The sequence below is a fragment of the Enterovibrio gelatinilyticus genome, from assembly GCF_028683095.1.
Classification (GTDB): domain Bacteria; phylum Pseudomonadota; class Gammaproteobacteria; order Enterobacterales; family Vibrionaceae; genus Enterovibrio; species Enterovibrio gelatinilyticus.
The window spans coordinates 1-57152 of sequence record NZ_JAJUBC010000036.1; the positions used below are offsets into that span (position 1 = coordinate 1).

Consider the following 57152-nt stretch of genomic DNA (forward strand, 5'->3'; position numbering starts at 1 on the left):
GACGGTCAGGGCTTTTTTGCGTTTAGCAAAAATATACCAATAATGTACATCCACCATGTCGGTTAACTTCAGATGGAGGCCTATGAGGACTTTGCGAAGGAGTAATTAGGCTTTTTAGAAGCTGGTGCTAACAGTTCGCTTACGCATCGAGAAATTTGCCTACATCCAGCGCCAAAACAGACATTGCTGCTTTCGCTTACAAAGCATTTTCCTCCCGTTTTTTAACCTTTGATACCGACAAGCCCAAGACTAACTTCTACACTGTCAGCACTTGTTAGCTGACAGGAATATATCCATGCCATCACAACGTTCTAAACGATTGAGAAAGAAGCTGTACCTAGATGAGTTTGCGGTGTTTGGCTTTGTGATCAGTCTGAAGCTGAATACCGAAAACGACGAAGAACTGGATACTTTTATTGAATCCTTGGCTGATTTTGCAGAATCTCGTCATCTACTTGTTGCTGGCGGTGGTATGAAAGATATTGAGCTTGTTGTGGGTTCAGCGCTTCGATATGGCTCCGCGACAGCGCAGGACAGGGAGTCAATCAAAGTATGGATTGAAGAACGAGGTGAAGTCGATCTCTTGGAGCTAGGTGTGCTTGTTGATTTGCATCAATTGGAACAGACAGACTAACCCAAAAAATATTCGTATAACTGGCTCTTTTTAGGCTTAGATATTGAAGTGAGTCATTCAAAGAATGTTATTCATCTCCGATATCTATTGAAGTGGACTATATCCATTATGGATAAGAAAGCAGCTTAGTTGTTGTTTGATAAACTCAACGGTAAATTCGGGAGGAAGAGCGCGAAAAACTCGTTTTCACGCTGATAGTTAGAAGCCGTTGATCAACCTTTGGGCGTGTTCGAACGCGCCATGTAAAGTGCATCGACGTATTCCCCATTTCGAAAAGCGTAATCCACGGCCCTGCCTTCCTGCTGGAATCCAAATTTCTTATACAAGGCAATAGCGGCCTCATTGTCGCTATAAACGGTTAATTCGATTCGACGTAGGTTCAACCAATTGTCGGCCAAATCTATCATGGTACTAAGCAGCTTACTGGCAACGCCTTTTCCGGTGTGGTCATCATGCACAGCCATGCCGAATTCACCCACATGACGTCTGCGTGCGCGACGGTTGGCTTCAAATCCCAACTGACCTACTATCTTATCTTCTTCTTCCGCGACCAGGCAGTAGACGTTATCCGGTAGGTTACTGAGTCGTTTTTCCCACATCGCAAGCGAAGGTAATGGCATTTGTAGCGTACCAGCTTGTGCTTTTGGGCAGGCATAGAGTTGTTGGATTGCTGGAATATCGCGAGGCTCTACAGGACGAACAGTTACAGGCATAGTCACTCCGAGGTAATACAAGAGGGACTTTTCATCATTACTTGCAACTGACTGCTTATCAAGCAGTTTTTTAGGTTGGTATTGACTTACTTGTTTTATTCGAGATGAAGGTCGAGAGGTGTCTTGCTATCACGACCGCCGATTTCACGTGTTAGGCGTGGAACCAAGTAGCCGGAAACTTCTTTGATAAGCCCAGACATCAGCATTTTCGCTTCTTCATCAGCGACTAAGAAATGCGCTGCTCCTTTCACTTTGTCCAGAACATGCAGGTAGTACGGTAAGATACCTGCATCAAACAAACTATTGCTCAGGTTTTTCAGCGCTTCGACAGAATCATTCACGCCACGCAGCAGCACACTTTGGTTTAAAAGGGTGACTCCGGCTATTTTGAGCTTCGCCATTGACGCACGTAACTCATCATCAATCTCATTGGCATGGTTGATGTGGGTGACCAATACCACTCCAAGCCTTGATGATTGAAGCATGTGAGTAAGTGCTAATGTCACCCTTGATGGAATCACGACAGGCAGTCTCGAGTGAATACGAAGGCGCTTGATGTGAGGCACGGATTCTATCGCTTCAATTAGCCATTGCAGTTCATGGTCTTTCGCCATTAGTGGATCCCCACCAGACAGAATAACTTCATCGACTTCCGGGTGATCTTGCAAGTAAGCGATCGTTTTGCGCCAGGTTTCTTTGCCGCCTTTGTTGTCTTCATAAGGGAAATGTCGACGGAAGCAGTATCGACAATTGATCGCACAGCCGCCTTTTACAATCATAAGCACACGATTTTTGTACTTATGAAGGAGTCCGGGAACATCATTATCTTGTTCGTCTAGTGGGTCTATGGTGAAGCCTATCGCTTCCTCAAACTCTTCGATAACAGGCAATACTTGACGCAAAAGCGGGTCATTCGGGTTACCTTTCTCCATTCTATCGATGAAACTTTGTGGCACACGTTGTGAGAACAAGGTGCGTGCAGAGAAGCCGGTCATCCATGGTGTAGGCTCGATCTCGAGCTGTTGCAGAAGAATTTGAGGATCTGAGACAGCATTTGCGATCTCTTTGAGCCACTTTTTCTCAACAGGCGATGCGTTTCGGGTTATTATGTCCGGCATTTATGACAACTTCGAAGATGTTAAGAGGATAGACATGGCGTCTTTTAGCACCAATGAATTCCGCGGTGGAATGAAAATTATGCTTGATAATGAACCTTGTGTCATTATCGAAAACGAATTCGTTAAGCCTGGTAAAGGCCAAGCGTTCAACCGCGTAAAAATCCGCAAGCTGCTTTCTGGCAAAGTGCTGGAGAAGACATTCAAGTCAGGCGACTCAGTGGAAGCTGCCGACGTAATGGATCATGAACTAGACTACCTCTACACAGACGGTGAGTTCTGGCATTTTATGAACGCAGAATCTTTCGAGCAAATCGCTGCTGATGAAAAAGCAGTCAGTGATAACATTAAATGGTTGAAAGAGAATGACCGTTGCACATTGACACTTTGGAACGGTAACCCAATTGCTGTTACTCCGCCAAACTTTGTTGAGCTTGAAGTGACTGAAACAGATCCTGGTCTGAAGGGTGATACCGCTGGTACTGGCGGCAAGCCAGCGACATTGATCACGGGCGCTGTTGTTCGTGTGCCTTTGTTCATTCAAATCGGTGAAGTGATCAAAGTGGATACACGCTCTGGCGAATACGTGAGCCGCGTCAAGTAATCACGGGTCATCTGCTTTGCAGTAAAAAGGTCGCTTAGGTGGCCTTTTTTGTGTCTGTAATTCCGTGAGTTATTTCCCTGTTTGCGATTCAACAGGCGAGTGCCAAAGCTGGCCTGTTTGAAGCCATGGCTATCCTAGCAAAAGGTGAAGCAGAATCGGAGGTGCCTAAAGCGACCTATGACGCGTACGGTTCTAATTGTGACGTCTATTTGGTGGAATTGCATCGCGATAACTCGACTGCATTGTACGACAATTTGAAAGACCACAAGATTGAAGAACCAAAGCATTACTTTGGCGTGGTAACAGCGGAAAGATGACCTCTAACCTTGATGTGATTGTCGGTCTAAGGGCATTGGGGATGATGGAAAAAATGGAAGCGTTGCACCAGATGCCAAAGAAATAATGGTGCACAGACAGTAGGAATAAAAAAGGGAGCGAAAGCTCCCTTTTTCGTGCCTGTGAGATTAAATCATAAAGATGAAAATCACAGACAGTGCAGTTACCAAGAATGCAGCGGCATAGCACGCCACTTTTCCAGCAGTTCCTGTATGGAACTTCAGATCGTGCATGCCATGGTGCAAGCGGTGCATCGCATGCCACATAGGCAAAGACAAAGTACCCATAACAAACAATGCGCCAATGAAGCTGGTGACAAAACCAGTTACACGCTCATAGCTCAGGGCTTCTGCGTCTAGAATGCCCATTGGTGCCATGATCCCAAGAACCAAAATGGTTACAGGGGTAATCATTGCAAACCAAGAACCGCCTGCGCCAAATAGTCCCCACCATACTGGTTCGTCAGAACGTTTTGGATTCAAATCGACCACGCTTTATCTCCTCACTTGTATGGTGTTAAACCACAAACAGAACAACGGCAGAGATCACTGCAACGGCTGCCCATTGAGCCAGCACTATGATCTTCTTATCCAACTTTTTGCCACCGATACGAATTGGCATCACCTGTGGCATCATGCTGAAAAACGTCTGTGCATGGAACAAGCTTCCGATCAGTGCCACGATGTTGATCGCGATAACGACAGGATTTGCCATGAAGCTTAGCCAGTTCTGCCAAGCACTTTCGCCAATCACCAAGCTACCTAGGCCAAATGTTAGGAACAAGGTAAAGAAAATCAGTGGTAATACCGTTGCTTCACGCAGCATATACATGCGGTAGAAAGGGTGATCCTTCCACCATGTACGCTTCATTTCACGAACGTAAGGTTTACGGTTAGACATCCTTAATCCTCCACTTTCTTTGGTGAACCATCAGGTTTGAGCATGGCAATGACAAAGTCCTGAGACGATACGATTTTGCCTTGGTTAACGGCTGCTGCTGGATCAACGCTTTTCGGGCAAACCTCAGAGCAATAGCCGACGAAGGTGCAACCCCACGCGCCGTTTTCACCATTGATCAGGGCCATACGCTCTTGCGCACCGTTGTCACGGCTATCAAGGTTGTAGCGGTGAGCCAACGTTAGCGCAGCAGGGCCGATGAATTCAGGGTTTAGACCAAATTGAGGGCAGGCAGCGTAACAAAGGCCGCAGTTAATACAGCCAGCGAACTGCTTGTAGCGAGCCATTTGCTCTGGCGTTTGGTTATTTGCACCATCTTCAGGTGTGCGGTCGTTGCCAATGATGTAAGGTTTGATCGCTTCAAGACGCTCAATAAATGGCGTCATGTCGACAATCAAATCTTTTTCAATTGGGAAGTTAGCGAGCGGTTCGATAGTCACGCCATCAGGGTAATCGCGTAGGAAAGCTTTACATGCAAGCTTTGGTACGTTGTTCACCATGATGCCGCAAGAGCCGCAGATTGCCATTCGGCAAGACCAGCGATACGCGAGGTGCTTGTCGAGATGGTCTTTGATGTAACCTAGTGCATCCAATACCGACATGGTGTCGTCGAATGGCACGTTAAAGGTTTGCAGGCGAGGCTCATCATCTTTCGACGGGTCATAGCGAAGAATGCTGACTTTTTGAATGCGATTGTCTGACATTATGCCTGCTCCTTCTGTTGTTTTTCAGCCTTCTTAGCCGCAGCTTCAGCTTCTTCCGCAGCAGCACCATATAGGCGTGCTTTCGGCTGAGATTTCGTAATTTTCACGTCACCATATGTAATGGTTGGCGCTGCATCTGGGTTATAGAAAGCCAGAGAGTGTTTCAGGAAGTTCGCGTCATCGCGTTCTGTGCAACCCTCGTCAAGACGCTGGTGCGCACCACGAGACTCGCGGCGCATGATTGCAGAGTGTGCCATGGCCTCTGCCACTTCAAGGCCGTAGCCCACTTCAATGGCATACAACAGATCAGTGTTAAACACTTTGCCTTTGTCTTGAATACTAATGCGCTTGTAACGCTCTTTAAGCTCAGTGAGCTTGTCGATGGTTTGTTGCATGAGATCTTCGCGACGGTAGATACCGCAGCCCGCTTCCATGGTGTGTCCCATTTCAGTACGGATTTCGGCCCAATTCTCATCGCCTTCTTGATTCAAGAGTGCATCGATACGCGCTTCAACCGCTGCGATTTGACGGGTAATCTCTTCGTCATTCCAGCCAGTGAATTCAGCAGCACGCTCAACAGCACCTTCACCTGCAACGCGACCAAATACCACCAACTCAGCCAGCGAGTTAGAACCCAGACGGTTAGCACCGTGAAGGCCTACAGATGAACACTCACCTACAGCGAACAAACCTTTGATCGTGGTTTCGTTCTTGCCGTTCGTCTCGATACCACCCATGGTGTAGTGCGCAGTAGGGCGAATAGGGATTGGCTCTTTGGCTGGGTCAACGTTGACATACGCTTTTGCCAATTCACAGATAAATGGCAGACGTTCGTTAAGGTATTCTTCACCTAGGTGGCGAAGATCTAGCAACACCACATCGCCCAGTGCGTGTTTGATTGTGTTGCCCTTTTGCTGCTCGTGCCAGAATGCTTGCGAGACTTTATCGCGTGGGCCGAGTTCCATGTATTTGTTCTTTGGCTGGCCAATCGGTGTTTCTGGGCCCATGCCATAATCTTGAAGGTAACGGTAGCCGTTTTTGTTGACGATAATACCGCCTTCACCACGACAACCTTCCGTCATCAGAATGCCGGTGCCTGGCAGGCCCGTTGGGTGATATTGAACAAACTCCATATCACGCAGTGCAGCACCATGGCGATAGGCCATTGCCATGCCGTCGCCTGTTACGATACCGCCGTTGGTGTTGCAGTTATAAACGCGGCCTGCGCCTCCTGTTGCCAGAATGACGGATTTTGCCTTAATGCAGACCAACTCGCCCTCAGACATATGAATGGCGATCAGGCCTTGTGCTTCACCGTCTACAACGAGTAAGTCCACCACGAAGTACTCGTCAAGACGTTTAATTTGCTTGTACTTGATAGACGTTTGGAAAAGCGTGTGAAGCATGTGGAAGCCAGTTTTATCAGCCGCGAACCACGTGCGCTCAACTTTCATGCCACCGAAACGACGAACGTTTACGTCACCGTTTTCTTTGCGGCTCCATGGGCAACCCCATTGTTCCAATTGGATCATTTCGCGAGTCGCATTCTCAACGAAATATTCCACAACATCCTGTTCACAAAGCCAATCACCACCGCCAACGGTATCGTTGAAGTGGTTATCGAGGCTATCCTCATCCTTGATGACGGCGGCAGAACCACCCTCAGCGGCCACCGTGTGGGAGCGCATCGGGTATACCTTAGAAATCAGAGAGATTTCTAGTTCTGGGTTTGCTTCAGCTGCAGCAATAGCGGCACGAAGGCCAGCGCCGCCAGCGCCAATAACAGCGATATCTGTGGTAATTGTTTTCACAGCTATCCTCCGGAGGATTGTTAAAAAATAAGAGATGCAATCTGTGCATCGAACTCAAAAGCTATCCCCATCTTAGGGAACTTGGCCTCATCACTATTTGACCTGAAAGGGTATTTGTTCCGACTTTTCGGCTTTCTTGGGCGTTAAGCCACAGAAGTGTGATCTGGGTCGTCAGAGAAAGAAAATACACATGTTAATAGCGGGTTACCTAGCCATTTCGTATGTTTCTGACACGTAAAAAATGCATTGCACTTGGGTGATTTAACTCTTTATTTTTAAAGGTTTTTATTTGATGTATGCTTGAGGCGAATAAACAGCGGCTTTCAGTTTGATGGCGCTAATATCTTTGACTTGTTCAAGCACTCGAAAACATAAATTCGACTTGATGGTAGAGGGCTTTCTATAAGAAGGCAGCAAGAGATACAATGTGGCCAATCCCAATGAAAGAGAATGATTCAATATGACTCCGCAGTGGCGTCCTACGTCTGATATCGAGACATTAAAAGCACGCGCAACCTTGATGCGTAATATCCGTCAGTTTTTTGCAGAGCGCGACGTCATGGAAGTAGACACACCCGCAATGAGTCAAGCGACGGTCACAGATATTCATTTACATACTTTCCGAACCGATTTTGTCGGCCCTGGTTATGCGAAAGGTATACCGCTTTATTTGATGACGAGCCCTGAGTTTCACATGAAACGGTTGTTGGCTGCTGGCAGTGGTGCCATCTATCAAATCAATAAAGCCTTTCGTAACGAAGAGGCGGGTCGTCACCACAACCCTGAATTTACTATGTTGGAGTGGTATCGCCCGGGATTTGACCATCACGCACTCATGGATGAGATGGATGTGCTGCTGCAACTTGTGATGCGCTTAGGTCAAGCTGAGCGTATGACCTATCAAGATGCGTTCATCTCTGTGCTTGGAGTCTGTCCACTCGAGGGCACAATGGCGCAGCTAAAATCGGCAGCAAGAACGCTGGGGCTGTCAGATATCGCTGAGCCTGAAGAAGACCGTGATACCTTGCTGCAATTGCTGTTTAGCGTGGGTGTCGAGCCTGATATTGGGCAAACAGTGCCTGCTTTTGTGTATAACTTTCCTGCATCACAGGCCGCACTTGCGAAAGTATGTAGTGATGATAAACGAGTTGCCGCGCGTTTTGAGGTTTACTTCAAAGGCATTGAACTAGCTAACGGTTTCTATGAACTGGACAATGCTGATGAGCAGCTTGCTCGTTTTGAAGAAGACAACCGAAAGCGCGAAAGCATGGGACTGAACGCGCAGCCTATCGACGACCACTTGATTGAAGCAATCCGACATGGTTTGCCTGATTGTGCAGGCGTTGCCTTGGGGATTGATCGTTTGATCATGTTGGCGCTAGGTAAATCACACATCGATGACGTTATCGCTTTCCCTGTTGGACGCGCTTAACTGAAAACGCCGCAATCAAAATGCGGCGTTTTTATGTTCGAGCGTTGAAGGCGACTGAACAGCCCTAGCTTGAAACAATGAGTCCTGCTCCTGTTACCGCAAGCGCGGCGCCAATCCACGCACTCGGTGATGGACGCACTTTGGTGAACAGCCAAATGAGTGGCAGGACCATGACAGGTGTGGTTGATGACAGCAGTGCCACCATACCCACTTCGCCCCACTTCAACGCGTACATAATCAGCGTCATGCCGACGGCCATAGCAAGGAAGCCGTTGACCACCACCATACCGAAAATACGCCAGTTAATTGGATTCACTGGTTGTGCAACACGCACTTGCAACAGAACGAGTATGCCGTGTGCGGCAAATGCCGCAATCATACGAATGGCTGATGCAGCGATGGGATCAACGTTACCCGTCAGGACGGGTTTAGCAATCACGCCACCTAACGACTGACAAAGCGCCGCTGTTAAACCAAGGGCGATGGCGACGCCCAAGCTACCTTTCGTTTCTTCCCATTGGTGGGCATTTCCGCTTTGGCGGAAAAAGACGGCAATCATGACGCCGGAAAACACCAAGATAGCGCCGACAAGTCGAATGCCTTGTAGGGTTTCACCAAATAGCCAGATACCTAGCAGAGCAGAAAAGCCTGCGTGGCAGGAATACAAAAGGCCTGAGCGTCGCGGACCGATTCGATTCATGCAGCCAAACAGAGCGGTATCACCAATAAATATACCAATCAGGCCAGACACCGCCATGGGCCACCAAATGTCCGACGTGACGGTTGCCCATCCTCCGGTAAATAGCGCTAAGAGTGACAGCATGATTGACACACTGGCCATACGCCAACGGCTATAGGCAAAACTGCCTAAGTGGCGAGCGGGCGTCACCGATATTAGGCTGGAAATACCCCAAAGAAAGGCGGCGGCAAGCGCTAGCCATTCATATCCCAAGAGAGCGTCCTCATAAGATGCGAGCCAAAGTTCGCGTTGTTAAATTTGAAAAGGAGCGAGAGTGTATATGGACTTGGGACTTGGGGAAAGGCCCTGCGGCCTTTCCGATCAGACGTTCGAAAGTGCTAAGTAAGAAAAGGCGCTAGGTGATAATAAGCATGGCACCATACACCATGATTAAGCCAGTGATACCCAAAATAAGGCCGACTTTGGCCATGTCTTTGCTTTCAATTAACCCCGTCGAATATGCCAAGCTGTTAGGGGGCGTCGACACAGGTAGTATCATGCCAAGTGAAGCAGAAAATGCGACCACAACCAATAGTCCTTGAATTCCCCCTATGGCGGATAGGCTTTGCATGGACGTTGCTACAGCAGCCGCAATCGGCATAAGAAGGTTCGCTGTGGCGGTATTCGACATGAAGTTTGCCATCAACCAGCAAATGAGGGATAGCGTAAGTACGACCGCTACAGGGGACAAGGTATCGTAATCAACGGCGTGTGCAAGTGCAGAGGCCAACCCCGTTTTATCAAGCGCTAAGCCGATGGCGATACCACCGGCGACAAGCCACAACACATCCCAATTGATGAGCTTCAATTCTTCTTTGCCCATAATGCCAGTGAGGGTGAAGATGGCCAGAGGAACAATCGACACGACATATGTGTTCATGCCATGAAGGCTGGTAGTCATCCAAAGCAGTATCGTGACGGCGAAGGTCGTGTAAACCGTATAAGCGCGCCAGCTTTTTTGGAATCTCCCGTTTAGCTTAAGCCTCATTTCACTTTGACTGGCGGGGTAGAGTGCTTGCAGTAACCACCATGCGAATGCCAGTTGCACCACCACAAAGGGCAAGCCCATTGCCATCCAATCTAAAAAGCTAATGGCATTTTCCCCAGTGAGATATTGCAAAGCAATTGCGTTGGGCGGCGTTCCGATTGGTGTCGCAATACCGCCAGTGTTGGCAGCGATAGGAATGCAGAGGACCAGCGCTTTGATCCCCGTGTCTCCTTTAGGGACGGAAGCAACAATCGGAGCCAGTAGCGCGAGCATCATCACAGTGGTGGCAGTGTTAGACATAAACATCGAAAACACCGCGGTGATCAACATAAGACCAAGCATGATAAAGCGTGGTTTATTGCCGAAAGGTTTGAGAAGTACGCGAGCGAGGTTGTTGTCTAAATCGTATTTTGACGCCGCAATCGCAAGGGAAAAGCCGCCCATGAAAAGGATAATGATCGGCGATGAGAAGGCGCTGAAAATATCGGTGTACGCGATGAGATCGCCTAATTCATGATCAGACGTTGTGTCTCGAAACATATTGAGTCCCTTATCGGAAATCATGATCAGTTCGAGTGCGATGATGAGAATTGATGTGGCGAAAACGGGAACGGGTTCGAGTACCCAAAGTAATGCTGCGAGTAGGAAGATAGCGAGCAGACGATGCTGGATGATCGTTAAATTGTCGAGAGGGATCCAATCGGTAGGCATGAGTAAAATGCCGAGCGGGATGCCAAAGGCAATGACAAATTTAAGTATTACCGCACGAGAGAGTGTCGACATAAGGCTGATCCCATCCTCTTTGAATGAAGTGATGGCATCATATTCATGTTTTAATTCATTGAGTTGGATGCCATTTTACTTTCAACAGCATACGGGGGAGAAAAGAAAATACTCTGTGCTCTGATAAAGTTTGTGCACAAAAAAAGGGCAATAATGCCCTTTTCGTCGCAGATCGTAATTTTGCCGTTAAACGGTTTCTATTTCGCTCTGTTCTTGATTGTGTATCGCGACTTTTTGATGAGCGTAGCTCTCTCCCATGCGGGTTGCTTTGCCAGCGACAATGCTCTCGTCAAAGGTAATCGCCCCTTTCGGGAATAGGTTGATCACGGTCGATCCCAATTTGAAGCGACCCATTTCTGCGCCTTTCTGAATGGTGACTGACTGATCGCCTTCGGCAGGGTAATCCCAACGACGAATGCTTTGACCAGTAGGTGGCGTGATGGTGCCTGCCCACGTGGTTTCGATGCTACCTACAATAGTTGCACCGACAAGCACTTGTGCAAGTGGGCCAAATGCGGTGTCAAAAATACACACTACACGCTCATTGCGTGCAAATAGGTTTGGCACATTTTCAGCAGTGAGTGGGTTAACCGAAAACAGGTCACCCGGCACATAGATCATTTGGCGAAGCGTGCCATCGCATGGCATATGAACACGGTGATAGTCACGCGGCGACAGATATAAGGTCGCAAAATCACCGTCAGCAAATTCTTCAGCCAATGTTGCGTCACCACCGAGTAATTCGCACGCATCAAAGGTGTGACCTTTGGCTTGGATCAGTCGGCCTTGCTCGATAGGACCAGCTTGACTGACACAAGCATCAGCGGGGTGGCTAATGACGCTTGCTTCATCATTGATTGGACGAGCACCGTCCTTCAATTCACGAACAAAGAAATCGTTGAACGTTGGGTAGCTTGCTGGATCTGGATTTTTAGCTTCACCCATTTCCACCTTGTACTGACGTACGAACCATTTGATCACAGCGGTCGTCAAAAAGCCGGCTTTAGCAGCAGCAAGTTTACCTACAAGGCGGGTTAGTAGATGTTTTGGCATGCAGTACTGCAGACCAATTTTCAAATCGTTAGACACAGTTGTTATTCCTAACTCGTCGAATGGCTTAGAGAAATCCCAAAGGCCGAAATGTAAAAAGCGGCCTAGTTTACAAAATTAACAGGCCGCTAACCAGATGGAGGGGGAAAATCGATGGACGATCAGTTTTCTTTATTGCGTGAAAACTGTCGATTTGCCTTCATTTCAGACATGCTATCGATGATCTTGTGGTAGCTATTAAAGCGCTCGGTACTGATCTTACCACCTTCAACTGCATCTCGGATCAAGCAACCTGGGTCGTCTTTGTGTTTGCAATCGCGGAATTTACAGCCGCCAATGTAATCACGAAACTCTTTGAAACCTAGTGTGACTTGCTCTGGCTCCAAGTGCCAAAGTCCGAACTCACGTACCCCTGGACTATCAATAAGATCGCCTCCATCGGGGAAGTGATAAAGGCGAGCAGTGGTGGTAGTGTGCTGACCCAGTCCTGAGTTTTCAGATACTTCGCACGTCTCGGCATTCACTTCTGGAAGCAGAACATTCACCAAGCTGGATTTACCGACTCCCGATTGGCCGACAAAAATACTGGTTACGTCAGCAAGCTTTGCTTTTAACGCAGCCATACCTTCACCTGTTTTCTGGCTAACCATCATGACGTCGTAACCGATTTGATGATAAATCGCGAGCATGTTCTTTACGATGTCGAGACCGTTTTCATCAAGCAAGTCTATTTTGTTGATCACGATTAGAGGCTTGAAATCAACCTGTTCGGTAGCAATCAAGTAACGGTCTATAATGTCGGTAGACAGTTCGGGTAGAATTGCAGAAACGATCACAACTTGATCAATGTTGGCTGCGACTGGTTTTACACCGTCATAGTAATCTGGGCGAGTAAGCACTGAGTGACGTTCGTGGACAGCTTCCACAACGCCAGCAATGCCTTGCAATGTTTTAACGCCAGGACGCCAGACGACAGTATCCCCAGTCACCAAGCTTTCGATTGAGCGGCGAAGGTTACATCGTTGAACAGCACCGGTTTGAAGATCTTCAATATCTGCGTGTTGTCCAAAACGAGTGATCACGACCCCTTCACGGGCTGATTCCAGTAAGGATTCATCCCACTGGACATCCTTTTGCTGACGATCAATTCGTTTATTTTGGTTTGTCCGTACTCGGCGCAATTGGCCTTTTGTGAGATTTTTCTTTTTTGCCACGAGAATGTCGCTAGTTTAGTTGGCTTTCAAGTCAGGCTAAGTATGATACATGGTTTATTTGTAAAATAGGCAATTTGGATGTCTTTCAGCGATAAGAATTTAATCTGGATTGATCTTGAGATGACAGGACTTGATCCACAGGTTCATAAAGTCATTGAGATCGCTACCGTTGTTACAGATGCTGAACTTAATGTTTTAGCCGAAGGCCCAGTCATAGCCATTAATCAATCTGACGATGAATTGGCAATAATGGATGAGTGGTGCACGAACACACACACTCGCAGTGGGCTGGTGGATCGTGTGAAAGCGAGCAAAGTGAATGAAGAGCAAGCTATCAAAGAAACGATCGCGTTTCTTAAAGATTGGGTGCCTGCAGGTGTTTCTCCGATCTGTGGCAATAGCGTAGGGCAAGATCGTCGATTCCTTTATCAGCATATGCCTGAACTAGAACGCTTCTTTCATTACCGCACCGTCGACGTCAGTACCATCAAAGAGTTGGTCAGACGCTGGCAGCCAGATCTTCTGACTGGCTTCCAAAAGCAAGGGACTCATTTGGCAATGGATGACATCCGAGAGTCAATTGAAGAACTGCGCTACTACAGAAGTAAGATCTTTACGATCTGATGCCAAAATAAGCGATACGAAGAAATTTCAAAATTTATGAGTTTAGAGGCTTGCATCCCTGATTTTTCTTCGTATAATTCGCAGCCCTGACAGAGACAATTGTCTTTGATTAAGCGACACTAGCTCAGCTGGTAGAGCGCAACCTTGCCAAGGTTGAGGTCACGAGTTCGAACCTCGTGTGTCGCTCCACTTCTCTTGTGGAACAGGACGTTATCGATTTGTCGATAGCAGATCATGCAAAGTTTGCGGGTCATTAGAAATAAAGATCACTTGATGATCATGAAAGATCTTTGCGACACTAGCTCAGCTGGTAGAGCGCAACCTTGCCAAGGTTGAGGTCACGAGTTCGAACCTCGTGTGTCGCTCCAATTTCTTTCAAAAAGAGAATTCACTTTTGATTCGTTGAAAGTGAAAGAAAAGCCCGATGCAAATCGGCACTGTGATGCGACACTAGCTCAGCTGGTAGAGCGCAACCTTGCCAAGGTTGAGGTCACGAGTTCGAACCTCGTGTGTCGCTCCAAACTCTTTCAAAAAGAGAAAGCACTTTTGATTCGTCGAGAGTGAAAAATAAGCCCGGTGTAAATCGGCACTATGATGCGACACTAGCTCAGCGAGCAGAGTGCAACCTTACCAAGGTTTAGGTCACACCTAATCCTTGAAGATCGGGAACCTCGTGTGTTGCTTCAAACTCTTTCGATTCGTCGAAAGTGCGAAACGCAAGTTACCTTGTCATTCGCTTCAGAAATTGCCGAAATCATTCGGACGCTCTTTAATGCGACACTAGCTCAGCTGGTAGAGCGCAACCTTGCCAAGGTTGAGGTCACGAGTTCGAACCTCGTGTGTCGCTCCAAATTTTAATTTCTGAGTAATCAGAAGTGCGAAACACAAGAACCCTTGCCAAGGTTGAGGTCACGCTTAAGCCTTGAAGATCGGGAACCTCGTGTGTCGCTCCAAATTTCTTGCAGTTAATCATCTGCAAGCACCAACACTTCGCATAACACGTACCAGTTATCTGTAGGGTACCGCGAATCGTTGTCTTTAATGCTGTGAAGCATTATCTCAGGGCAAGGTCTAGCCCATAAAATCTGAATGCTTTGTAAATCTCGTATGCCACTGATGCATACTGGTCATATTTCAATGTTTCTCACAGAGTTATCCACAGCAGCCAAGTTGTGGGTAAAGCCGTTGATGAATAAATGAAGGTGTGACCTTTCTCAGAATTTACTGTTCGTTAGGTGATCGGTGGATAACTGAGGGTTGTGTGTGTTCTCTTTTTTAACTTCATGTTTATAAAGAGTTTTTATTGTTGGTGTGCGCTGTTTTCAAAAGCTTATCCCCAATATTGTCACCTAGCGTGATGTGACACGGGAATTATTCACAGAGTGTGTTTAACTTTGTCGATATGCACTGTTTTATAGCGTACTGAAAATGTTTTCCACATTACGCAGCAGAAGTGAACCTATGTCTTATTTCTGCATCTTTCTTCGCTGATGAAGAGGACATCTATTAAGATTTGCACTATTTATGCATCTCTGGATAAGCCTTTCTGAACAATTCTGACTAACCGTTTTGTGGAAGCGGGTAATACGTTAACCTCGCCTTCTTTCCTGCGTTCAATCTGTTGAGTAATTGCCCAATTTAGGTGCTCATCAAGCATAGCAGAGAAATTTTTGGCTGCCTGCAAAAGCGCAACGATCTCTGGGTCATATGGTGCGTTCCCCATCGCTACAGACAGGTTTCTACGCCATTTCTCGTGGCCTATACGGCGAATCGCTGAACCTTCCGTTTCTTTCAAAAATGTTGATTCATCCCAACTGAATAACGTCTTCAATGATTGCTGAACCAAACTTGAACGTCCATGAAAGTCGGTTTCTTGTGTAACTTCTGCTTCGCGGTTGTATGGGCAGACCAATTGGCAGTCATCACAGCCGTAAATACGGTTACCCATAGGGCGGCGAAACTCTTCAGGGATGGGGCCATCGAGCTCGATAGTGAGATAGGAAATACAACGGCGTGCATCAACGACTGTGTCTCCAACAATCGCGTCGGTAGGGCATGACGTGATACAGGCTACGCATTTGCCGCACTGATTCTCTACAGGCTCGTCAACGGGAAGTGGCAGATCAATGAGTAGCTCTCCGAGGAAAAACCACGACCCTGCTTCTTGGCTGAGCAATAAAGAGTGTTTTCCTGTCCAACCTAGCCCCGCTTTTTCAGCCAATGGCCTTTCAAGTACAGGTGCGGAGTCAACAAAAGGTCTATAGCCAAACTCACCGACTTCTTGCGATATGCGATCGCCCAACTTCTTGAGTCGATTTCTGATCAGCTTATGATAATCACGACCGAGAGCGTAGCGACTGATGTAAGCGAGGGATGGGTCGTCCAGTGTTTTGGCGAATCCTGCATTGGGGGGCAAGTAATCCATACGCGCACTGATCACGCGGATAGTGCCTTCAACCAACTCTTGTGGACGCGCCCGCATCATGCCGTGGCGTGCCATCCAGTCCATCTCACCGTGGTAACCCGCATCTAACCATCGCTGAAGTTGCTCTTCATGCTGACGGAGATCGATATCAGTGATACCGATATGCTGAAAACCTAGTTCGCGACCCCATTGCCTGATATTTTCAGCAAGCAGGTCAAAATTAATCGATGATGAAGATCGAGAGTTAGGCATAAAGATCAGGATGGATGACTGAAGATGGCGGCGAGTTTACCACAATCCCTTTACCGATCGGATCAGGTTAAGCGCGGAGAGCGTAAAATCGCATCGGATCTTGGTGTGGAAATGTACGATCTTATGGAGCGAGCAGGCTTAGCGGCGTTTTGTTTGCTTCGACAGCGTTGGCCTGAAGCGAAAAAGATCCTGATCACATGTGGCAGCGGCAACAATGGTGGCGATGGTTATGTTGTTGGTCGCTTGGCGCTAGAGGCGGGGCTACAAGTTGTGCTGTGGTCTGCGAGTGATCCTGAGACATTAACGGGAGAAGCGCGAACCGCGAAACAAGCATTCTTGGCACAAAGCGGCGTTATATTGTCTGCTGATCTGCCATCAGAGCCGTTTGATCTGATCGTCGATGCGCTGTTTGGAACAGGGCTATCGCGAGCCGTGGAGGGTCATTACCGTGATGCGATAAAAGTGATAAATGCGTCCGGTTCGCCTGTATTGGCTATTGATATTCCTAGTGGACTGCACGCGGACACGGGCTCTGTTTTTGGTGATGCTATCAATGCGGACTGCACCATCAGCTTTGTGGCATTGAAGCAGGGGTTGTTCACGGGGAAAGCTGCCGATCATTGTGGGCACATCGTTTTTGATGGTCTTGGCATTCATGAAGCGTTTGAAGCGCATATCCCTACTTCAGTTACACTGCTAGGTGTCAATCTCTTAAAGGATTTTCAGCCTGTTCGCCGACGTAGTGCGCATAAAGGACAATGCGGTCGTTTACTTTGTATTGGCGGCCAGCAAGGCATGGGTGGAGCGATCATCTTATGCGGTCAAGCGGCACTGCGAACTGGCGCGGGGTTAGTGGCACTTTTAACTGATAAGACGCATATCAATGCCATTTTAGCCAGCCAACCTGAGTTGATGATCCGCCAATGGCAAAAAGAAGATGGCGCTCAAGCGCTTTCATCAGTGATACATTGGGCGGATGTTCTTGCGCTGGGACCTGGGTTAGGTCAATCAGTATGGGCGCGTGCTTTATTTGAGGCCGCATTGGCAAGTCAGTTGCCGGTGGTGGTGGATGCAGACGCATTAAGCCTGCTGTCGCATTTCCCTCATAATTATGATCATTGGGTGCTCACGCCTCATCCGGGAGAGGCGGCAAGATTATTAGATCTCACAGTAGAAGAAATTGAACGGGATCGGTTTTCTGCCGTCAAAGAAATACATAATCGTTACGGCGGTGTGGTGGTGCTTAAAGGTGCAGGCACAATCGTTTATGATGGTACGTATTGTTCGGTGATTCATGCTGGTAACCCTGGTATGGCATCGGGAGGCATGGGGGATGTGTTAACTGGCGTGATAGCGTCTTGTTTAGCGCAAACTCAATCGGTTAAAGAGGCGGCAAGGTTTGGCACGCTCTTGCACAGTTACGCTGCAGATATTGCTGCGCAGCATGGGGAGCGAGGGCTGTTAGCCAGCGACTTGCTACCTTTGCTTGGAAACAACATAGAATAAATGCAGATTTGACGGCGAATGACCGTCAAACAACAAAGCAGTGAGAAACATGACAATAACTTTTAATACTGAACTTGCTGATGAGCAAGCCACAGTGACGTTGGGTGCGGCACTCGCAGCAGCGTGTTCACAACAAACCACCATCTACCTGCATGGGGATTTAGGAGCAGGTAAAACCACGTTTTCTCGTGGTTTTATTCAATCTCTTGGTCATAACGGCAATGTGAAAAGTCCAACCTATACATTGGTTGAGCCATACCAACTCGCCTCTTGGCAGGTTTACCACTTCGATCTTTACCGTTTGGCTGATCCCGAAGAGCTCGAATTCATGGGGATCCGTGATTACTTCACACCTGACGCACTTTGTTTGGTTGAATGGCCGGAAAAAGGTGAAGGCATGTTGCCAGAACCTGATCTCGATATCACACTGAAATATAACGGTGAACAACGTACGGTGCAGGTTATAGCAAATACTGCGGTCGGCGAAACCCTGATTGATAGTTTGGAGTGGAAATAGAGTTATGCGTTGGCGGGGTGTGTTAGTAGGGATCATCGTATGGTTGGGGATCATGACCTCAGCGTGGGCAAATTCACTTGAAAATGTGCGTATTTGGCCAGCACCTGATGAAACTCGCGTGGTGATGGATATGGCGAGTGAGCCTTCCTACACGTTTTTCACACTCACCAAGCCTAATCGCCTTGTGGTCGATCTTAAAGATACTTCTTTGGGCATGAAACTCCCCAAAGAGGTCAAAGACAGCAAAATCCTCACCAAGATACGCAAAAGTAATCCCGCCAAAAAAGGGGATTATCGGCTTGTGTTTGAGCTGAAAAATAAAAGCCTTCCGCGTATTTTTGCCCTTGCTCCTGGTGGTGAATATGGGCACCGTCTTGTTATCGATTTGCCACACAGCGCAAAAGCAGTTGCCGTTAAGCCTGTCGTGAAAAAACCTCAGCCGACAGAAGCACAAGCGGCACTGCCGTTTGGCACCGACGACATTATTATTGCGTTAGACCCTGGCCACGGCGGTAACGACCCCGGCGCGATTGGGCCTAGACGTAAATATGAAAAGCACGTCACCCTTTCTATCGCTCGTCGCGTGGCCAAAAAGATAAATGCGACGCCTGGGCTTAAAGCAGTGCTCACTCGAAATGGTGATTACTTTGTTGATTTGAATAAGCGCTCCGAGATTGCTCGTAAGCATGGTGCACACCTATTGGTGTCTATCCATGCTGATGGTTTTCATAAACCTCAGCCAAACGGCGCGTCTGTATGGGTGTTGTCTCGTCGCCGCGCCAACAGTGAAATCGGTCGTTGGATCGAAAAACACGAAGAGCAATCGAACTTGCTTGGTGGGGGAGCACTGTTAGATGACAACGAAGATGAATACCTCAGCCGTGCGGTTTTGGATCTGCAATTTAGTAATTCGCAAAAAGAAGGCTTTGACGTTGCGACCCGAATACTAAAAGAAATGGGTAAAGTCACGAAACTGCATAAATCTAGCCCAGAGCATGCGAGCCTTGCGGTACTAAAATCGCCAGATATCCCTTCGTTGCTGGTGGAAGCAGGTTTCATTACTAACCCTAAAGAAGAAAAGTTGCTACTTAGCTCCAGCCATCAGCAAAAAATTGCCAATGCTGTATTCAAAGGGGTACTGACATATTTTGAGGACTTTCCTCCTGATGGCACTTTGATAGCTGCGCGTAAAAATGGCATTAAGCACAAAGTTACAACGGGTCAATCATTGTCGGTTATTGCGAAGAAATACGGCAGTTCTGTGTCAGCGATTAAAGCAGCGAACGGGCTTAAATCAACGTCATTACGCATTGGTCAGGTATTGACTGTGCCTGATGTGAACGTGACGGCCTTGTCATCAAAAACCTCCAACACAACATCAAGTGCTAAAGCGGTGACGCAGACAACATCGAGAACGATAACCAAAGTTCATACCGTGGGACGTGGGGAGTTTTTGGGTAAAATTGCCACAGAATACGGCGTTACCATTGCCAGCATTCGCAGTGCCAATAAGCTGCGATCTGATGAATTGGCGATTGGTCAAAAGTTGAAAATTGTTGGTATTAAGCCAAAGAAAAAACAGCACAAAGTGAAGCGCGGAGAGTATCTGGGTAAAATCGCCAGTAACTACGGTGTGTCGATAGACAGTATTCGCAATGCCAACAAGTTACGTTCTGATCAGCTGGCGGTTGGCCAAACCTTGATTATTCCCGGGAGCTAATCATGGCAATTCAGATATTACCTGCTCGTCTGGCTAACCAGATTGCAGCGGGCGAAGTTGTTGAGCGGCCTGCTTCTGTGGTGAAAGAGCTTGTTGAAAATAGTATTGATGCAGGCGCTACCCGTATTGATGTGGATATCGAGAAAGGTGGTAGCAAGCTCATCCGTATCCGTGACAACGGTTCGGGTATCAACAAGGACGAGCTAGAGTTAGCGCTTAGTCGCCATGCAACGTCAAAAATCACCTGTCTAGACGATCTTGAAGCCATTATCAGCCTTGGTTTTCGTGGAGAGGCGCTGGCCAGTATTAGCTCGGTGTCTCGCTTGACGCTGACATCTCGCACACAAGCGCAAACGGAGGCGTGGTCAGCTTATGCTGAAGGGCGAGATATGGCGGTTCAGCTAAAACCTGCCGCGCATCCGGTTGGCTCCACGGTTGAGGTCGTTGACCTGTTTTTCAACACGCCAGCTCGCCGTAAATTTCTTCGCACCGATAAAACCGAATTTGGTCATATTGATGAGTTGCTTAAACGCATTGCGTTGAGTCGTTTTGATGTGGCGATCACGCTGAGACATAACGGCACTGTGGTTCGCCAATATCGAGCTGCAGACAATGACAGTCAGCGTGAACGTCGCCTTGCTGCGGTATGTGGCAGCGCGTTTGTGAAGACTGCCGTAGAGGTAAGTCTTGAGCATCAGGGCTTAACGTTACGTGGGTGGATTTGCACCCCTGAAGGTGCGCGCGCTCAAAATGATATTCAGCATTGTTTTGTGAATCAACGCATGATGAAGGACAAGCTCATCAATCATGCGATTCGACAAGGCTACGAAGCATCGCTGCGTCCTGATCAGTTTGCAGCCTATGTGCTCTATATCGACATTGACCCGCATCAAGTCGACGTCAACGTGCACCCTGCTAAACATGAAGTGCGTTTTCACCAAGCACGATTAGTCCATGACTTCATCTACCAAGCCGTCGCTGATGCGCTGATGCAGGTAGCTGCAGAGCAAGCACCAGAGATGGTATCTGCGTCCACATTCGCAAGTGAACATGACGCGACGCCAGATCAAGCTGACGTGGCATCTTCTCCAAGCATCGCTGATAACTCAAGTGCATCGCATTTTGGAGCATCAACGGTTGAGCCTCGCGGGCATGCATCGTCGAGATCGCCTAGTGCGCATTCAGCTGCCTCAGACTACTCAGAGTCTTCAGCGACAGCATGGCGACCACAACCTGAAACGGCAGGTAAAAGTCGCGAGCAATATTCATCAAACTATGAATCAACAGGGCGTGCCTCTTCGCGTGGTGCTAGTACAGCCTCCTTTGGTGAGACACCTCCATCTCAACGCGAGCAGCGGGTATATAAAGAACTGATGACAACGCCCGTTGTGCCCGCTAATACCGTGGCGGAAGCCCCGAAAGCTTTTTCAACGACACCGGTGACGACCACATCGAACACGGCAACGCCTATTTCCGTGGGACATGTCGACAAAGGGCTCGGCAAGGCATTGGCTGTGGTTTCATCGAAGTATTTGCTACTGCAACGCTTTGACGGGTTTGCATTATTAGATTTGGATACAGCGGCTTACTTAGCGGTGCTAGGTCAGATGAGAGCAGCATCTTCTGAAGGGTTGAGAGCCCAGCCGTTGCTGATCCCGCAGGCATTACCTGCATCAGCCGAAGAAATTGCATTGTTGGCACAGTATGATGATTTGCTCCAACAGTTTGGTATCGTGATACGCAAAAAATCAGCCTCGCAAGTCATGGTCATGGCTGTCTGTCAGGCGTTGCGTAAGCACAACTTACAGCACTTCGTTCCTGCACTTTTGGCTGTTCTAGCAAATAACGAGGATCAAGCCCCGATTTCCTTGGGGCAACTTGCCGATTGGCTCGCTACGCAAGCGACGCAAAAAACAGACGCCTATGGGTTGTCACAAGCGATTACACTGATCACTGACTTAGAACACTGTTGGCAGGATAAGCTAGCAGGGTATTTTTCAACGTTGTTGCGTCCGGTTGACGTGGCAGCGGCAATAGAAGCATTCAAACATGACTAACGCTTTGCCCAAGGCAATCTTTTTAATGGGTCCGACTGCATCGGGCAAAACAGCGCTAGCGATTGCGCTGAGGCAACAATTCCCCGTCGATATTATTAGTGTCGATAGCGCTCTCATTTACCGCGATATGAATATTGGTACGGCAAAGCCGGATGGACAAGAACTCGCGCTAGCACCACACCGATTGATTGATATTCGCGATCCATCAGAAGCTTACTCAGCTGCAGATTTTCGTGAAGATGCTCTGAAGGAAATGGCGGATATTGTCGCAAAAGGGAGAATTCCGCTTTTAGTTGGTGGTACGATGCTCTACTTCAAAGCATTATTGGAAGGTTTGTCACCTTTGCCCCCTGCGGATCAATTGATCCGAGCTACTATTGAGCAGGAAGCGCAAACACGAGGTTGGCAGTCGCTACATGATGAGCTGTGCCGTATAGATCCTGTCGCAGGAGCGAGGATTCATCCGAATGATCCTCAGCGATTGTCGAGAGCGCTGGAAGTTTTTCGTATTTCGGGTAAAACTCTCACTGAGTTGACCGAAACCAAAGGTGAACCATTGCCATATGAGGTTCACCAGTTTGCTATAGCCCCTAAGGAAAGGGGAGACCTGCATCGCCGAATTGAGTTACGTTTCCAAATGATGATGGAAGCGGGCTTCGAAGAGGAGGTTCGTGCGTTGTATGAGCGTGGTGATCTGAATCCAGATCTACCGTCGATCAGATGCGTAGGGTATCGACAGATGTGGGATTATTTGGCGGGTAGCTGCTCTATTGATGATGCAGTTTATCGCGGTGTGTGTGCCACCCGTCAGTTAGCCAAGCGTCAAATCACCTGGCTTCGTAGCTGGGATAATTTGACATGGCTTGATAGCGACGACGTGCCGTTATCGTTACAAACAGTCACAAAGTGTTTAACCTGATCACAGATTGAGCAGGGTATACTGGGATTGTTGTCAGCGGCGTTGTTGATCTTTTTGTTGCTAATACAACTACAAACCAATAAGGAAAATTAAAAATGGCTAAGGGGCAATCTTTACAAGACCCATTTCTCAATGCACTGCGTCGTGAACGAGTACCGGTTTCCATTTATTTGGTCAACGGCATCAAACTTCAGGGCCAGATTGAATCTTTTGACCAGTTCGTGATCCTGCTGAAAAATACCGTCAACCAAATGGTGTACAAGCATGCGATTTCTACCGTGGTCCCTGCTCGCCCAGTGAATCATCATCATAATAATCCTACTGACCGCCCAGCAGGCGAGCGTCAGCAAGATAAGACTGAGGAGTAACAATCCTTTGGTAAGGAGTTGATCGCTTGTTTGACCGTTATGAAGCCGGTGAACAGGCTGTTTTAGTTCATATCAACTTTACTCAACAAGGTGAATGGGAAGATCTCAGCGAACTCGAATTGCTGGTATCGTCAGCGGGGGTGACGCGGTTGCAGACAATTACTGGCAGCCGTCAATCTCCGCATTCCAAATACTTCGTTGGTGAAGGCAAAGCCCTCGAAATCGCAGATGCAGTCCGGATGACCGGTGCGGAAATCGTGATATTCAACCATGCATTATCACCTGCGCAGGAACGAAACCTCGAGCGATTAATCCAATGTCGTGTGCTTGATCGCACTGGCCTCATTCTCGATATCTTTGCACAACGTGCTCGTACCCACGAAGGTAAGCTGCAAGTAGAACTTGCGCAGCTTCGTCACCTGTCAACTCGACTCATTCGCGGCTGGACGCACCTAGAGCGCCAAAAAGGCGGTATTGGTTTGCGTGGGCCAGGTGAAAGTCAGTTAGAGACTGACCGTCGTTTGCTACGTGATCGTGTCAAAGCTATTTTGCGTAGACTTGAGAAGGTGGCCAAGCAGCGAGAACAGGGTCGACGTGCGAGAAATCGTGCGGAAGTGCCAACGGTATCGCTAGTGGGGTATACCAATGCGGGTAAATCGACATTGTTTAACCGCATCACGGAAGCGGGTGTGTATGCAGCCGATCAGCTGTTTGCCACGCTCGATCCAACATTGCGGAAGATTGAGGTTGATGATGTTGGTGACGTTATTTTGGCCGATACGGTTGGGTTTATTCGTCACCTCCCCCATGATCTAGTTGCGGCTTTTAAAGCAACGTTGAAAGAGACGCAAGAAGCGACGTTGTTGCTTCACGTCATTGATGCGAGTGATGAGCGCTTCCGGGAGAACATTGATGCTGTCAATGAAGTACTGGAAGAGATCGATGCGAATGAAGTGCCTACCTTGTTGGTGATGAACAAAATCGACAACATGGAAGACGCATTGCCGCGTATCGAGCGTGATGAAGAAGGTATCCCACGTGTTGTTTGGGTATCCGCTCTTGCAGATCGGGGTATAGATCTTCTTTTTGAGGCGCTGACCGAAAGGCTGTCGGGGACTATGGTAAGCTATCGCTTACGTATTCCACCTGCGGCGATTGGCAGAATGCACAGTAAATTCTGTCGCTTGCGTTGTATTTTGCATGAAGAATACGATCAAGACGGACATTTACTGATTGATGTGCGCTTACCTCAAGCCGATTGGCTAAGGTTAAGAAAACGGGAAGGCAATGAGTTAGACGATTTCATCGTCATTGACTGATTGTTACAGTATAAAAACTATCGTCATATCATATTGATGGAGTGCTCTAATGGCGTGGAATGAGCCAGGAAATAATGGCGGTCAGGACAAAGATCCGTGGGGTAATCGCGGAGGTCGTGACCAAGGACCGCCGGACCTTGATGAGGTCTTCGGTAAACTAAGCCGCAAACTGAATGGTTTGTTGGGTGGCGGTAAAGGCAAAGGACCATCTTTTGGCAGCAGTGCTGCTGGTTTGGGCGTCATCGCCGTTGTGGGTGTGGTTATTTGGGGCGCGACAGGTTTTTACACTATTGGTGAAGCCGAGCGTGGTGTTGTTTTGCGTTTCGGTGAATACGACCGCATTGTGCAACCCGGTTTGAACTGGAAACCAAATTTCATTGATGACGTTACTACCGTCAATGTTCAAGCGATTCGCTCTTTGCGTAGTTCAGGCGAAATGCTGACCAAAGACGAAAACGTGGTGAGCGTAGATATGGATGTTCAGTATCGTGTTGCTGATCCAGAGAAATATCTATACGCAGTGACCAATGCTGATGACAGCCTACGCCAAGCAACAGATTCTGCACTGCGTGCAGTTATCGGTGATGCGGTGATGGATGACATTCTGACCACGGGTCGTCAAGAAATTCGTACGAAAACTCAGACGGAAATTAACCGTATTATCGATCGCTACGACATGGGTATCTTGGTTGTTGATGTGAACTTACAAGGTGCGCGAGCACCGGAACAAGTTCAGGATGCATTCGATGATGCAATCAAAGCGCGAGAAGATGAAGAACGCTACATCAAAGAAGCAGAAGCTTACAGTAATGACATTTTGCCAAAGGCAACCGGTCGTGCTGAGCGTCTGAAGAAAGAAGCGTTGGGTTATCGTGAGAAAACCGTCAATGAAGCTGAAGGTGACGTGGCGCAGTTTGAAAAGCTGCTTCCTGAATATCAGGCTGCACCTGAAGTGACGCGTAATCGCCTCTATCTGGAAACCATGGAACAAGTCTATGGTAACACCAGTAAGGTACTGATCGATTCACAAGCAGGCGGTGGCAACTTGTTGTACTTACCTCTTGATAAGCTGATGAATCAATCTAAGTCATCGGGTGCTGTTTCTGATAACAACGCGATGGATTACGGTATTGAATTGGAAACCTCTGGTACGACGGCGCCAGCGACTCAAAACTCTCGTCAATCGACAACGCGTCAGGGGAGATACTAATTATGCGTAAATTGTTAATCCCTCTGATTATTGCTTCGCTCGTTGGCGGCTTGATGTCAGTGTTTGTGGTTGATGAAGGCGAACGAGGCATTGTGCTGCGTTTTGGTCGAATTTTGAAAGCTGATGATGACCAGGCGAAAATTTACCCGCCAGGTCTGCAGTTCAAAGTTCCGTTTTTTGACCGTGTACAGATCTTGGATGCGCGTATTCAAACTATGGACGACCAGTCTGATCGCTTTGTAACGTCTGAGAAAAAAGACGTGATCATCGACTCTTACGTTAAGTGGCGTATTCAAGATTTCGGTCAGTACTACCTGTCTACAGGTGGTGGTAACCGTTTGACTGCAGAAGCGCTATTGCAACGTAAAGTGTCTGATGGCCTTCGCGCAGAAATCGGTTCTAAGACCATTAAAGAGATTGTCTCTGAGAAGCGCGAGCAAGTGATGGCAGACGTTCTGGACGAAGTTCAAGCCAGTGCTAACGATATCGGCATTGAAGTCATTGACCTTCGTATCAAGAAAATCAACCTGCCAGACAAGATCAGTGAATCAATCTACGCGCGTATGCGTGCAGAGCGTGAAACCGTAGCTCGTCGTCATCGTTCTCAAGGTCGTGAGAAAGCGGAAGTTATCCGTGCTCAATCTGAACTTGAAGTGGCGACCATTCTTGCTGAAGCAGAAAAAACGGCCCGTGTAACACGTGGTGAAGCAGACGCAGAAGTGGCGAACATTTATGCAGGCACGTTCAATAAAGAGCCTGAGTTCTATAACTTCTTACGTTCTTTGCAAGCCTATGAGAAGAGCTTTAGCAACAAGGGAGACATCCTTGTGGTTGACCCGAGCAGCGAGTTCTTCCAGTACATGAAAGAGCCAAACGTTAATCTGAATTAATGTGGCGTAAATCGTAAAAATGAAAAGACAAGGCATCGTGCCTTGTCTTTTTTTTTCCTGATCGCAGAGGTGTCTTGTGGGAAAAGAATTGCTACTGGCTATCGGTTTGGTGCTGATTGTTGAAGGTTTCGGCCCGATGATCGTTCCCAAGAAGTGGCGAAATATGGTCAATGAAATGAGTCAATTACCGGATGCGACGCTGCGTCGTATTGGTGGATGTTTAGTGGTGGCTGGAATTGTCATCGCATATATGATGTGGCCGTCTAAGTAAATGAACACAGCAAAAAACTGTGACAGCCTGATTAACATGTTCGGGACGACGGTTAAAAAATGACTGCAACGTTTAAATGAAGGTGCTAGAATCCCGTTTTAATCAGCAACTGACTGGAAAAGATGAGTAATAACGTAGTCGTTCTCGGCACTCAATGGGGTGACGAAGGTAAGGGTAAGATCGTCGATCTTTTAACTGAAGACGCAAATTACGTGGTTCGCTACCAAGGCGGTCACAATGCGGGTCACACTCTCGTTATCGACGGTGAAAAAACCGTTCTGCATTTGATTCCTTCTGGCATTCTTCGTAACAACGTTAAGTGCATCATCGGTAACGGTGTTGTTCTGTCTCCTGACGCACTGATGAAAGAAATGGGCGGCCTCGAAGAGCGCGGTATCCCAGTTCGCGAACGTCTGTTCCTGTCAGAAGCTTGTCCGCTAATTCTTCCGTATCACATCGCTCTCGACGTAGCGCGTGAAGCAGCTCGTGGTAAGAAAGCAATCGGTACTACTGGTCGTGGTATTGGTCCTGCTTACGAAGATAAAGTTGCTCGTCGTGGTCTACGCGTTGGTGACCTTTTCGATAAAGAAGCGTTTGCTGAGAAGCTTAAAGAAGTGATGGCATACCACAACTTCCAGTTGGAGCACTTCTACAAAGCAGAGCCTGTTAGCTACGAAGACACACTTGCGAAGATCCTTGAGCAAGCTGACGTACTAACTGGCATGGTTATCGACGTAACTCAAGAGCTTGACGATGCACGTAAGCGTGGCGACAAGATCATGTTTGAAGGCGCACAAGGCACTCTTCTGGACATCGACCACGGTACCTACCCATACGTAACGTCTTCTAACACTACCGCTGGTGGTGTTGCTGCAGGTTCTGGTTTTGGTCCACGTCACCTAGGTTACATCCTAGGTATCGCGAAAGCATACTGCACCCGTGTTGGTTCAGGTCCTTTCCCAACTGAGCTTTATGATGGCCTAGAAAAACAAGATCCAATCGGTAAGCACTTGGGTACAGTTGGTCACGAGTTTGGTGCAACGACTGGTCGTCTTCGTCGTACTGGCTGGTTTGACGCAGTGGCTATGCGCCGTGCAGTTCAAATCAACTCTATCTCAGGCTTCTGCTTGACCAAGATGGACGTGATGGACGGCTTGGAAGAAATCAAAATTTGTACTGGTTACCAGAAAGCAGACGGCACCATTTTGACTGTGTCGCCAATGGCTGCTGACGAGTACGAAAACATTACTCCTATTTACGAAACCGTTCCGGGTTGGAGTGAAAAAACTTTCGGTGCGAAAACGATTGAAGAACTGCCACAAGCAGCGCTTGATTACATCGCACGTATCGAAGAGCTAACCGGCGTGCCAATTGATATTATTTCAACTGGCCCTGACCGTAACGAGACCATCATTAAGGTTCAACCTTTCGCGTCTTAATCGCTTCGATATTGAAAAAAACCAGCCCATGTGGCTGGTTTTTTTTTGTTCAAATCCCCCTATACTAGGAAGACTAGGCATCGGAAAATTTTCGCCGGAAAAAGAGTAAAGTTAGGAAAGAGCTTGCCGATATAAGTTAGGCAAGAGATACCGTTTCTTAACCAAATCACACCGTTTAAGTGGGAATGCATGAAACTGCGAACCTTATTTATATCTATCATGTTGGCAAGCTCAGCGGCAAAAGCAGAACTTGGGCCAGCACTGCCTGTATATGAAGAAGCGCAGTTGATCCGCCTGTTTGAAACCAACAGCCACTTAAAGAAAGTAAAAGCTGATGAGTGTCAGCTTTTACAAGATATTGAAGCCCGTGCTATTCGTGTTGAGTTGCCCTCCTACCAATTCCTTTATGGCGATATGCTTGCTTGGGGCGTCTGTGTTGACAGAGATGTCGAGCAAGGCGTGTTCTACATGCAGCTAGCGGCGCAGCAGGGTCTGCCTGCAGCGTTGGAACAATTAGGGCGTTACTACTCATTGGGCACATTAGTGCAGCAGGATAGAGAGCGTGCGATACCTTACCTTCGCGAGGCAGCCTCACTGGGAAACATGCGCGCGAGGCTCCAGCTTGCTGAATTGCTGGTAGCAGATTATGGCAGCCCTCTAGACTATGAAGATGCCTACCGTTGGCTGTATCACACCATCACCGCCGATAAATCAACGCATAGAAAAGTCGCGATGCTACGTCAGGCTCTAGAAGACAAAATGCCACGTAACGTCATTGCTCGTGCCAAGCGACGAGATACGTACTGGTAAGTCTTAGTAATTATAAGCTAATGAAAAGGCAATGTGAGTCATTTTATCTAGAGCAATATCATCAGCTTGTACTCCTATAATGAAGGCTTGATAAAAATATTGAATACCTAGCGCCTGTGTTGTTGGGTAAACGGTTGCCTCAAACCCTGTGGCCTGCATCCTATACCCCGCTCCAATAAACGGTAATACCTCGTCAAAGTGATACCTTGACCCAGCTAAAACGGAGAACGATGAGTTAAGTTGATAGCTCATTTTTAGAAAACCAGATGGTTTGAGTTTTTGATCGTATGAGGTATAAATTTGCTTCCCGCTAAAGGCTGGATTCCACTCAACATATCCATTTTCATCATACGTTTTGTTCCCCGACTGTCCGTTAGCGTTAGTGTAAGGGGCTTTTTCCCAATACAGATGGCCAAATAGATCTCTTACCCAAAGCTTTAGAAGTAAAGCATCACTAAATGTATACTCGAGGGCGATATCGATACTCCAGCCTTTAGCTTCTGGCGCTTCTACATCCCATTCGAAAATTGGATCTGTGTATGCGTAATAATCAAAATGTGCTTGAAAGTCATAGTCCTTCTCTCCTACAGCTGTCGCAGAACCCGAAATGTTCGCATCCATCAGGTGTGAAGCTTTGAGCAATGACCCGCCAACCTCCAGAGAAAAGTCCTCACGCGTTAGTAAATAACTTGCACGCAACCCCGTCGCAATAAAACCATATGCTTCAAAGTCGAGTTGATATTTTCTACCAATATCTAAGTCCTCTTTATTAATTAACTTTCCAGCAAATTCTGATGTGTCATTGGAAAATGAACCCCCATACTCTGAACGGGCAATGAAACCAAGCTTGAAAGCGTTGTATCGATATCCTAGTTCATTCCAACTACTGGCGTAGAGACGTTCACCTGTCGTGTATGCACCCTCAAAATCATTGAGCATGACAGGGAGAGAAAAGGAATCTGAACGAACAAAATTGTCACTTAGAAAGTAAAAACCAGTGCTAGCACTGGTTTTTGCGGAGAATAAGAAACAAGCGACTACTATAGAAATCCATTTCATATCAGTAAAATGGGCACTACCTGTGCCCAATCCTCGTAAATTAATTTAACGTTTCAAAAGTGCCGTCTATGTAATGTATTTTCACTATGCCGCCATGAATGACGGATACATCGGCTACTTTTTTACTATCAATTTGTATTTCTCCAGTGGCATCGTCCAAACTTCCAGACGAGTTGATCTCAAAAGAAAATCCATCATTGTTTTTAATCGAAAATGATCCTGTGTTATCAAGCTCGCCCTGAAGCAGAGAGCTATCCGCTTCAAAGTCATAGCTTCTTACTACGTCACCGTCTAAATAACTTAGATTAAGCGTTCCAATATTTGATTGGTTTAAATAGTGCAGGAAGACATTAAGCTTCGGAAATTCAGGGATGCTGACGTCAAAGGTTAGGGTGCCGGAGCTCACACCATTTTCCAAAATGTAGTCTAAGTGCTCCCAACTGTTAAAGTTAGCGGCTTGTTCGCCTGCTGAAATAACATCCCAGAATTCATCGGTGTTTAGATAAAGACTGGCAGACGCTGAGAAGCTTGAAGTGGGCGATGAGAACTCACCACCAATGGAAATTTTTTCAAACGTAAAGTGCTGCCAAGTTTCTGAATTTGAAGTGCCAACTTGTTTTGGTATTAGGGATAAACCACTGGTACCAGCGAAGCTATAGCCGTTTTGACTGATGCCAAGCTTAATAGATGTAATGTCTATCTTGCGTGAGAAATCAAATTTATAAGCATCAACTTTCTCAATTTTGGTTGCCACGTCAGTGAACGAAAAGGTCACGCTATGCGAACGGTCAATCAATGAAACTTCCGCTTCCATAGATGTCTCGACATCAAAAGTATCACCAATTCCATTAGATGTAGCTAAGGTATCTAGGGATAAGTTTGAAGCAAATAACCCACTGATATAAAAACGTTCGTTGCTGTCAGGGTCTTTGAGTGTTGTCTGAGGCATGGTCAGGGTTAATCCTTGCTCCCCTTCGGCGTTCGTCGTTGAAAGCGTAAATGTTTCAGCATTGTTGGGTTTTAGCTCTTCAGGTATTGCAATCTCGACACTGCCATTTGTACGTAAATCTTGTTCCACTGATTCCAAATCGATGCGTTGAAAAGTATCTGCAAGCACTGTCATCGCGGCATCTAGCTGCGCCATTGATACTTCATTGATTGTTTGCTCGAGAACATCGTATTTTTCAGAGAGTTCCTGCTCGAGGGCTCCGTGGGTATTAGGGTGCAACAGTTGATTGATGATCGTTCGAATGTTTGCAATATCTGATTTTGTCGAAGCTATATCGGATGATGCAGATGATGTAGTACCTGGGGATGGCTTTAATTGACCATTAGCATCGATCTCCGCAGTGATTTTGTCTATTTGATAGTCTAGTCTTCCTGGAATAACGTCTGACAACTTTGACTTGATTTCTTTATCTTCAGAATAGCTTTTTACAGCATTTAGCAAGTCTGTTGGTGTGAAGGTATCATCCCCTGAAAGAACGCCATCTTCATAGCTATCAGAAAGCGATGACATAACCTCGCTTAAATCTTTACCGGTAGACTCTGAATACTTCAATACACTCCCGTTTATTGACGCATAAAGCTCTTCTTCAACTGTACGGCTTGTGTTTAGTGTGAGTGGCTTTACATTGGTAGATTGAATATCGAAACCAAATAAGCCACTGATCTCGGAGTTTGCCAGTTCGGCGTCGCTTTTAGGCGTATCACTTCCTGCATTTAAAAGAGCCTCTGTTCTTGCCGCTGCCATATGAGTGAGCGGTGTAACGGCCCCCTGAATTTTGTCACTGTCGACGGAAGGAATCATAGCCTTCAAGATAAGATCGGGGTCGACAGCAATAGTTGAACCGAAGTTACACTCTGATGCATCACATATCATTTTGGTTTGAGTATTGGCGCTAACCGTAACGCGTACAACACCGGCTTTGTATGTGGCGGGAATGGATAGAGAGTATTGTCCGTGTGTATCTGTTTTACCTGTAGCGAGAGCAACCCACTGATTGTTTACCCACTCCTCAGCGACAACATTTGCGCCTATAAGCGTCCCTTTAGATGCGGTTCCGGAAAGTGAGGATGTGTTTGGTGAAGAAGGAGAACTTGGAGAACTTGGAGAACTATTGTCACCACCACCACCACCACCACATCCGATAAGTGGTAAAACTGTAAGTGCTGTACATAAATAAAGTGATCGAGTGTCCATACCTAACCTTTGACTGCGTAACTACACCTCATCGAGTCGACGCAACGTAGGCAGATCTCGACAAGGGTAGAAATTGTTTTTGGTGTTAGTAAACACTAACACCAAGATTAAACACACAGATGTACAGTTAGTGAGATAAGTGGAACCTTGCTATAAGTATTTACGTACACCAATTTGTCACTTGATCGGATATTGTTTTTTTGAGAATAAGCATTTAAAAAATTCTTTATTTATCAGATAAATCAATTAATTTATGCGGGCCAAAGCACTCATAGAAAATACGATCGGTGGTGACGCCTGCCGTCATTAATTGCTTGGCTGCGGATTGCATGAAACCGATAGGGCCACAGAGGTAGTAGTGACGTTGTTCATCGTCCGTTAACCCATCAACAAGGCCGAGATCTATCAAGCCTGCGTGGTCATAATCCTCCGCAAGATTGTCAGTCACTAATGGTTCGCGATACCAGACATTACGTTTCGCTCGTGGATTGCGTTGTATTAGATGATTGATATGCTCACCAAACGCATGGTGTTGGCTATTTTCTGTTGCGTGAAGCCAATGAATATCTGCATCATGATTGACCGTTAGGGTTTCAAGCATGGAAAGCATTGGCGTTAAACCTACGCCACCAGAGATCAGGGCGACGGGTGTATCCTTGCTTGCTTCAAGGAAGAAGTCGCCACTCGGTGGGGCGAGCTTTACCGTATCACCGACATTCAAATGGTCGTGTAAATAATTCGACACAACCCCTTGAGGATCTCGTTTGACTGAAATGCGGTAGGTGTTGGTTTTAGGTGCGCTCGATAAACTGTATTGGCGGATTTCTTGGTGCTCGAATTGCTCTGGATTGAGATAGATACCAATGTATTGTCCCGGTTTGTAGTTTGTGACAGGTTTGCCATCAACGGGTGAAAAAACAAAGCTAGTGATCACTTCGCTCTCTTTGGTTTTTGCTAATACGGTAAATTCACGTGTTCCACGCCAACCGCCTTCAGTGGCTTCTTTGCTTTGGTAAATTTCTTCTTCACGCGTTACAAAGACATTGGCCAGCACGCCATAAGCTTCAGCCCAAGCATCAAGAACTTCCTGACCGGGTGAGAATAGCTCATCAATGGTTGCTAATAGGTTTTCACCCACGATAGCGTACATCTCTGGGGTAACATTAAAACTCACGTGCTTTTGAGCAATTTTCTCAATCACTGGCAACAAGGCTGGCAAGTTATCAATATTGGCGGCGTAGCCATGAACTGCGTTGAAAAGCGCTTCACGTTGCGCACCAGTAAATTGATTGCTCATATTGAAAATGTTTTTGAGTTCAGGATGGTGGCTAAACATGCGATCATAAAAATGAGCAGTGAGTTTAGGGCCGGTTTCAGCAAGCAAAGGGGCAGTTGATTTTACGATTTCGATGGTTTTTGGACTGAGCATGGGATGTCCTTGTTTATTATTTTAAAGGGTCATTTGAAATGCATGTTATAAGTTGTATCTGAAATGAATGTTTAGATCAACAAAAAAGTGTGACGTGCTTTGAATGGGAGTCGCGGCTGAAAAGTGGCGAGAAAAGAAACTGCTCGCATACGCGCCTTTTAGATCAGTTCGATGTACAATGCGAGCGAGGAGATTTGAAAACGTGCAATTAACCAGTTTTACAGATTATGGCCTAAGGGCGCTTATGTATCTGGCTATGCTGCCTCCTGAAGAGTTGACCAGCATTACCGTCGTTACTGAGAAGTATGGGGTGTCCCGTCATCATATGGTGAAAATTATCCACCGTATGAGTCAGGTTGGCTATGTGGAAGCCGTACGAGGAAAAAACGGTGGGATCCGATTAGGTAGGCCAGCGACATCAATAGTCATTGGCGATGTGATCAGAGCGTTAGAACCGCTGAGCATCGTTAACTGTGGTGGCGATGCATGCCACATAACCCCTGCCTGTCGCCTAAAAAGTGCCATTGCAGACGCGTTGGAAGCGTTTCTTGCGGAAATGGACAAACACACACTTCATGACATGGTGTCAGGAAACAACGACCTCCACAGCCTCCTTATCCCAGTTCGTCCGGCATAAAAACAGTATTTGAGACGATCTGTCAGTTTTTTCTGGCAATCCTGCCGGGCTACCCATTTTCTTTTATTTAAAGCGATATACTTGAAGACAAGTGTCGCTAACGGGAATCCTATATGTCTCAGGACAAAAATCTACACAGCAACGATCCGCATTTGGGTCGTGAAGCACAAAAATATGATAACCCAGTACCAAGCCGCGAACACCTGCTTGAAGTGATTAAAGGTTTCACTACACCTGTTAGCCGAGATCAACTCTTTGAAGTACTCGGCCTTGGTAGCGATGAAGAGTACGAAGGCTTGCGCCGTCGCCTGCGAGCGATGGAGCGTGATGGTCAGCTAATCTTCACCCGCCGTCAGTGCTACGCACTGCCAGAACGACTTGATTTGGTTAAAGGGACCGTTATCGGTCACCGTGATGGTTTTGGTTTCTTACGCCCTGAAGGCAAAGGCAACCGAGAAGATTGGCTATTGCCGCATCATCAAATGAAAAGCGTGATGCATGGCGATTTCATTCTTGCTCAACCTGCGGGCACAGATAAACGTGGACGCAAAGAAGCACGTGTTGTGCGCGTACTTGAAGAGCGTAAAGGGCAAATCGTAGGTCGCTTCTTCTTGGAAGATGGCAATGCGTACGTGGTGCCTGATGACTCTCGTCTAAGCCAAGACATCATTATCCCTAAAGAAGATCGCAAAGGCGCTCGCATGGGCAATGTTGTGGTGGTGGATATATTCCAGCGTGCAACGCGTCAACACAATGCCATGGGTCGCATTGTCGAAGTGCTTGGTGAAAATATGGCACCGGGCATGGAAATCGAGATTGCTCTGCGTACGCACGACATTCCAAATGAATGGCCTAAAGACGTAGAAAAACAAGTTAAAGATTTCACCGAAGTAGTACCGGAAGAGGCCAAAAAAGGCCGTGTGGATTTGCGTGAACTGCCGCTTGTCACGATTGATGGTGAAGATGCTCGAGATTTCGATGACGCCGTTTACTGTGAGAAGAAAAAATCGGGTGGATGGCGCCTTTGGGTTGCGATTGCTGATGTGAGCGCATACGTTCGCACCAACTCTGCCCTTGATAAAGAGGCTATCAAGCGCGGTAACTCGGTGTACTTCCCATCTCAAGTTATCCCGATGCTGCCAGAAGTGTTGTCGAATGGCCTATGTTCACTAAACCCACAGGTTGATCGTCTGTGTATGGTTTGTGAAATGACCATCTCAGAAACCGGTAAGCTTTCGGGCTACAAGCACTATGAAGCAGTGATGAATTCGCATGCTCGTCTGACGTACACCAAAGTGGCGCAGATGCTGGACGGTGATGAAGAGTTACGCGATCGCTACGCGCCTTTGGTACCGCACCTAGAAGAACTGAACAACATGTTCAAAGTGCTGAAAGGCGCACGTGAACAGCGTGGTGCGATTGAATTTGAAACGATTGAAACTAAATTCATCTTCAATGCAATGCGCAAGATTGAACGCATTGTGCCAGTAGAGCGTAATGATGCACACAAGATCATCGAAGAATGTATGATTTTGGCAAACATCGCGTCAGCGCGTTTTGTTGAGAAGCACAAAGAACCGGCATTGTATCGAGTACACGAAGCGCCAGGCGAAGAGCGTCTGACGGGCTTTAAAGATTTCTTGAGCGAAATGGGCTTGTCATTGGAAGGGGGGCTCGAGCCATCACCGACTGATTACGCAAGATTGGCGCATTTGATCAGCAGCCGTCCAGATAAAGAACTGATCCAAACCATGCTGCTGCGCTCCATGAAGCAGGCGGTTTATCAAGCGGATAACGCAGGGCACTTTGGTTTGGCGCTTAAGCAGTATGCGCACTTTACCTCGCCGATCCGTCGTTACCCAGATCTATTGCTTCACCGTGCTATTAAGTACCTTATTGCCAAGCAAGAAGGCAACAATACCGATCGCGGGACATCAACTGGCGGTTATCATTACTCAGTTGATGAAATGGACAACATGGGCGAGCAGTGCTCAATGACAGAGCGCCGTGCTGATGATGCTACCCGTGATGTGTCCGATTGGTTGAAGTGTGAATACATGCAAGACCATGTTGGCGACGTGATGGAAGGCACCATTGCAAACGTCACTGGTTTTGGTTTCTTTGTCCGTTTGAACGACATACATATTGATGGTTTGGTTCATATTTCAAACCTCGATAACGATTACTACAACTACGACATGGTGAGCCAAAAGCTGGTGGGTGAAAGCTCTGGTCGTATATTCCGACTTGGCGATCAGGTCACGGTCAAAGTACTATCCGTCAACCTTGATGAAAGGATGATCGATTTTGGACTGGATGGCGTGACGCGTAAACCACGCGGTGAAGGCAAAACAGCTCGAGACAAAGCGAAGAAAGGTCGCGCTGAGTCGGGTAAAAAACCGGAATCAGCGAAAGAGCGTGGCTCTGTTCGTCAGCAACTAAAACGTGGCTCTATTCCAAAGACTGCAGGCGACGATAAAGCGTCTGAAGGCAAAGGAAAGAGAAAAGGAAAACCGCATCGCAAAGGTTCATCTGCGAACAAAGGTTCACCCGTGAACAAGGGACCTTCCACAGGTAAAACGACTGACGGCACGCCAGCGAAGAAAAAGAGCAAGACTCAGAAGGTGCGCAAGAAAAAGGCGCAACGAAGCAAACCCGAAAAAGCAGGCAATTAAAAGAAGTAACTCATGAGCAATGAAATGATTTATGGCATTCATGCCGTCAAAGCCGTGTTGGCATCTGACCCAGCACGCTTCATCGAAGTTTATGTTCTAAAAGGTCGTGAAGACGATCGTTTACTGCCCGTGCTGAAGGAATTGGCTGAGCTTGGCATCACCACACAGGAAATGGGACGCAAGGCGCTAGATGATAAAGCTGATGGCGCGTCGCATCAGGGATTGATTGCACGTGTTAAGCAAGGTCGTCAGTACAACGAAAATGACCTTGATGCGATTCTAGAAGGCAAAGAGAACCCATTACTACTGGTACTTGATGGCGTTACAGACCCGCACAACTTAGGCGCGTGTCTACGTAATGCTGATGCGGCTGGTGCATGTGCGATCATTGTCCCTAAGGACCGCTCAGCGCCACTTAGCGCGACCGTGCGTAAAGTGGCGGTTGGCGCTGCGGAAATCGTGCCACTCGTCCGTGTGACGAATCTGGCGCGTACAATGCGTGCATTGCAAGAACAAGGCGTCTGGTTCGTGGGTACGGCGGGTGAAGCCACGCACGACATTTATCAAAGCAAAATGACGGGGCCTCTGGCGATCGTAATGGGTGCAGAAGGTGACGGTATGCGCCGCCTCACGCGAGAAACCTGTGACGAGCTCATTAGCATCCCAATGTCAGGCAGTGTGTCGAGTTTGAACGTGTCTGTAGCAAGCGGTATTTGCTTGTTTGAAGCAGTGCGTCAACGTCGTAGCTAACGCGACGAAAAGACACACCTTTTGAAGAATCATTGCGCCCGATAATTTATTTTGTCGGGCGCAATGCTTTCTATTGCTATTAACGGCGCAATTCTGTACTATCCTGCCTCCAAATTCCCAGTCTTTTACTTTCGTTCCTTGCTTCCTTTGGACGACTGGGCCAACACCGGAAGCTGAATAATCCGTAAGGAGCAACCTATGCGTCATTACGAAATCGTATTCATGGTGCACCCTGATCAAAGCGAGCAAGTTGCTGGCATGATCGAGCGTTACACTGGTTCTATCAAAGAGTCAGGTGGTCAGATCCACCGTCTAGAAGACTGGGGTCGTCGTCAACTGGCTTACCCAATCAACAAACTGCACAAAGCTCACTACGTTCTTATGAACGTTGAAGCTGACCAAGCAGTAGTTGATGAGCTGGAAACTGCGTTCCGCTTCAACGACGCTGTGATCCGTAACATGGTCATGCGTACCAAAGGCGCTATCACTGAGCCATCTGTAATGATGAAGGCTAAAGAAGAGCGCGCGCCACGTCGTGAAGATCGTGAAGATCGCGGCGACCGTGCAGAATTTGCACAGTCTGAAGGCGAAGCAGCAGCTGAGTAATTTGAATTGATGACTAATCGAATTGTGCTGTCTGGTGTTATCACCAATGGCCCGATTCGAAAGCAGAGTCCAGCCGGTATACCTCATTGTCACTTTGTGATTGAGCATCGCTCGGAACAACTGGAAGCTGCACTGCCAAGGCAAGTTTACTGTCGGTTACCGGTAGTAATAAGCGGGCAGGGGTCTCAGAACAAAACACAGCACTTAGCTTTAGGCAGTAACATTAAGGTCAGCGGGTTTCTCGCTTACCAAACCAGCCGAAATGGCGCGGGTAAATTAGTGTTACATGCCGATGACATTATAGATATTTAGATCAGGAGATTGCCCATGGCACGTTTCTTCCGTCGTCGTAAATTCTGCCGTTTCACTGCAGAAGGCGTACAAGAGATCGATTACAAAGACGTAGCGACTCTGAAAAACTACATCACCGAAGCTGGCAAAATTGTACCTAGCCGTATCACTGGTACTCGTGCTAAGTACCAGCGTCAGCTGGCTCGCGCTATCAAGCGTTCACGTTACCTAGCCCTGCTGCCGTACACTGACAAACATCAGTAATCGGCACTGCCAATTTTAAGAGGATTAGATAATGCAAGTTATTCTGCTTGATAAAATCGGTAACCTGGGTTCACTGGGTGATCAGGTAGCAGTTAAATCTGGCTACGCTCGTAACTTCCTTATCCCACAAGGTAAGGCTGTTATGGCAACTAAAGCAAACGTTGAGCACTTCGAAGCTCGTCGTGCTGAGCTTGAAGCAAAAGTTGCTGAAACTCTAGCTGCTGCTGGTGTTCGTGCTGAGCAAGTTGAAGCTCTAGAAGCGGTTGTTATCGCATCTAAAGCTGGTGACGAAGGTAAACTATTCGGTTCTATCGGTACTCGTGACATCGCAGATGCAGTTTCTGCAGCTGGTGTTAAAGTAGCGAAGAGCGAAGTTCGCCTGCCAGAAGGTGCACTACGTAACGTTGGTGAGTACGATATCAGTCTGCAACTGCACTCTGAAGTATTCGCAACTGTTAAAGTTAGCGTTGTAGCTGAGTAATTCAGACACACGTAAGCTTTGAAAAAACCGACCTTAGGGTCGGTTTTTTTATGCCTGAAGAAAAGTGAATGAACAGATAGCGCGGATTCGGTATCTAAAACTTGTACGCTAAGTTGATGGTAAAAATCGAATCACGATTTTTGAGCCCAGGTGGCACCTGATCAATATATTTCTGTGTTGTTGATAGCTTGATGGCTAAATCGTTAATCAGGCTGGTTGAAATGGATGCCCGAGTTTCGATACTCGAATTGCTAGGGCCAGCAATGGCAGTAACACGCGTTTCAAGCAGCGCGTTTTTGTTAATTTGCCAAGAGAGTTCAGCCTGAGCTCTGACAATAAACTCTTGAACGTCATACGGCATGATCAGGTCATCATCATCGATTTCATCAAGGTTGGGGCTTTGGTATCGATAACCGGGGCCAATCTCAAGTAGCAGCGATAAATCTTCCTGCCAAATTGCTTGATAACCTAAACCGGTGGCGAGGGTGAGGTCTTGGTAATACGGGCCGTATTTATCATCCACAAAGCTGATGTTGCCCAACACGTAGCGTTTAGGGTCAAACTTATAGTTGGCCTGACTTTCAAACTCACTTTTGTGTTTGTCTTCTTCCCCGTCCTTTTCAACCAAAAGAAATTTAGCTTCGGACATATGTCGATAGGGACCGTCGGTGAAGTTCACACCTAAACGGCTATTCAGCGTCATGGAATCTGAGTTGCCAGAAAGAGATTGAAAACCGAGTTCTACTTCAGATTGCCAGCGTTCAGGGACGCTAGCTAGCGCACAAAGAGGCAGCGCAAGTAAACAAAAAACAGACGGTTTCAACAGCACTGACGCCATATGGGTTACCATAACAATACTTGGGAGGACATTTTATATGAATCCTTCTTCATTTGGTCAGCAAGACGTTAAATTGACAGGAAAATAATTTGTCTTCGCACTGGGTCGTGCGTCCGAAAGGGATTCGGATATAATGGCCTGCGTAATGACAAGGTACTAAGTGATATGGCAGAGCAACGCAGCAAGCAATTTAACTCAAAGAAACCCCGAGACCGTCAGGTAGATGCCCTGAAGATGCCGCCGCATTCGTTAGAAGCGGAGCAATCGGTGATCGGCGGTTTAATGCTCGACAACGAGCGTTGGGATAGCGTGGCAGAAAAGGTGGTTGCCGTTGACTTTTACAGCCGTCCTCACCGACTGATTTTTGAAAGCACCAAGCAGCTGCTTGATGCGGGACAGCCCCTCGACCTCATTACCCTTTCAGAGCAACTCGAAAAGCACAATCAGCTTGATGATGTGGGTGGTTTTGCCTACCTGGCTGAGCTTGCGAAGAATACGCCAAGTGCGGCTAATATTGTCGCGTATGCAGACATTGTGCGAGAGCGTGCCATGGTGCGTAACTTGATCAGTGTCGCCAACGAAATTGCCGATGCGGGTTACGAGCCAGAAGGCCGTTCGTCTGAAGATTTGCTCGACATGGCAGAGAGCAAAGTCTTTGCGATTGCAGAATCGCGTACCACAGAAAATGAAGGCCCACAGAACATAGACAGTGTGCTGTCGAAAACCCTTGAGCGCATTGAAGTGTTGTTCAAATCGCCGCAAGACGGTGTGACGGGTGTATCGACAGGCTTTACGGACCTGAACAAGAAAACTGCAGGCTTGCAGGGTTCAGATTTGATCATCGTCGCGGCGCGTCCATCCATGGGTAAAACAACCTTTGCGATGAACCTGTGTGAAAACGCAGCGATGGATCAGGACAAGCCGGTTCTTATCTTCTCGCTGGAGATGCCCGCCGAACAGTTGATGATGCGTATGCTGGCATCGCTCTCTCGTGTCGATCAGACAAAAATCCGTACTGGACAATTGGATGACGAAGATTGGGCTCGGATCTCCTCTACAATGGGGATCTTGATGCAGAAAAAGAACATGTACATTGATGACAGTTCAGGGTTAACACCGACGGACGTGCGTTCTCGTGCTCGTCGTGTAGCGCGTGAACATGGCGGCCTGTCCATGATCATGGTCGATTACCTTCAATTGATGCGTGTACCGGGTTTGCAAGATAACCGAACTTTGGAAATCTCCGAGATCAGTCGCTCGTTAAAAGCGCTGGCGAAAGAATTGAATGTGCCCGTTGTCGCCCTGTCCCAGCTTAACCGCTCGTTGGAGCAACGTGCAGACAAGCGTCCTATCAACTCCGACTTGCGTGAATCTGGGGCAATCGAGCAGGATGCCGACCTTATCATGTTCATTTATCGTGATGAGGTTTATAACCCAGAAAGCCCGTTGAAAGGCATTGCTGAAATCATCCTTGGTAAGCAGCGTAATGGTCCAATCGGTTCTGTTCGTTTGACCTTCCAAGGTCAGTATTCTCGTTTTGATAACTACGCAGGTCCTGCGTTTGATGAAGAGTAACCGCGAGGCGTTATGAAAGCGGCAACCGCGCTTATCCGTACAGCAGCACTAAACCACAACATTGATGTGATTCGTGCCATGGCCCCTAATAGCCGAGCATGGGCGGCTATTAAAGCTAATGGCTATGGGCATGGGTTATTGCCTGTGGCTAAAGCCTTGTCTTCGCAAGTGGATGGCTTTGGTGTTGCTCGTTTGGATGAAGCGTTACAGCTTCGTGCGGGCGGTGTGGTCAAACCTATTCTGTTGTTAGAAGGGTTCTACTCTGCCGTTGATTTGCCTGCGGTGGTTGCCAATAACTTACAAACCGTGCTGCATTGTGAAGAGCAGTTGCAGGCCTTTGAGCGTGCAACGCTGGAACGCCCTGTCACTGTTTGGTTGAAAATAGACACTGGTATGCATCGCCTTGGGGTTAACCCTGATGATGTCAGTGATTTTATCGCGCGTCTTGAAGCTTGCCCCAACGTTGCCAAACCGCTGCATTTTATCAGCCATTTTGGCTGTGCCGATGAGCCAGAAAATCCACTTACCTTGCAGCAGATTGACCTCTTCAAAGCATTGACTGCAGGGCAACCTGGCCTTAAATCGCTGGCGGCATCGTCGGGTACATTGATGTGGCCGACAAGCCACTTTGATTATGTTCGTCCGGGGATCAGCCTTTATGGTATCTCGCCGGTGTCTGAACGAACGGGTGCTGATTTTGGCTTACAACCCGCCATGACCATGACATCCAGCCTCATTGCTGTGCGTCGCGCAAAGCAAGGCGATGCGATTGGGTATGGGAGTCGCTGGGTGACACCACGTGACACCCTGCTAGGCGTTGTCGCCATCGGCTACGGTGATGGTTATCCGCGTGTTGCGCCCGATGGCACACCGTTGTTGGTGAATGGTCGTCGCGTACCATTGGTCGGTCGCGTCTCTATGGACATGTTGACCGTCGATCTTGGCCCTGACGCCACGGATCGTGTGGGTGATGAAGTCATCCTTTGGGGAGACGGGTTACCCGTTGAAGAAATTGCCCAGCACGTTGGCACGATTGGTTATGAATTGGTCACAAATATCACATCACGTGTCGACATTGTTTATACCTAAATGATTTGTAGGTTCTCTTGATATTACGAACGTTAAAAGCCGCAACCTGTGTTGCGGCTTTCTTATGCCCACTGTCCCCCGTATTGGCTTCTAACACTTCCGAAGAAGCGTTAGACATTGAAGTGGTTCCTTTTGCATTTTCAACGGAAGCCATGGGTTTTTCTGCTGGCATGGCTGGGCTTTGGAAACATGCAGGTCAGCCTCAGGCATCGTTATTTGCCGCAGGGTTAGGCTCGAGTAAAGGCTCGTGGATGGGCTTTTTTGCTGCCAACAACTACACGCTTTCACCAGAGAGTCGCTGGTTAATCAGTGGGCAGTTTTATGAAGGCAACTTTAAGCAGTTCGACTACTTTTTGGGAGACGCAGCCTCCAACGCTTCTTCTTTTGACGATCGCTTAATCGCGGACAGCCGAGATGCGCAGCATCATATAGGCTTTCGCTACATCCTTCCTTGGGGGGCAGGCAAACAACAACCTATTCGTGCGGCTTTGATTCCACGTCGAACGGTTGATGGTGATGCACCTTGGAACAGCGGAGTGTCGTCGATAGAGTTTCGCCCGTTCTACCACGCGCAGTCACTGAAAGGTGAAGGGGTCGATGCCCCGAGTGAATTTGGCAGAGCAGAAGAAGTTTGGGGCGCTGAAACGCGTTTTCGTTGGGATAATCGCAATAGTTTAAGTAGCCCTACCATGGGGAGCCTGAGTGATGTTGTTATCACGGCTGATCCGGGTGCAGATGATAGAGCGAGCTGGTGGCAGTGGGAGGTCAGCCAAAGCTGGTATTGGGATCTTGGTGCGTGGAAAGACTTGGCGAATCAACAAGTCGTGGCGTTTAACGTGTATACCAGTGATACCCCAAGTTGGAACCAAACCACCGCTATTGATGGCGTGAGTGAATATCATCGCCCGCCAGAGTTTGCGGGTGCTCGTTTAGGTGGTTTTTACCGCTTACGTAGCTTCCAAACAGGACGATTCGCAGGGCGCTCCGCGCTAAGCTACAGTGCTGAATATCGCGTCATGCCAGAATGGCAACCTCTTGGTGAGTTGCCCGTATTTGATTGGTATGACGTACCATGGTGGCAATGGGTGCTGTTTGCTGATGTGGGACGCGTGGCCGACGAATATGATTTAGCTGAACTTCATCGTGATATGAAATGGAGCAGTGGTGTCGCCATGCGCTTTCAGGTTGAAGGGATCGTTGTACGCTCAGAAATGGCATGGGGCAGCGAAGAAGGGCTGTTTAGGGTCATGATCAATCAGCCGTTTTAAGGCAAAAATAGCCAACGCACAGCGTTGGCTATTTGTATTCACTTCTTCCCCAGAGAAAATCACTCCCCCTGAATAGTCACCACAACTCTCCTTGAGCCCCCGTGATCGCGATGCTCACCCAAGTAAATTCCTTGCCACGTTCCCAATGTGAGCCGCCCATTCGTAATGGGAATAGAAACGCTTGAACCTAACGTAGAAGATTTGATGTGCGCAGGCATATCATCATCGCCTTCATATATGTGTTCATAATATGAAGCCCGTTCTGGCACGAATGCGTTGAAGTGAGACTCCATGTCCTTACGAACGCTAGGGTCGGCATTTTCATTGAGTGTCAGGCTGGCAGAGGTGTGCTGTATAAACACATGAACAAGGCCCACGTTTAAGTCCTTAATCATGGGGAGCTGCTGCTCAATCTCATCGGTGATCAAATGAAAGCCACGAGGTCGCGCACGAAGGTTGATTGTTTTCTGTGCCCACATTTAAAACACCTCTTGAGGTAGAAATTGGTTAAAGTCACCTGCAACAAAAAGAGGCGACTATGGCTGTGATGCAATCACTGACCTAGCGCAACACTCGCGCCATACAAACATGACAATATGTCGGCCTCAGGTTGTTCTGGAATCAAGCGAAATGACATCGTACCATGATGCGATTCTGGAGACCTTGCGACATTCACGGTCTGCCTCTGAAATAAGCGGGAGGGTAGTGCCCGCGATATCAGACTCTGTTTACAAAGGAATAATAATTATGTTGAAGTCTATCAATCCGACGCAAACGGCAGCGTGGAAAGCGCTAACCGCCCATTTTGAAGATGCGCAGGATTTGACCCTTACCAAACTGTTTGCCAAAGATGCGAACCGTTTTGATAAATTCTCTGTAAATTTCGGTGACGATATCCTTCTGGATTACTCGAAAAACCTGATCAGTGAACAAACACTCGATAAATTGTTCGCGCTGGCAGAAGAAACAGAATTGAAAACCGCGATTGGTGCGATGTTTGGCGGTGATAAAATTAACCAAACAGAAGATCGCGCGGTGTTGCATATTGCTCTTCGCAATCGCAGCAACACACCGGTCATGGTTGATGGTGAAGATGTCATGCCACACGTGAACGCTGTGCTTGAGAAGATGAAAGCCTTCTCTGAGCGAGTGATCGGCGGTGAATGGAAAGGCTACACTGGCAAAGAAATTACCGACATCGTGAACATCGGTATTGGCGGTTCAGACCTTGGGCCTTACATGGTGTCAGAAGCACTGGCTGCGTACAAAACGCGCCTGAACCTGCACTTTGTGTCTAATGTTGATGGCACGCATATCGCCGAAACGTTGAAAAATTTGAACCCAGAAACGACGTTATTCTTGGTTGCATCTAAAACGTTCACCACACAAGAGACCATGACCAATGCATTGTCAGCGCGTGACTGGTTCTTGGCGAAAGCAGAAGACCAAGCACACGTAGCGAAACACTTTGCAGCACTGTCTACTAACGCAAAATCTGTTGCGGAATTTGGTATCGACACTGACAACATGTTCGAATTCTGGGATTGGGTTGGCGGTCGCTACTCACTGTGGTCAGCAATCGGTCTGTCTATCTGTTTAGCGGTTGGCTATGATAACTTCATCGAGTTGCTAGCGGGCGCACACGATATGGATAACCACTTCCAGCAGACTCCGTTCTCTGAAAACGTGCCTGTGCTATTGGCGTTGATTGGCATTTGGTACAACAACTTCTATGGTGCAGAATCAGAAGCGATTTTGCCGTACGATCAATACCTGCACCGTTTTGCCGCGTACTTCCAGCAAGGAAACATGGAATCAAACGGTAAGTATGTCGCTCGTGATGGCCTGCCTGTTGATTACCAAACCGGCCCAATCATTTGGGGTGAGCCAGGGACTAACGGTCAACACGCGTTTTACCAGTTGATTCACCAAGGCACCAAAATCATTCCATGTGATTTCATTGCACCTGCAATCAGCCACAACCCATTGAGCGATCACCATCCAAAACTGATGGCGAACTTCTTCGCACAAACAGAAGCGTTGGCGTTTGGTAAAACACGCGATCAGGTAGAAGCTGAGTTCGTTGCAGCAGGTAAAGCAGCGGCAGAAGTGGCAGAGCTTGTACCGTTTAAAGTGTTCGAAGGCAACCGCCCTACCAACTCAATCTTGGTGAAGCAGATCACTCCTCGTACGCTAGGCGCACTGATTGCTATGTACGAGCACAAGATTTTCGCACAAGGTGCTATTTGGAACATCTTCAGCTTTGATCAGTGGGGCGTAGAGCTAGGTAAGCAACTGGCGAACCAAATTTTGCCAGAGCTTGCAGATCAAGAAGCCGTTGCAAGCCATGATAGTTCAACCAACGGTTTGATTAACGCGTTCAAACAATGGCGCGCGTAATTTCTCAGGGTTAGTAAGAAACAAAAAACGCCGCATCTTTTTTAGCGGCGTTTTTTTATGGGTATCTGTGATAGGCGCTTTTTAACAAAGCCGCTTATTCAGCAGGCAACGGCATCATCAACATCAATCGAAGCAGATTTCGATATAAGCGCGACCAAACTCTGAATCAAAAGGCATCAGAATAATCTGGCCTTCACTTTTATGAGTAATCGTGTGTTCTTTGCCTGAAACAACAATCGGTGTTGCCATTTCGAAATCAAATCCCTTCTCAGCAAGAATACGCTTCGCACCACCTGTGACCATATTGGTGATCTCACCAACCATATCCGTAACGTCAGCATCAATAGAGGTTGGGCGCTCCCCTAGCATACGGCTCATGATTTCCAATGCGAGTTCTTCTTCGAACGTCACAGAAAGTGAGCCCTTGGTTTTAGGGCCAACCATACCAATCAAGCCTGACACATCGCCTTTTGCGATTTCAGTTTTTTTTACTTGAGGCTTCTTTGGCGTAATTTCTAACTGCGCCATAGTGGTAAGCACGTTAACCAACGAAGATAAAAATGGGTTTACAAATTCAGCGCGCATAATCCTTATTCACCGTCCTACTGCATGTTATGTGTAGCCAACTGGCAAGCGTGGCATGTTCCATGTGTTTCAATGACGTGATGATTCACGACAAAACCGACCTGATTCGCCTTCTCTTGGAGGGCGTTAGATAAGGAGTCTGCATGACACTCTTCTACTGCGCCACACGAATCACAAATTAGAAGTTGAGAACAATGTTGCTCATGACCGGGCAGACAGCAAGCAATAAAGCTATTGGTTGACTCAACTTTGTGCACAAAGCCTTGAGAAAGCAAAAAATCGAGCGCTCGATACACAGTGGGTGGTTTCGCTTGAGGTTCAATTTCTCTTAAAACATCCAATAAATCATACGCACTGATCGCACGTTTACTTTGAATGATGATTTCATACACTCTTTCCCGTTGTGTCGTTAATCGAACACCACGTTGTTCACACAACGACTGAGCACGGGCAATGAGTTGCGAATGATTGGTCATTATGACCTCAAAAATCAGGCTTAAGGCTTCATTCTATCACAGCAAACTCAACGCGCACCTGCAAGGCCGTGATGAGGGTTTATCTTTCATCATTGTAGATGATAGAAATATGCCAAAAAGCGAGAAAATGCGTTCTAGCACGTAAAGTTTGCACTTTTTCCTATACGTTTTTGCTCATTTTAGATGACAGCACAGATTTAGATGCATTAACACTGGAGTTACTCATTTTTTTGAATATATGTATGCTCTCGGCAAATTAATGTCCCGTAATCTGCAATCAAGGTCTCTTTGGTGAGTTCGCAATAAAAATGTCCATCAGACATTGGTGAATGAAATTGGCACGTTTTACACAGGCCAAAACTCGCCGATTGGGTACTACGTTGAATGTCTCGCAACAAGGCTTCCAGCTGTACTTTTAATGCTGCGCTTCCACACCCTAGCTTTTCCAATCCATGTTTTAAAGACACGGGAGGAATGGCTTTTCTCGCGACCGCTTCGCCTTGAGGCGTTAACACCAAATGAGAAACGCGGCGATCATTTGGATCTTTCTCTTTGGTGAGGTAACCCTTCGCTTCCAAAAGAGAAATAGATTGCGATGTCGTGCCTTTGGTGATGCCCAAAAATTCCGTAACGGCGGCGGGTGTATCGCTGTATTTGTTACAACGAGATAGGTAGTAGATCACTTCTAGATGAACAGGGTGCAACCCATGCTCAACGCCAACGAGTCGCACTTCATTGCGATACAAAGTCGTGATGCGCTCAAGGATGTCACAGATAGGATCGATATCGTTCATGCTCGCTTCTTATTGAAAATGGTTTTTTGTCGAAACTATGTTGACAAGCATAGCAGGATTCTTATACTAATTAAAAGTTTCGATGCGAAACCAAAAATCAAAAAGAAGGAATTTATGATGAAAAAACACACACTCGCATTACTTGTACTTTCGTTGAGTACCTCCGTCGCTGCGCACCAAAATGCGCATGAAGGTCATATCGTCAGTGAGAAGAAAGACGGTATAAACCCAACGTTCGATATTGTTCACGCAAAAATCGTAAAAAATGGCACGTCATTGACGTTTCAAACAGCCGTTGTCGGAGAGGCGGGAAAAGAGAAGCCCACCCCTGTCGGTCAATTAGCGGGATCGGAGGTCTACAGCTACGTATGGCCAACCGCGCTTAACTCCGCAGACATCGGGTTTGATAAAGACAAAGGCATTGTCGCTTTAGCGGTGACGGCTCATCCAGATTTCGATGACACGCCGCGCTACGACGAAAACCAGGATGGAGACAACGCCAATGATGGCAACGTATGGCATTCTCACTGGGTGGTACTTACCGAAGACAAACTGTGCCCTGGTGGCTTGAAAGTAAGAGATATTCCGGAAGGGACATCGCCAACGGTTCCTCTCTCTTGGCCTGAGCTTCCGATATATATCGATAGCCCCGGCTATGAACCGCAGTTCGCCAAAACAGAGTTGACCGTTGAGGTGCCGACTAAAGACATTCGATTCAACGACAACTTTAACTTTGATGCGGTTACTGCGGTGCTGAAGGTTAATGACAGTGTGCATAACCCTTTGCTTTGTGTCACAGGTGTGGATGATATTGCCTCAGGTGATTTGTCACTGCCTGGCGTTGTGAAAGGGTAGGGAGGGGAGGTCATGGCAATACATGTTTATGACACTTACGCGACAGCATCGTCAGGGAAAATTCTACACTTCGATGTATTGATGCGTGTAAAAGACGATGATCTTGCAGTGAAATATGCCAAAGCGTGGTTGGCAGACATTGGTGAACCTGACGCTAACGTTAAATCCGGCAATTGCGCATTTTGCCATACCACGGCAGATCTTCCGCAATATGATCAAGCGCTTAATCAGAAAGGGTATGCCATCTACAAATTGGAGGGCTGTCCTGAATAGGCGGAAAGTTCGTTTATAATACTCAGAGCACGTCTGGCTAGCCGTGCTCTGGGTGTTTATACGGACATCTGACTATACAACGTCGCACCTAAAACCATTTTTATGGCGTGATCCGCTCCCTCTTCCCCAATGTTTTTTCCAAGGATGTGTTGCAGTTTCATAATAGCGCTTCTTGAATACGGACTTGTGCCATTTTTGATGATGTTGTGAAGCAGCATTTTTACCACTTCTTTAAATATGTGCGACTCTTCATCGTGATATGCCAACAGCCATGATTGAATGAAGCCATCTTTCGAACTGAAGTCGAGCTTTTCAATCACGACGGGGAAGACGCGCCCTTGTAATGCAGTTGCGAACATTACGTTTTTTGGATAGTAGGATTGAATGCTGCTTTTTCTTACGTTGAGTTCTTTAGCCAAACGGTCGTAAGTGATGGCCTCCCAACCTTCCGCAAGAAAGATTTGGAAGATCAATTCATCCATCATTTGTTTTTTCTGTTCTTTTTCTTCTGCGGTAATTCTAGCCATGATGTTTATTGACTGTGGGTGAGATTGATAGAGTAGCAATTTTTACGTACTTAGTACCAGTAATGTTCAGGAAAGTAGATTATATCTGCCGAGGGCTATCGAGATTGGTGGTGGTTTTGTTGCCAATATTACAAAAATAGAGTGATTAGTGAAAAAAAATGAAAAAAAACACCCGAACTAGTGATCTTAATCGAAGCCTTGTCAGCTCTGACTTCATCAACATTTTCTCTCTGCTTTGAACACTGCCTTGAAAAAAAAGTTCTAGATGCACTATTGCGTACCAAGTACGAATAAATTATATTCCTCCCATCGCAACGAAGTGCTCATCGGAAGCATCTTATTGCAAAGGTATTAAAAACAAATTCTTATCACTAATTGGTACTAGTACGTAATTGTGATGTATAAACAGCGAAAGGGAAAAAAATGAAGCACACCGTAATTGCACTTTCTGTATTGGCGACTTCTTTTAATGTTCTAGCAGCGTCTTCAACGCAACTTGAATTTGCAGAAACCATTCCATTGACGTGTGGATTTGTTATGGAAAATGCGGACTTAGAAGGTTCGATTCGATTTTCTGACGAAAGAATTTCAAATGTTAATGCTGAAACGCCTGCGACCTTTCGAGTGATCAATAACGGTAACAATGGCTTTGCGACTATCACGATGCGTGACTTTAGTGTTTGGGACGAATCAAATAACTTTGGTGCAAATGGCGAGAAAACAGATGTTGAAGCTTACTCAACATTTGCTGTTGATAATGGATTGGCTGGGATTTCTGAAGTTAAACCTGAAGGGTCTTTTCAGGTGGCAAGTAGCGTAGAGACTGAAGTGAGATTGAAAGTAGATATGCCGTCATACCGTTTTGATGCGGACAGCGAACTGCGTATTACCACAGTGATGGATATTGACTGCCTGTAACAATACCAAGGGCATTATTTTAGTGCCCTTTAATATTGTTATTTGAGGTTTGTGATGAAGTATCTAATTCTTTTTATGGCTTTATTTTCATCGATGTCACTTGCGGCAACATCTCATTTCCAAACGCCAGTGCGCTATGGTGGGGCTGATAACTTAGATGCTTGGCATTTGACTCCTGATGCGTTTGTTCCGATCACTATTCGACATTTTGGTAATGAAACGGGGTATTACATTGAGGTTAATAATCAACAAGTAACAGATGTATTCCAAATGGATGGGGACGACATACTTGCGATTGATGTGCCAGTGACGTTAGAAAATCGGCATGGCGCACAGATTTTCAAAGTTTGCTCCGTGGCATTGCATGGAAGTTTAGGTTCAAGAATTTGCACTAAAGCTGAACTGTTTTTAATTGAGGCGACGAAATGAGATTGCTACTACTGAGCGTTTTACTATTGGGTTCGATGAATGCACATGCTTCTAGTGAAATTCGCTCCTCAAATAACTCCTCTTGTGAGCAGTCTGATTTTCAACCTTGGGAACTCAGCTCAGGCGTGGGGCAGGGGATGTACGATGGCATTCAAGCTAGCGATAGCATTGTAAATATCGATGAAGGTGATGAAACCCAATTTGGTTTGAGGCTAACGTATCGATTTGGCGGAGCAGAGCAGATCGACTGTTCTCATTTTCAAAAGCTTGTTGAACGAGAACAAGCTGCATATACCACGCAGTTAGAGTTAAAAGTAAAGCAACTCGAGGCAAAACTAGCAAAACAAGATGCTGTTGATGTATCGCGAATCAAATTCAAATAGCTCCATTGCCTCATATACTCGCTTGTGTCGTCAGGCGAACACCGTGATCTTCATAAATCGTGGCGTACGAAAGTCTCTTCGTCTCTTCCCCGTATGACCCGTTCTAAAATCGGAATAAAAAAATCCCTGAGTCAGACTCAGGGATTTTTGTGCTTCTAACGGGTTACCCGTTTAGAGCCGTGACTCGATTACAGGTAGTAACGAACGCCCAGTTTCCACTGGTTGTTGTCTTCCTCTGAGCCATCTAGGCCAAACTGGAAACCACCAAAGCCTACGAAGGTTGGGGTGAATTTGTACTCAGCTTGAATCGCCGCTGTTTCATAAACAGAGCTGTTTTTCTTCTCGTCTGTCACTGACTCGTAGTTTGCGATCAGGTTTACGCCGTTGCTTAGCGCGTAGCCCGCCAGAAACTCCATCGCATTGGTTTCTTCTAGCTCCTGAATCATGTACTCACCCATTGAGTAAGCCCCTGAAACATACAAGCCTTTATCCCATGAACCGTAGCTTGCACTGACGATGTGTGATTCAGCAACGATAGTACCTACATCACCCGTGGTGAAGGCGTAGTTAACTGCGAATGCTGAGATGTTGTAGCTGATCGCTGCTTGCAGACGTGCTTCATAGTCGTCGTGCGCGCCCTGCCAAGCACCAGACATTGTCAGTGCGTGAGATTCACCCAGTGCCAGCGTGTTGGTGTAGCTCACCATCTTGTCAGCACGGCCAGTGCCTAGGTTGGCGTGGTCGCTGTAGGTAAAATCGTTAGCGAAAGCGATAGGCTTGTCAGTGGTTGCAACAGCGTTGTAGTAAGGTGCCCATTGGGTACCCACAACCACACGGCCTGCGTCTTCATGAGTCAGGCCAATGTAGCCAAGACGGGTAGTGAATGCATTTGCACTGTTGGTTAAGTAGTTCAGTGCCCACTCACCTTTTGCATCAGCAACAAAGCCATTGCCCATGTCTTGAGTTGCGTTGAAGTTCAGGCGTGGTGATGCAGAGATAACTTCTAGCTCACCTTTTTCTGAATCGCTCAGCGCGACAGAAACATGGCCGCCGATCGCGAATGTAGAACCGTCTGCATTATAAAGCTCGATTGCAACCGCTTGAGAGGTGAAAACAGAAGTGGCGATAGCAATAGCGAGTGTTTTCTTATTCATTGTTTTTATTCCGTATGATTAATCGTCTGTTAGGTCCAAAACAGCTCAAAAGCGTCTAAGTCGCTCATGATTTGTTAACAGGCTCGCATCGAATGTATTCCATAACTGACTGATTTAACGCATGAAACAATATCAAAGAATAAAAAACATCCTGAATTTATTACCTTTCAATGGGTTGCATTGAACCGAGTGACGCTAAATTTATTTTGCTACTCGTACTTTTTATTTGTTTGACCTTGGTTATTTAGATCGCGAGAAGGCTGCGGTAAAAATGTGACGGAGTAGAGTGTTGTTTGAAGAATACGGTTAGTTGCGACATGATATTTTGCGATCGACCTTGCTGGTTTTGACGATTTTGACGGAGAGGGAAATTTACGCTGACTAAATTTGAAGCGGTTGTGGGGGGTATGTATAATCCCGCCTCCCAAGGCTCGCAACGCATATCGTGTCCCCATATATATCCCCAAGGGACAGTTGAGGAACTCATCGCGAGTCTAATTAAAAATTATATTGCTTCGCCGTCGTGGAATATGTAGCTAAGACGCCGAAATTTAGTGAGATGTTAACTATGTATCCTACTGCCCGCTTCTCTATCGCTCCGATGCTGGATTGGAATTGAATTAAAAAATAATCCATAAAAACATATGGTTATTGTATGCGAAAAAAGCAGGGGACATGTAGGGGACATTTCTTTTTTGCTCTGTGGCACCAACATCCTCGGTGATAATTCTAGTCTCTCTTCTTCAATGTTTCTAGCGTCTGTAACGCATAATCTGCTTCTTCACGGTCAGCCCCTTCTCTTTGCCTTTTGATTTTTATCTTATATTTTTCAATTCCTTAAGCTCTTATTGTTGGTTTTTCTGTACAAAAGTGCTGTTTTGATTTGGATCTAGGCGAATAACTTAGTAAACCTTTAAGCAAATGAGTTGATACGGTTAAGGAACCTATATGCACATTGCTTCGTCTATCTATCCAGATCTATTTACTTCATCTCAGCAACAGAGCCTGCAATTGCTGCTCAATGGCTGTAGTCACCGCCAAGAGTTTAAGCAGCTTTTGCGTAACTTACACAACGAAGAAGCGAACCCAAATGCTCGGCTTTGGTCATTGTTGCGCTATGCTGACCCAGAGCAGCGCGAGGGTTTGTTTGCACTGCTGGAAGCGATTGGTTCGGGGAAGGGCATTGAACAAATCTTCACGCCAGACTTTCTCAATGAGATGATGCACTAGAAATTCAAGCAAAAGCATAGCCCTGTCGGGCTATGCTAGTTTCGCTTCAGACTGTGGACTTTACGCCTTAGTGTCGTGACTTGTTCTTCTTGTGCTTCAGACAATGCACTGGACGAGAGCTCCTCAAACGTCTTTAGCATTCTATTCAACTGCCTGTTTTGCTGTTTCAAATCGAACTCTTCTAACGCTTTAAACCACTTATCAGCTTGCGCCTGAAGCTTGGCTATAAGCTTTTGCGTGTGCTTTGCTTCTTCCGCATTGCGGTGCTCGTAGCGCCATGTTTCGAGGCGTTTCCCGCGATTCAGCTCAAAGGGTTTGTACTCACGATAGTCAAGTCCGACATGCTTGAGAACCGCAGCGTTAAATGCTTGTTTGATGAAAGATGTTCCCTTTTTTTGCTGAAGCACTTTCAGGACTTTGTTACCAATCACTTTACCAATGATGAGATGAACGTGGTCGCCTGAACCAGTTCGCCCTTGTTGCGGCTGCTGATGCAACACAGCTCTTATCTGCGATTTGTACTGTTTCATTTCATCGGGTGTTAGCAGCATAAAGCGAGCGAGATGAATACAACAATCACTCACGATTGATTGCCATTGTTCAATTGATGGTCGATGGCCTTTGGGGAGGGTTAGGCAAAATTCAACCGCATAGCTAGATAGCGGTCTGCCGCCCTTATGATTGTTTAACTTCTGGTTTAGACGAAATTGCTCACCCACCAATGCCACCCGTCTTGACGTTTCCGGTGAGCCGATAATTGGCATGATTTGTTCAGTGTTTCTATGGTTGGAGTGTTGTTGTGAAAGCAGGTAGCGCTCTCTAATTATCACGCCGTCTGCGCCGTTTTTTACGGCCTGTGTGGTAACTGTCCAGTTCTTGAGCATGTTTTCTTTAACGGTAGAAAATCAGCTCTCGAATTGCAAACAACGCACTGGATCATAATGCTTTTGGTGGGATTCCAGATAGGACAACCCGCTTCGCTCAAGGTTGTCTGCTGGTAAGAGGGGATCCCTCTTAACTCCCCTATTTGAAGTATGTTTGCATTTCTTTTCTGTGCTTTGTACGTTTAAGAAAAACATTATGCGAAAAGATATTTCTGTACCTACCGAAGACATCTCCAAATTTGAAAAGAAGATGGCATCAGCGTTAACCAAGAATGGTAAGCTAAAACTTATGATCAAAAAGAAAGTGATTAACGCTTGCCTCGAGGCAGAATTGTTCAGTCATGCTGATTTGGAATCTAGAACGAAAAAGTATCAGTGGATTGAGAGAGTCACTGAGCTCAATATCAAAATGATGAGTTTACTTGAGCTGTCCAAACCCAGTCATCATCCGGTAGAGTCATCAGACGAAGTGAATGATCGTGTTGAAGCGCAAGCGGAAATGATTGTTAAAGACATCGTTAGACGCATTGCTCAAACACCCATGCCTTACCCTCTGGGCGACTAATCCCATGGTGAGGTTTTGTAGATGAAAGCCCCTATGAGGGGCTTTACTCATTTTAGCTTGTCTTCGTTAAGGCGGTTGAGCGTAACCAGTAGCTTGACTCGCTCTATCACCGTTTCATGAATGCCGACAGCATCACTCAGGGTTGTTGGGACAATAAATCATAGAATCTGTTACAGGCTCAACTTAAGCGTGATTGATAGGTTACTCTACTCATTTGTGTTCCTTTGTAAGCTACGACTGATAGCTATTAAATTTCAAAAACCACTACTTAAGTTTAGTAATACTTTAACTCTAGAAGCACTGTAAGATGAGCCTCTGATTTTGTTGCCACAGCACAACAAAAAACAAGCATATCTAATACCATAGTGAAAATACTTTATTTGTCGAAATGTGGAGTAAACATTAATGAAAGTGTACTCTATTTAAGTTAGTATCATCTAATATTGGGCTGCATCGAAATAATTTAGTCCTAATAAGATAAAAGTTAATGTGGTTGACATGATTATTAATAAAGTTCATATCGAAAAGTTTCGTGGTTTTACAGATGTCAAATTCTCTCTCGGAGATTATGTAACACTCATTGCAGGGCAAAACGGTACACAAAAAAGCACTCTTTTAGGTATTCTCAGTCAAACTTTCACTATCCCAAGCAAAGACCACCATTTTTCGTATGAAAAACCATTAATTGGCGGGAGTTATCGTTCATCTTTTTCTGATAAATTTAAGCTTTCTCCTGAAAGGGATTTGGCTGGTAGTCATGAGTGGACTCTTTACTTCCACGACCATGAACTACATGAAGATATTGGTGAAGATGGCGGGTTTACTGTTGAGAGTATTCCTCGAACAGCCAACTCAATTAGATTTTGGCAAAAAGGCATACGAGATGCGGGAAGTGGGTACATTCAACTCCCAGTATTATATCTAAGCTTGAAACGCCTTATTCCTATCGCTGAAGCAGGAAAAGTTCAGGAGAAAGATATTCAACTAACTCCTGAGGAACAAAGTTGGTTTACTAAATATTACAAAAAAATCCTCATCACCCGGGATAACTTACAGACTATCGACTATATCGAAGGCCTTTCTAAGAATACTCTAGGTGTATCAACT

Annotated in this window: 58 protein-coding genes and 4 tRNA genes (1 of these 62 running past the window's edge); 40 read left to right on the forward strand and 22 right to left on the reverse strand. The window is 46.8% G+C overall.

The features are described 5' to 3' along the window. Positions 1–295: 295 nt before the first annotated feature. A complete protein-coding gene (locus LRP50_RS22185) occupies positions 296–634 on the forward strand; it encodes a 50S ribosome-binding protein YggL (RefSeq protein ID WP_274166610.1) in 339 nt (112 codons plus the stop codon). Between the two features lie 212 nt (positions 635–846). On the opposite strand, the gene LRP50_RS22190 is transcribed toward LRP50_RS22185, so the two are convergent. Together LRP50_RS22190 and epmB are read right to left on the reverse strand one after the other, a co-directional pair. Continuing rightward, entirely contained in the window at positions 847–1347 is a 501-nt protein-coding gene (locus tag LRP50_RS22190) for a GNAT family N-acetyltransferase (RefSeq protein ID WP_274166611.1), read from the reverse strand. A 95-nt stretch (positions 1348–1442) separates the two neighbouring features. Further along, positions 1443–2465 (reverse strand): EF-P beta-lysylation protein EpmB, encoded by a 1023-nt coding sequence (gene epmB, locus LRP50_RS22195; RefSeq protein ID WP_274166612.1) that lies wholly within the window; start codon positions 2463–2465, stop codon positions 1443–1445. 34 nt (positions 2466–2499) lie between these two features. Between epmB and efp the strand changes: the two genes are divergently transcribed. Both efp and LRP50_RS22205 read left to right on the forward strand, forming a co-directional pair. After that, entirely contained in the window at positions 2500–3066 is a 567-nt protein-coding gene (efp, locus tag LRP50_RS22200; RefSeq protein WP_028023417.1) for an elongation factor P, read from the forward strand. Positions 3067–3191: 125 nt separating this feature from the next. Next, positions 3192–3383, forward strand: coding sequence for a hypothetical protein (locus tag LRP50_RS22205; RefSeq protein WP_274166613.1), 192 nt, complete (start codon positions 3192–3194; stop codon positions 3381–3383). 147 nt (positions 3384–3530) lie between these two features. Here LRP50_RS22205 and frdD read toward each other — a convergent pair whose 3' ends face one another. From frdD to frdA, 4 genes are read right to left on the reverse strand one after another with little or no spacing between them, the layout of a single operon-like run. After that, on the reverse strand, positions 3531–3893 hold the full coding sequence (frdD, locus tag LRP50_RS22210; protein WP_274166614.1) for a fumarate reductase subunit FrdD: 363 nt from the start codon (positions 3891–3893) through the stop codon (positions 3531–3533). 25 nt (positions 3894–3918) lie between these two features. Continuing rightward, the gene (gene frdC, locus LRP50_RS22215; RefSeq protein ID WP_274166615.1) at positions 3919–4302 is read right to left on the reverse strand and encodes a fumarate reductase subunit FrdC; all 384 of its coding nucleotides are present in this window, start codon (positions 4300–4302) and stop codon (positions 3919–3921) included. Positions 4303–4304: 2 nt separating this feature from the next. Beyond that, a complete protein-coding gene (locus LRP50_RS22220) occupies positions 4305–5063 on the reverse strand; it encodes a succinate dehydrogenase/fumarate reductase iron-sulfur subunit (protein ID WP_274166616.1) in 759 nt (252 codons plus the stop codon). Next, positions 5063–6874: a fumarate reductase (quinol) flavoprotein subunit gene (frdA, locus tag LRP50_RS22225; RefSeq protein WP_274166617.1), complete on the reverse strand. Its 1812-nt coding sequence runs from the start codon at positions 6872–6874 to the stop codon at positions 5063–5065. The genes LRP50_RS22220 and frdA overlap by 1 nt, the downstream gene beginning before the upstream one ends. Positions 6875–7334: 460 nt before the next feature. Here frdA and epmA point away from each other — a divergent pair, with 460 nt between their 5' ends. Beyond that, positions 7335–8306 carry an elongation factor P--(R)-beta-lysine ligase gene (epmA, locus tag LRP50_RS22230; RefSeq protein WP_274166618.1) on the forward strand — a complete coding sequence of 324 codons (972 nt, stop codon included), beginning with the start codon at positions 7335–7337 and terminating at the stop codon, positions 8304–8306. 64 nt (positions 8307–8370) lie between these two features. On the opposite strand, the gene LRP50_RS22235 is transcribed toward epmA, so the two are convergent. From LRP50_RS22235 to rsgA, 4 genes are all read right to left on the reverse strand, one after another. Beyond that, a complete protein-coding gene (locus LRP50_RS22235) occupies positions 8371–9258 on the reverse strand; it encodes a DMT family transporter (RefSeq protein WP_274166619.1) in 888 nt (295 codons plus the stop codon). Positions 9259–9400: 142 nt separating this feature from the next. Beyond that, a complete protein-coding gene (locus LRP50_RS22240; protein WP_274166620.1) occupies positions 9401–10816 on the reverse strand; it encodes an SLC13 family permease in 1416 nt (471 codons plus the stop codon). Between the two features lie 186 nt (positions 10817–11002). Further along, positions 11003–11905 carry an archaetidylserine decarboxylase gene (gene asd / locus LRP50_RS22245; protein ID WP_274166621.1) on the reverse strand — a complete coding sequence of 301 codons (903 nt, stop codon included), beginning with the start codon at positions 11903–11905 and terminating at the stop codon, positions 11003–11005. Positions 11906–12027: 122 nt separating this feature from the next. Beyond that, a complete protein-coding gene (gene rsgA, locus LRP50_RS22250; RefSeq protein WP_274166622.1) occupies positions 12028–13080 on the reverse strand; it encodes a small ribosomal subunit biogenesis GTPase RsgA in 1053 nt (350 codons plus the stop codon). Positions 13081–13158: 78 nt separating this feature from the next. On the opposite strand from rsgA, the gene orn reads away from it, so the two are divergent. The 5 genes from orn (at position 13159) to LRP50_RS22275 (ending at position 14554) form a co-directional block, all read left to right on the forward strand. Next, positions 13159–13704, forward strand: a complete 546-nt coding sequence (gene orn, locus LRP50_RS22255; protein WP_274166623.1) for an oligoribonuclease — start codon at positions 13159–13161, stop codon at positions 13702–13704. Positions 13705–13817: 113 nt separating this feature from the next. Continuing rightward, positions 13818–13893: transfer RNA gene (locus LRP50_RS22260), tRNA-Gly, on the forward strand. 103 nt (positions 13894–13996) lie between these two features. Further along, a tRNA-Gly gene (locus LRP50_RS22265) sits at positions 13997–14072 on the forward strand. 76 nt (positions 14073–14148) lie between these two features. Next, a tRNA-Gly gene (locus tag LRP50_RS22270) sits at positions 14149–14224 on the forward strand. Positions 14225–14478: 254 nt separating this feature from the next. Continuing rightward, positions 14479–14554: transfer RNA gene (locus tag LRP50_RS22275), tRNA-Gly, on the forward strand. Between the two features lie 672 nt (positions 14555–15226). Here LRP50_RS22275 and queG read toward each other — a convergent pair. Further along, positions 15227–16381, reverse strand: coding sequence for a tRNA epoxyqueuosine(34) reductase QueG (gene queG / locus LRP50_RS22280; protein ID WP_420791248.1), 1155 nt, complete (start codon positions 16379–16381; stop codon positions 15227–15229). 24 nt (positions 16382–16405) lie between these two features. Here queG and LRP50_RS22285 point away from each other — a divergent pair, with 24 nt between their 5' ends. From LRP50_RS22285 to motX, 12 genes are all read left to right on the forward strand, one after another. Next, complete coding sequence (locus LRP50_RS22285) at positions 16406–17887, forward strand: NAD(P)H-hydrate dehydratase (protein WP_274166624.1); 1482 nt, start codon at positions 16406–16408, stop codon at positions 17885–17887. A 49-nt stretch (positions 17888–17936) separates the two neighbouring features. Next, entirely contained in the window at positions 17937–18404 is a 468-nt protein-coding gene (gene tsaE, locus LRP50_RS22290) for a tRNA (adenosine(37)-N6)-threonylcarbamoyltransferase complex ATPase subunit type 1 TsaE (RefSeq protein ID WP_274166625.1), read from the forward strand. A 4-nt stretch (positions 18405–18408) separates the two neighbouring features. Next, positions 18409–20124: an N-acetylmuramoyl-L-alanine amidase gene (locus LRP50_RS22295; protein WP_274166626.1), complete on the forward strand. Its 1716-nt coding sequence runs from the start codon at positions 18409–18411 to the stop codon at positions 20122–20124. 2 nt (positions 20125–20126) lie between these two features. Next, complete coding sequence (gene mutL / locus LRP50_RS22300; protein WP_274166627.1) at positions 20127–22181, forward strand: DNA mismatch repair endonuclease MutL; 2055 nt, start codon at positions 20127–20129, stop codon at positions 22179–22181. Further along, on the forward strand, positions 22174–23100 hold the full coding sequence (gene miaA, locus LRP50_RS22305; protein ID WP_274166628.1) for a tRNA (adenosine(37)-N6)-dimethylallyltransferase MiaA: 927 nt from the start codon (positions 22174–22176) through the stop codon (positions 23098–23100). The genes mutL and miaA overlap by 8 nt, the downstream gene beginning before the upstream one ends. Positions 23101–23195: 95 nt before the next feature. Next, positions 23196–23468, forward strand: coding sequence for an RNA chaperone Hfq (gene hfq, locus LRP50_RS22310; RefSeq protein ID WP_016959113.1), 273 nt, complete (start codon positions 23196–23198; stop codon positions 23466–23468). Positions 23469–23494: 26 nt separating this feature from the next. Continuing rightward, positions 23495–24787, forward strand: a complete 1293-nt coding sequence (hflX, locus tag LRP50_RS22315) for a ribosome rescue GTPase HflX (protein WP_274166629.1) — start codon at positions 23495–23497, stop codon at positions 24785–24787. A 49-nt stretch (positions 24788–24836) separates the two neighbouring features. Beyond that, positions 24837–25997 (forward strand): FtsH protease activity modulator HflK, encoded by a 1161-nt coding sequence (gene hflK / locus LRP50_RS22320; protein WP_274166630.1) that lies wholly within the window; start codon positions 24837–24839, stop codon positions 25995–25997. A gap of 2 nt (positions 25998–25999) precedes the next feature. Continuing rightward, positions 26000–26887 carry a protease modulator HflC gene (gene hflC, locus LRP50_RS22325; RefSeq protein WP_017008742.1) on the forward strand — a complete coding sequence of 296 codons (888 nt, stop codon included), beginning with the start codon at positions 26000–26002 and terminating at the stop codon, positions 26885–26887. 76 nt (positions 26888–26963) lie between these two features. Beyond that, on the forward strand, positions 26964–27158 hold the full coding sequence (locus tag LRP50_RS22330; protein WP_274166631.1) for a DUF2065 domain-containing protein: 195 nt from the start codon (positions 26964–26966) through the stop codon (positions 27156–27158). Positions 27159–27280: 122 nt separating this feature from the next. Continuing rightward, entirely contained in the window at positions 27281–28597 is a 1317-nt protein-coding gene (locus LRP50_RS22335; protein ID WP_274166632.1) for an adenylosuccinate synthase, read from the forward strand. A gap of 189 nt (positions 28598–28786) precedes the next feature. After that, entirely contained in the window at positions 28787–29407 is a 621-nt protein-coding gene (gene motX, locus LRP50_RS22340) for a flagellar protein MotX (protein WP_274166633.1), read from the forward strand. 3 nt (positions 29408–29410) lie between these two features. On the opposite strand, the gene LRP50_RS22345 is transcribed toward motX, so the two are convergent. The 3 genes from LRP50_RS22345 to hmpA all read right to left on the reverse strand — a co-directional run bounded on the left by LRP50_RS22345 (position 29411) and on the right by hmpA (position 34098). Next, a complete protein-coding gene (locus LRP50_RS22345; RefSeq protein WP_274166634.1) occupies positions 29411–30466 on the reverse strand; it encodes a hypothetical protein in 1056 nt (351 codons plus the stop codon). Between the two features lie 40 nt (positions 30467–30506). After that, complete coding sequence (locus LRP50_RS22350; RefSeq protein WP_274166635.1) at positions 30507–32669, reverse strand: hypothetical protein; 2163 nt, start codon at positions 32667–32669, stop codon at positions 30507–30509. A 226-nt stretch (positions 32670–32895) separates the two neighbouring features. Further along, complete coding sequence (hmpA, locus tag LRP50_RS22355) at positions 32896–34098, reverse strand: NO-inducible flavohemoprotein (protein WP_274166636.1); 1203 nt, start codon at positions 34096–34098, stop codon at positions 32896–32898. 202 nt (positions 34099–34300) lie between these two features. Between hmpA and nsrR the strand changes: the two genes are divergently transcribed. The 7 genes from nsrR to rplI all read left to right on the forward strand — a co-directional run bounded on the left by nsrR (position 34301) and on the right by rplI (position 39802). Then, the gene (gene nsrR, locus LRP50_RS22360; protein ID WP_274166637.1) at positions 34301–34735 is read left to right on the forward strand and encodes a nitric oxide-sensing transcriptional repressor NsrR; all 435 of its coding nucleotides are present in this window, start codon (positions 34301–34303) and stop codon (positions 34733–34735) included. A gap of 113 nt (positions 34736–34848) precedes the next feature. Next, a complete protein-coding gene (rnr, locus tag LRP50_RS22365; RefSeq protein WP_274166638.1) occupies positions 34849–37410 on the forward strand; it encodes a ribonuclease R in 2562 nt (853 codons plus the stop codon). A gap of 12 nt (positions 37411–37422) precedes the next feature. Beyond that, on the forward strand, positions 37423–38160 hold the full coding sequence (gene rlmB, locus LRP50_RS22370; protein ID WP_028023443.1) for a 23S rRNA (guanosine(2251)-2'-O)-methyltransferase RlmB: 738 nt from the start codon (positions 37423–37425) through the stop codon (positions 38158–38160). 198 nt (positions 38161–38358) lie between these two features. Further along, positions 38359–38766, forward strand: a complete 408-nt coding sequence (rpsF, locus tag LRP50_RS22375) for a 30S ribosomal protein S6 (protein ID WP_028023445.1) — start codon at positions 38359–38361, stop codon at positions 38764–38766. A 9-nt stretch (positions 38767–38775) separates the two neighbouring features. After that, positions 38776–39078: a primosomal replication protein N gene (gene priB, locus LRP50_RS22380; protein WP_274166639.1), complete on the forward strand. Its 303-nt coding sequence runs from the start codon at positions 38776–38778 to the stop codon at positions 39076–39078. Between the two features lie 15 nt (positions 39079–39093). Next, the gene (rpsR, locus tag LRP50_RS22385) at positions 39094–39321 is read left to right on the forward strand and encodes a 30S ribosomal protein S18 (RefSeq protein ID WP_002539422.1); all 228 of its coding nucleotides are present in this window, start codon (positions 39094–39096) and stop codon (positions 39319–39321) included. Between the two features lie 31 nt (positions 39322–39352). After that, positions 39353–39802 (forward strand): 50S ribosomal protein L9, encoded by a 450-nt coding sequence (gene rplI / locus LRP50_RS22390; protein ID WP_274166640.1) that lies wholly within the window; start codon positions 39353–39355, stop codon positions 39800–39802. Between the two features lie 94 nt (positions 39803–39896). Here the strand turns inward: rplI and LRP50_RS22395 are convergent, their stop codons facing one another. After that, positions 39897–40640 carry a DUF481 domain-containing protein gene (locus tag LRP50_RS22395; RefSeq protein WP_274166641.1) on the reverse strand — a complete coding sequence of 248 codons (744 nt, stop codon included), beginning with the start codon at positions 40638–40640 and terminating at the stop codon, positions 39897–39899. Between the two features lie 165 nt (positions 40641–40805). Between LRP50_RS22395 and LRP50_RS22400 the strand changes: the two genes are divergently transcribed. The 3 genes from LRP50_RS22400 to LRP50_RS22410 are packed head-to-tail and all read left to right on the forward strand — an operon-like array spanning position 40806 to position 44572. Further along, positions 40806–42215 (forward strand): replicative DNA helicase, encoded by a 1410-nt coding sequence (locus LRP50_RS22400; protein ID WP_274166642.1) that lies wholly within the window; start codon positions 40806–40808, stop codon positions 42213–42215. A 12-nt stretch (positions 42216–42227) separates the two neighbouring features. Next, positions 42228–43304: an alanine racemase gene (gene alr, locus LRP50_RS22405; RefSeq protein ID WP_274166643.1), complete on the forward strand. Its 1077-nt coding sequence runs from the start codon at positions 42228–42230 to the stop codon at positions 43302–43304. Positions 43305–43321: 17 nt separating this feature from the next. Continuing rightward, positions 43322–44572 (forward strand): BamA/TamA family outer membrane protein, encoded by a 1251-nt coding sequence (locus tag LRP50_RS22410; protein WP_420791249.1) that lies wholly within the window; start codon positions 43322–43324, stop codon positions 44570–44572. Between the two features lie 59 nt (positions 44573–44631). On the opposite strand, the gene LRP50_RS22415 is transcribed toward LRP50_RS22410, so the two are convergent. Then, positions 44632–45051, reverse strand: a complete 420-nt coding sequence (locus LRP50_RS22415) for a secondary thiamine-phosphate synthase enzyme YjbQ (protein WP_274166644.1) — start codon at positions 45049–45051, stop codon at positions 44632–44634. Between the two features lie 268 nt (positions 45052–45319). On the opposite strand from LRP50_RS22415, the gene pgi reads away from it, so the two are divergent. Continuing rightward, positions 45320–46972 carry a glucose-6-phosphate isomerase gene (gene pgi / locus LRP50_RS22420; protein WP_274166645.1) on the forward strand — a complete coding sequence of 551 codons (1653 nt, stop codon included), beginning with the start codon at positions 45320–45322 and terminating at the stop codon, positions 46970–46972. A 123-nt stretch (positions 46973–47095) separates the two neighbouring features. Here pgi and LRP50_RS22425 read toward each other — a convergent pair whose 3' ends face one another. From LRP50_RS22425 to LRP50_RS22435, 3 genes are all read right to left on the reverse strand, one after another. Then, positions 47096–47557, reverse strand: coding sequence for a chemotaxis protein CheX (locus tag LRP50_RS22425; protein WP_274166646.1), 462 nt, complete (start codon positions 47555–47557; stop codon positions 47096–47098). A 17-nt stretch (positions 47558–47574) separates the two neighbouring features. Next, positions 47575–48033 carry a zinc uptake transcriptional repressor Zur gene (gene zur, locus LRP50_RS22430; RefSeq protein WP_274166647.1) on the reverse strand — a complete coding sequence of 153 codons (459 nt, stop codon included), beginning with the start codon at positions 48031–48033 and terminating at the stop codon, positions 47575–47577. A 218-nt stretch (positions 48034–48251) separates the two neighbouring features. After that, positions 48252–48827, reverse strand: a complete 576-nt coding sequence (locus LRP50_RS22435; RefSeq protein ID WP_274166648.1) for a MarR family winged helix-turn-helix transcriptional regulator — start codon at positions 48825–48827, stop codon at positions 48252–48254. Between the two features lie 117 nt (positions 48828–48944). Here LRP50_RS22435 and LRP50_RS22440 point away from each other — a divergent pair, with 117 nt between their 5' ends. Beyond that, positions 48945–49682, forward strand: coding sequence for a hypothetical protein (locus LRP50_RS22440; protein WP_274166649.1), 738 nt, complete (start codon positions 48945–48947; stop codon positions 49680–49682). 12 nt (positions 49683–49694) lie between these two features. Further along, entirely contained in the window at positions 49695–49955 is a 261-nt protein-coding gene (locus LRP50_RS22445) for a DUF2024 family protein (RefSeq protein WP_274166650.1), read from the forward strand. A 56-nt stretch (positions 49956–50011) separates the two neighbouring features. Here LRP50_RS22445 and LRP50_RS22450 read toward each other — a convergent pair whose 3' ends face one another. Next, positions 50012–50482 carry a TetR/AcrR family transcriptional regulator gene (locus LRP50_RS22450; RefSeq protein ID WP_274166651.1) on the reverse strand — a complete coding sequence of 157 codons (471 nt, stop codon included), beginning with the start codon at positions 50480–50482 and terminating at the stop codon, positions 50012–50014. 423 nt (positions 50483–50905) lie between these two features. Here LRP50_RS22450 and LRP50_RS22455 point away from each other — a divergent pair, with 423 nt between their 5' ends. From LRP50_RS22455 to LRP50_RS22465, 3 genes are read left to right on the forward strand one after another with little or no spacing between them, the layout of a single operon-like run. Then, positions 50906–51400: a hypothetical protein gene (locus tag LRP50_RS22455; RefSeq protein ID WP_274166652.1), complete on the forward strand. Its 495-nt coding sequence runs from the start codon at positions 50906–50908 to the stop codon at positions 51398–51400. Between the two features lie 54 nt (positions 51401–51454). Next, entirely contained in the window at positions 51455–51829 is a 375-nt protein-coding gene (locus LRP50_RS22460) for a hypothetical protein (protein ID WP_274166653.1), read from the forward strand. Continuing rightward, positions 51826–52212, forward strand: a complete 387-nt coding sequence (locus LRP50_RS22465; protein WP_274166654.1) for a hypothetical protein — start codon at positions 51826–51828, stop codon at positions 52210–52212. Before LRP50_RS22460 ends, LRP50_RS22465 begins: the two co-directional genes overlap by 4 nt. 188 nt (positions 52213–52400) lie before the next feature. Here the strand turns inward: LRP50_RS22465 and LRP50_RS22470 are convergent, their stop codons facing one another. Next, complete coding sequence (locus LRP50_RS22470) at positions 52401–53366, reverse strand: porin (protein WP_274166655.1); 966 nt, start codon at positions 53364–53366, stop codon at positions 52401–52403. 948 nt (positions 53367–54314) lie between these two features. On the opposite strand from LRP50_RS22470, the gene LRP50_RS22475 reads away from it, so the two are divergent. Continuing rightward, a complete protein-coding gene (locus LRP50_RS22475; protein WP_274166656.1) occupies positions 54315–54596 on the forward strand; it encodes a hypothetical protein in 282 nt (93 codons plus the stop codon). Positions 54597–54631: 35 nt separating this feature from the next. Here LRP50_RS22475 and LRP50_RS22480 read toward each other — a convergent pair whose 3' ends face one another. After that, a complete protein-coding gene (locus LRP50_RS22480; protein WP_274166657.1) occupies positions 54632–55480 on the reverse strand; it encodes a hypothetical protein in 849 nt (282 codons plus the stop codon). Positions 55481–55676: 196 nt separating this feature from the next. Between LRP50_RS22480 and LRP50_RS22485 the strand changes: the two genes are divergently transcribed. After that, on the forward strand, positions 55677–56045 hold the full coding sequence (locus LRP50_RS22485) for a hypothetical protein (RefSeq protein WP_274166658.1): 369 nt from the start codon (positions 55677–55679) through the stop codon (positions 56043–56045). Between the two features lie 498 nt (positions 56046–56543). Next, on the forward strand, positions 56544–57152 hold part of the coding region annotated (locus LRP50_RS22490; RefSeq protein ID WP_274166659.1) for an AAA family ATPase (this coding region is incomplete at its 3' end). 613 nt of the annotated region lie beyond the right edge of the window; 609 of 1222 annotated nt are visible.

Coding starts and splice junctions, on each gene's coding strand:
- LRP50_RS22400 (WP_274166642.1), top strand. CDS start 40,806: ATGGCAGAGCAACGCAGCAAGCAATTTAACTCAAAGAAACCCCGAGAC.
- LRP50_RS22460 (WP_274166653.1), top strand. CDS start 51,455: ATGAAGTATCTAATTCTTTTTATGGCTTTATTTTCATCGATGTCACTT.
- priB (WP_274166639.1), top strand. CDS start 38,776: ATGACTAATCGAATTGTGCTGTCTGGTGTTATCACCAATGGCCCGATT.
- hfq (WP_016959113.1), top strand. CDS start 23,196: ATGGCTAAGGGGCAATCTTTACAAGACCCATTTCTCAATGCACTGCGT.
- pgi (WP_274166645.1), top strand. CDS start 45,320: ATGTTGAAGTCTATCAATCCGACGCAAACGGCAGCGTGGAAAGCGCTA.
- rnr (WP_274166638.1), top strand. CDS start 34,849: ATGTCTCAGGACAAAAATCTACACAGCAACGATCCGCATTTGGGTCGT.
- LRP50_RS22240 (WP_274166620.1), bottom strand. CDS start 10,816: ATGTCGACACTCTCTCGTGCGGTAATACTTAAATTTGTCATTGCCTTT.
- frdC (WP_274166615.1), bottom strand. CDS start 4,302: ATGTCTAACCGTAAACCTTACGTTCGTGAAATGAAGCGTACATGGTGG.
- hflK (WP_274166630.1), top strand. CDS start 24,837: ATGGCGTGGAATGAGCCAGGAAATAATGGCGGTCAGGACAAAGATCCG.
- LRP50_RS22335 (WP_274166632.1), top strand. CDS start 27,281: ATGAGTAATAACGTAGTCGTTCTCGGCACTCAATGGGGTGACGAAGGT.
- alr (WP_274166643.1), top strand. CDS start 42,228: ATGAAAGCGGCAACCGCGCTTATCCGTACAGCAGCACTAAACCACAAC.
- miaA (WP_274166628.1), top strand. CDS start 22,174: ATGACTAACGCTTTGCCCAAGGCAATCTTTTTAATGGGTCCGACTGCA.
- LRP50_RS22445 (WP_274166650.1), top strand. CDS start 49,695: ATGGCAATACATGTTTATGACACTTACGCGACAGCATCGTCAGGGAAA.
- rpsF (WP_028023445.1), top strand. CDS start 38,359: ATGCGTCATTACGAAATCGTATTCATGGTGCACCCTGATCAAAGCGAG.
- rpsR (WP_002539422.1), top strand. CDS start 39,094: ATGGCACGTTTCTTCCGTCGTCGTAAATTCTGCCGTTTCACTGCAGAA.
- LRP50_RS22455 (WP_274166652.1), top strand. CDS start 50,906: ATGAAGCACACCGTAATTGCACTTTCTGTATTGGCGACTTCTTTTAAT.
- LRP50_RS22395 (WP_274166641.1), bottom strand. CDS start 40,640: ATGGCGTCAGTGCTGTTGAAACCGTCTGTTTTTTGTTTACTTGCGCTG.
- LRP50_RS22190 (WP_274166611.1), bottom strand. CDS start 1,347: ATGCCTGTAACTGTTCGTCCTGTAGAGCCTCGCGATATTCCAGCAATC.
- LRP50_RS22350 (WP_274166635.1), bottom strand. CDS start 32,669: ATGGACACTCGATCACTTTATTTATGTACAGCACTTACAGTTTTACCA.
- rlmB (WP_028023443.1), top strand. CDS start 37,423: ATGAGCAATGAAATGATTTATGGCATTCATGCCGTCAAAGCCGTGTTG.
- queG (WP_420791248.1), bottom strand. CDS start 16,381: ATGCCTAACTCTCGATCTTCATCATCGATTAATTTTGACCTGCTTGCT.
- LRP50_RS22465 (WP_274166654.1), top strand. CDS start 51,826: ATGAGATTGCTACTACTGAGCGTTTTACTATTGGGTTCGATGAATGCA.
- hmpA (WP_274166636.1), bottom strand. CDS start 34,098: ATGCTCAGTCCAAAAACCATCGAAATCGTAAAATCAACTGCCCCTTTG.
- epmA (WP_274166618.1), top strand. CDS start 7,335: ATGACTCCGCAGTGGCGTCCTACGTCTGATATCGAGACATTAAAAGCA.
- mutL (WP_274166627.1), top strand. CDS start 20,127: ATGGCAATTCAGATATTACCTGCTCGTCTGGCTAACCAGATTGCAGCG.
- tsaE (WP_274166625.1), top strand. CDS start 17,937: ATGACAATAACTTTTAATACTGAACTTGCTGATGAGCAAGCCACAGTG.
- LRP50_RS22415 (WP_274166644.1), bottom strand. CDS start 45,051: ATGTGGGCACAGAAAACAATCAACCTTCGTGCGCGACCTCGTGGCTTT.
- LRP50_RS22485 (WP_274166658.1), top strand. CDS start 55,677: ATGCGAAAAGATATTTCTGTACCTACCGAAGACATCTCCAAATTTGAA.
- LRP50_RS22475 (WP_274166656.1), top strand. CDS start 54,315: ATGCACATTGCTTCGTCTATCTATCCAGATCTATTTACTTCATCTCAG.
- motX (WP_274166633.1), top strand. CDS start 28,787: ATGAAACTGCGAACCTTATTTATATCTATCATGTTGGCAAGCTCAGCG.
- orn (WP_274166623.1), top strand. CDS start 13,159: ATGTCTTTCAGCGATAAGAATTTAATCTGGATTGATCTTGAGATGACA.
- efp (WP_028023417.1), top strand. CDS start 2,500: ATGGCGTCTTTTAGCACCAATGAATTCCGCGGTGGAATGAAAATTATG.
- LRP50_RS22220 (WP_274166616.1), bottom strand. CDS start 5,063: ATGTCAGACAATCGCATTCAAAAAGTCAGCATTCTTCGCTATGACCCG.
- rplI (WP_274166640.1), top strand. CDS start 39,353: ATGCAAGTTATTCTGCTTGATAAAATCGGTAACCTGGGTTCACTGGGT.
- epmB (WP_274166612.1), bottom strand. CDS start 2,465: ATGCCGGACATAATAACCCGAAACGCATCGCCTGTTGAGAAAAAGTGG.
- LRP50_RS22480 (WP_274166657.1), bottom strand. CDS start 55,480: ATGCTCAAGAACTGGACAGTTACCACACAGGCCGTAAAAAACGGCGCA.
- LRP50_RS22470 (WP_274166655.1), bottom strand. CDS start 53,366: ATGAATAAGAAAACACTCGCTATTGCTATCGCCACTTCTGTTTTCACC.
- LRP50_RS22425 (WP_274166646.1), bottom strand. CDS start 47,557: ATGCGCGCTGAATTTGTAAACCCATTTTTATCTTCGTTGGTTAACGTG.
- LRP50_RS22295 (WP_274166626.1), top strand. CDS start 18,409: ATGCGTTGGCGGGGTGTGTTAGTAGGGATCATCGTATGGTTGGGGATC.
- LRP50_RS22345 (WP_274166634.1), bottom strand. CDS start 30,466: ATGAAATGGATTTCTATAGTAGTCGCTTGTTTCTTATTCTCCGCAAAA.
- hflC (WP_017008742.1), top strand. CDS start 26,000: ATGCGTAAATTGTTAATCCCTCTGATTATTGCTTCGCTCGTTGGCGGC.
- zur (WP_274166647.1), bottom strand. CDS start 48,033: ATGACCAATCATTCGCAACTCATTGCCCGTGCTCAGTCGTTGTGTGAA.
- LRP50_RS22205 (WP_274166613.1), top strand. CDS start 3,192: ATGGCTATCCTAGCAAAAGGTGAAGCAGAATCGGAGGTGCCTAAAGCG.
- LRP50_RS22435 (WP_274166648.1), bottom strand. CDS start 48,827: ATGAACGATATCGATCCTATCTGTGACATCCTTGAGCGCATCACGACT.
- LRP50_RS22185 (WP_274166610.1), top strand. CDS start 296: ATGCCATCACAACGTTCTAAACGATTGAGAAAGAAGCTGTACCTAGAT.
- LRP50_RS22285 (WP_274166624.1), top strand. CDS start 16,406: ATGGCGGCGAGTTTACCACAATCCCTTTACCGATCGGATCAGGTTAAG.
- LRP50_RS22440 (WP_274166649.1), top strand. CDS start 48,945: ATGAAAAAACACACACTCGCATTACTTGTACTTTCGTTGAGTACCTCC.
- LRP50_RS22450 (WP_274166651.1), bottom strand. CDS start 50,482: ATGGCTAGAATTACCGCAGAAGAAAAAGAACAGAAAAAACAAATGATG.